The following is a 57,498-nucleotide window of genomic DNA, read 5'->3' as shown; positions in this document are numbered from 1 at the left end:
CGATCGGTCGGCGAGCGCAGTCAGGCTTTGGCCGACAAGTTGGGACTTTTTGTTGGTGCACAAGTCAAAGGGCATGGCATTCATCTGGAAGCAGCACTTCAAGGCAAACGGGTTCACAACGACAATATGGGTGAGTCTCGGGGACCGATTGGCGCAGCCATGAATACCTTGGGCAATCTGCACAGCCTGATTATCAACCCATTGATGAAAGGCAACGAGGTGCTTGGCATTCTCGTGATCTCGCGGATCGAGATCGCTTCATTTTCCGGCGAGGAAATCGAGTTCGTCGATCAATTGAGCGAACACGTGGCAGTGGCTTTGTCACAGGTCGAGTTGCTCAATGAACTGAAAGAAGCCTACCGGGAACTGCAGTCCACACAGAACATGGTGCTACAACAAGAACGCTTGCACGCGCTGGCGGGGATGGCCAGCGGCATTGCACACGACATCAACAACGCCATTTCCCCAGCCACGCTCTACCTTGAATCGTTGCTGGAGAATGAAAAACTGATCAGCGAGAAGGGCTTCAAACAGCTGCGCATTGTTCAAACCGCAATTGACGATGTCAGCAACACCGTTGACCGCATGGGGCGTTTTGCCCGGTCAAAAAACGAGCAGGAACCCACCAGCAGCAGCGATGCCAATGACATGTGCCTGGAGGCCATTGAGTTGACCCGGCCGCGGTGGGGAGACATGGCACTTCGAAATGGCATTACCATCAACATTGTCCATGAATTGACCAATCCCCTGCCAAGGTTGGCTGTGTCTGAAACCGAGTTGCGCGAGATCCTGACCAACCTGATTTTGAATGCTGTGGATGCCTTACCGCAAGGGGGTCAAATTCAACTCAAAACGGCATTTGAAGAAAACGATGGCAAGCCGCAAATTGTAGTTGTGGTTCAGGACAACGGCATTGGCATGACTCAAGAACAACAGACACGTTGCTTTGAGCCGTTTTTCACCACCAAAGGTGAACGAGGCACTGGGCTCGGATTGTCAATGGTGTATGGCATTGTGCAAAGAGCCGACGGATTCATGGATATTCGCAGTGAGCTCAACAAAGGCACCGCAATTCATTTGTACTTCCCTGTGCTGGCCAAGGACCACAATGACACCGTTCAAGCGAGCCATTCGGAATCCGATTCAAACACCGCTCGCCCCTTGAGCCTGCTGCTTGTCGATGACGATCCCAATGTACTGGCCGCCATGACGGCAATTCTGGAAATGTCAGGGCACCTGGTTCAATCGGCCAACAGTGGCTCGTTGGCTACGCAACTATTCAATCAGGCTGCCCGAAAAGGCGAGGATTTCGACGCACTGATTACCGACCTGGGCATGCCGGAAATGGATGGCAAAGAACTGGCCGAAATGATCAAATCACTAAGTCCGACAACGCCCGTATTGATGCTGACAGGCTGGGGCAAACAAATGTCGCTGAACAACGAGGAAGTGCCCCAAGTGGACATGATCATGGCCAAACCCCCCAAACCCGCCGAACTGGAGTCTGCATTGCGCAAGCTTTGCCGAAAGTAAGTACCTGGTGTAAGCCAGGTGACAACATTTACCCCCTATACTGCTGGCACAACAACACGACACCGGAGACCACGCATGCGCCTTATGTTGCGCCACGTCAAACACGCCACCTTACTGATCTGCGCTGCCATGCTTGCAGCCTGCAGTCCGCCTGCTCCAGACTCCATGGAGAAAATGGCCAACGGCAATATTGTGGAAGTTCGCGGTCTTGATACAGATCAACTGACGTTTGTCACGCGCAACCGGATCGTGACCCTGTATGCAACTGACGCGTACAACATCATGCGCGAAATGAAGCGGTATTACCCGCAAGAGTTCAACAGCCACCCTGTGTTGGCTGTGCAAGCGGTCACCGAACTGCAAAACCAGAAAGGCGAAGTGTTCAAGAACCAGCCATTGTTCACTGTGCACTGGCGCAGGCCAGACCTGAACCAAATGGACCTGGATTCCAAGTTCAGCCTGGACACCGAGGAAATACTGCTCTACGCCGACCGTGTGGAGTCGCACAGCATTGTCGGTGATCAAGTATTGATTGAACACTGCTCGGTCACCGGCAACGGCGAAAAACGCAAGCGCTTCTGCGATCAGATCCTTGAAGGGTTGTTCAACAAATAAAAAAGATCCGGGGGAATTATTGAAGCAAGCGCGTTAGCGCCATGGTCACTTTCCCCCCTTTCATGATGCTGGTGTTCAAGGGCTCTTCACGCTCCAGCTTCACCAACCCGACACCGGGCGCATACCATTCACTGTGGTTAATCAGAATTTCCTGATAGCCCGCGCTGGCGTCTGCATAGAACACCATTTTGCCCGTGCCATCCAGGCGAATACATTTCTCAAAAACACCCGCAGGTGTTTCCACGGTCTCATCGAGTGAAGCAACCTCATAGACCAAATCAAAAGGCTTGATACTGGCATTGGCCTCAATAAATGGCGGCATCCAGTGCATCACATACGGGCTGGTGTCCTGCGTCCAGGTGTAACCCACTCGAAGGTTTCGACCCTTGGGCAATATCAAACGAGCGGTTTTGTCGGCTTGCGGCTTGGTCTGCACAATGACGCGTTTGCCAACACGGTAAAAACCATCGGCCCGCTCCTGAATGAAATAATCCGTGCCGTCGGATGTTCTTCGCACCATGCCCTTGATTTCATCGTCTTCGGTTTTGAAGCTGGATTGCCCCACCGTGCGAATCGTCAGGCCTTTTTTGTTCTTGCCATCGGGCATCACGTAATCAAGTTGGTAATGCCACTGCATGCCTTCGTCCAGCGGAAAGTATTCGCCCCCGCCCACCTTGGAACAAGATGCCAGACCAAGCGTCAAAAAGACCACACTCAAAACTTTCAACATGGCTTACTTCTCCGGCAACTGGGGATCGGGCAAATCCGTGAATTCCAGATCAATTTTCTTGTCTGCAATCCGGTTGTTGTCTCTGGCTGAAGTCGGGTCAAACAACTCGCCCCCCACTTCCCCAATTTGCAGATTTCCGTTGCGCATTTGGCGTTGTGCTGCGTCCAGTTTCACATGCAGTTCTTTGTCGTAGGGCAACTCATACGCACGCGGCGTTTCAGAAGGTCTGTCATTGGCCAGATCGCTGGCCCACACGAACAACCGCCCTTTGATGCCTTCGGTTTTGTCGGGTTCTTCAACCACCACCGCATAAAACAGAAATCGCTTGGGCAATTCCGCCTGGCTTGGCCAACCCTGCGCGTTTTGCCAATTGATGTAACTGACCCAATAAAAACCCACCGACACCACAATCAGAACCAGCTTGAGCGACCAGTGTATTCGGCCATACACAAGGGCCAACAGCAAAAGTGCCGCCAGAAAAATATAGGCAATGCCCAAACCCACTAACACTTCATTCATTTTCCGTCTGCCTTCACCAAAGATTTTTCAAGTTGGTTGATATTGCCCACAGTGCCACTGGTGTCAATCGTAAAACGCACCGCAGTGGCCTCATCGCCTTGTTGCTGCAGGTTCACGGTGGAGTAATGCAATACCTTCAATTTCGGGTTCACCTCTGCCACATACACATTCACAGGCACAGGCTGGTTGTTCTCCGATTTGTAATAATGCAAATTGACAATGTATTCACCGGGTGGTCGCCCACGAATGGTCAACACCTCCTGGTTCAATGGATTCACAAAGGTTTTGCCTTCAATTTCCTGAGTGTCATTGGCCAGCCCACGGTCATCACGGTCCAGGTGCAACAGGCCGTCTTGTGGCCGCATAAACCACACCTGCGCACCGGCGGGCCCGGCCGCCCACACATCAATGTCATTGGGGTCGTTGTCCGGCCAACTCACCGTCACCAAAAACTCGGCTTTGGGATCAATAATTCCGCTTTTGGCAGGCGGGTTCAGCAGCAACAAAGCCATCAAGAACAGAAAGGTGAAAATCAACAAGGCGTTGAAGATCAAATCTGTGAACGGGTCCAGCTCGAAGTCTGGTTTGTGATTGAAAAGCGGCATGCTGCTCAGCTCGCTTTCACGTTTCGGTGTGCATAATCCACAGTGGCAGCAATCAGCTTGTCGGCATGGCGATCCAGCATCAAAAACTGCAAGCCCAACAAAATGCTGCCGATCAAACCAACCAAGGTGGTGTTCATCGCCACGCCCATGCCCTGCGTCATTTGTTGCATCAGGGTCTTGATGTCGGATATGTCCAGTTGCTCCAAACCTTCCAGGCTACTGAGCATCATGATGAAACCGACCACCGTGCCCAGCAGTCCCAGTTTGATCATCAACCCGGTCACAAACCAGCCCACCTGGTGAGTGCCCCGTGCACGTTCGGCCATCACCTCGGCCATCAACTGACCTTCACTGGGATGCGCCAAGGGATGGGTCAAATAGTCATGGCAAATGGATTGGCCCAATTTGAAATTGCTTGCGCCGAGACGGATCTGCTCGAAGTACTGCCACTGCCGACTCAAGTAAACGCTGCGCCAACCGGCCAGGCCGCTACCCACTACGAAGGCCAACACAATAACCACGCAAATGCGGGTGTTGTCAGTCAGAATGATCCATTGGAACAAGCCCTTGTGCCAGGTCATGTAAAAACCAAACGCAGTCAGGCTGATCAGCAGCACCCACAGCAAAAACAGGGTGTGTGTTTTGTTGGTGTTCAATGCGAATAGTCCCTTGGTTGTTGTTCGCCTGTCCCAGTTTGCAACAGTTCAAGAGACTACAAGCAAGCCGTATTCCAGCCAGTCGGATCAGAAAGTAAATGGCTCTGTTTGACGGAAAATTCGCTGGATATTCAGTTGATGGGTTTCAAGTGCCTTGGCATTGACGTTGGGGTCGGTTTGCACATACACAGGATTCTTGAATTCGCCAATGTCTGCGCTGATTTGTTGAATCAACTCCACCTCGCTGACCCCTTCCTCCAAACCGTACAAGACCGACTGCTGAACCCGCACAAAGTAGTTCAGATTGCGCTCTATCCAGTCGGGGCCCAAAGCGCCAAATGAGGTCAAAATGGTCTCATCCGATCGCATAAGGGCCTTAAGCCGTCCCAGAAAATTGATACGCTCCACCACATTGCCGTCGTACAAATCGGGAATGTCCCGGTTTTGCACCGCAGACCCCACCCACCAAAGTTTGAGTTCCCGATTACGCAATACCAATGCTTCTTCGGTTTCAAGGTCCTTGTACAAACGGAATGTCCAAGAAACCCAATCGTTGTGCAACACACCCAAGTGCCCGGTTTTTGTTCTTAAAATACGGCCGGGAACCAAAGATTCCGTGCCCTTCACAGAGCCACTGCCCATGCGCTCAGAAAAATTCTCAATGCATGTTGGGCAACGGGCTTGCATCAAGTCTGCCGTGCGCTTGCCCGCCACCAAGCGGCTTGCAAACGACTCACCTTCGCTCAATGTGGCAGCGAAAGCGGCGCGAAATCCAACATTGCCCAGCACATGCTCGGGCTTCGGTTGGGTATTCAGAATCCAGATCGGTTTGGTTCCAAATTTGGAACGAATGGCTGCCGCGGCACTTTCACCCACCGCTGCAGTGGCTCCCGAATCGATCACCATCAAGGCTTTTGGAGAATCAACCACCACAATTGACAAGGCAAAATCTTGTCCTTCTGCAGGCAGGCTTTGGCCTGCGCAAGTCCACTCGTACACAGTGGCGCGGTGCTGCTGCCAACAGTTTGCAGGCTGGGCATGCAACAGCGGCGTTGCAAACAGCAAAGAAACAACAAGGATAAAATTTCGAACGTTCAAATGCATGTGAAAGCAAAGCCTGAATCAACACAACCCCGAAAGGATATCCGATTCAGGCGTCGCCTCAAAATATTAGAACCGCAGACTCAGGCCCACCCACGCATTTCGGGGGGTTCCGGGCGCCAAAAAGCTTTCATACGTAATATCGCCCTCGTCTTCAACCAACGCACCATTGCGGTCAAATACATTGCCACCCAGCACTGCGCCGTTGAAATACTCACGATCGAATACGTTGTTCAGCCGGGCAATGAAAGTGAGATTTTTGCTCACCTCGTGATTCAAACCCAAATTGAACACGGCAAAACCCGGAGTTCGACCATTGTCCCGAAATTCAACAGGCCCCTCACCAGGAATATTCACCACACCTGCCTGGTGCTGATTGTTCTCGTTACCGCGAGCGAATTGCTCACTTTGTGCCTGCATGTCCACAAACAGCGTGGTTGTATCGCTGGCCTTGTACCCCAATGACAACTTCACATTGTGCTCAGCCAAGCCCGGAATTTTGTGACCAGGCTGTACCTGAATAAATCCACCTTCAACCGCCGGGTCACCATTCAAATCCACCGCACTGCTATTGCCCTCGCTGGCCAGTCGCGCTGCGCTCTGGAATGTGGCATCCAGGTATTGATAACTGGCACCAAAATTCCAGACTGGGGTGTCAAGATCAAAATCCAGTTCAACGCCTTGCCGACGAGTTTTGCCGTAGTTCTGAAAAAAGCCGCCAGAACCTGCGCCATCGGTCACAAACAAAATATCGTTTTTGTTGTCGGCCTTGAACACATTGAAGGAAAAACCATACTGGGTGCTGCCTGTTGCCCAGCGCGTCCGATAACCGCCCTCCACGGTGGTGGTAATGACCTGCTCAAGGAACGGGTCTGCCGCCATGGCATTGGGCAACAAGCAAGGGAATTCAGGATCAGAACAGGCCAGCTCAACCGGCGTTGGCACGCGGTTGCTGGTGCCTGCACTGGCATACCAGGTGCTGTGTATGGCAGTTTGGTAAGCAATACCGACCGAAGGATTGAATCGCCTGTAAGTGTAGTCATTGTTCAAGCCCGGGCTGGCCTCGCCCTCTTCGTTGATCAACACAGGCTTTAAACGGTCCGTGGTTTTAACCGAGGCATGGTTGTAGCGGCCACCGAGTAACAGGGTGGTTTTGTCATTCAGGGTCCACACGTCTTGCGCATACACGCCAAACTGCCGGTTATTGGCCTCCACATTGACCTGTTCAATCGGCGCGTACAATTCCCGCACTGTGCGATCTTCATTGAACACGCCCAAGGCATAGCTGCGCCGAAAATCCGATTTGCCAAATTCAAGCTGCGTGCCCACCAACACCTTGTGTGCGCCCATGGGTGCCAGTGCGTATTGCAGGCCCAAGCCAACCACGTCCTGGTTCAATACACCGCGGTTGTTTGCACCGGGGCAATCGGCGCTGTCGGGATCCATGGCAGCAGGGTCGTTTTCATCAAAGGTGACAGTACCAGGTGCATAAGCGGTGGCAGCAGGTGCACTGCAAGTAACGTTGTAAGTGCCTGGGCCCAGATTGCCTTCCACTTCGGCACGGTCTGGCTCAAACTCCGCCACACCGAAGCGGTAATCTTCGTTCTCGTTGCCATCGCCATTGAAGGTGGTCGATTTTGAGCTGCGATAATACGCATTTGCAGTCAACTCCGCACCGCTTTGCAAATACCGGGTGAAGTCCACTGCAAACTGACCGCCAGTGTTTTGGGTATTGTCAAAGTAGGTGTAAGACTGCGCGCGGCTTTGCTCATAAAAACTGCGCGGCACCACGCCATTGCCGTTCAAGTCTGATTCGTAAAGCGACAAGCTGAAATTGGTTTGTGTGTCGCCCGACAGCACCCCCATTTTGCCGAACAACTGCATCACTGAACTGGGCGACAACACACGCCAGCCATCTTCCCTGAATGAATTGAAGTTCACATAGAAGTCACGTTGTGTCGGTTCATCCACCCAGCCCTTCTGCGCACCAAAGCGGGTGCGTCCGAAATCACCCAGCTCTGCATCCAGTTGCGTACCCTGAAAATCCCGACCGCTTTTGGTTTGCATCACAATGGCCCCACCCAATGAATTCAAACCGAATTGCGGCATGGTGCCCGGCAGCACGGCCACCTCTTTCAGGGCCGATTGCGGTATGGCATCAAAGCGCACCACATCGCCAAATGTTTCGTTTTGCCGTACACCGTCCACATACACCGACAAACCAGGCGGCGTGCCCAACAAGGGGGTCACAGAAAATCCGCGATACGTCACATCGGACTGATAAGGATTGCCCTGATTGTCTGTGACCTGCACACCATTGATACCGCGAAACAAGCTTCGGCTCAGCGACTCCCGGTCAGCGTTCTGTTGAAAGTCATCGGCCTTCTTGACACTGAACGGGGCCTGATCAACGGGTATGGAAGAACCCGGCAAAGGAGTGGTCGAGATCACCTCAACCTCTTGCAGTGGCTGGGCACTGACAGAACCAAACATGGAAAAACCGGAAAGTGCAACGACCCCGAGGCACCCAAAAGAATGTTGACGCGCAAACATGCATAGCCCTTTGAATTGGAATTGTTTTTTGAAGTCACGCGGTCAACCTGCTCTGCGCGCCATGGAGAATGGCCAGACAACCACGCGACTTGTTCCCTACATATTCTTGAAATTTTCCAGGTTTCAACAGGGAAGTTTTCCCGAAAAGGATTTCACCCCTTCAACACCCGCAATTTCTGGTGCACATTGTTGCTATTCATTCAAGGTATTCAATCCATGCGTTTAAGCGAGTTGCTGGTTAGACGATTGCTCACCTGGCTCGGCCTGTGGGCCGTGTTCTGCGTGTTGGTGGTGTTCGCCATGGGTCGGCTCGATGTAAAAACCGAATACGCTGCAGCCTCTGCACTGGTCGACGACTTGCACCGGGGTCTGTCTAGCGCCGAGCCACTTGGCAATATCGCGCTACAACGCCTGCGCCAACAACTGGCCGAACGCAAAGCAGAACAGGAACGCAGGGAAACACGGCGGGAACTCTATTTAATTAGCGCCATGTTGCTGCTCATGGCTGCGGGCAGCGGTGTGGTGGTTTGGTATTCCCTAAGACCCGCCTTGAACAAACCTTTGCAGCAATTGGTACAGGGCTTGCGCGACTATGAGGAAGCTGAACGCGACCCGAGCTTGCCGCCGCCGGGCTTGAAGATTTCAGACGAATTCAGGATTGAGGAATTCAAACGAATTCACGACAGCGTGTCCCAACTGATCAACACCCTGAACGCTGAGCAGAAAAAAAGCCGTGATCTGTTGAATCGCGTGGTTGACCTTCAAGAGCGCGAACGACAAGCGATTGCCCAGGACCTGCATGATTACTTTGGCCAATCGCTAACCTCGATTTCCGTGAATTCTGCCTTTCTGGTCAGAAGCACGCAGGCACATACACAGGAAGCAGCGAAAGCCGTCCACGATCAAGCGCAGGAAATGATGGGCTGGCTGCGCAGCTCACTTCGCGAATTGAAGCCGCACCTGCTTTTGGAGGTTTCTTTGCGCGACGCGGCACTGGACCTGCTCGACAACTGGGCCAAACGCCACGGCTGGTATGTGGACTTCGCCTGGGCGGCCAACACACCTGAGCTGCCCAAGGAGGCCCCAATTGCGGTGTATCGCACCCTGCAAGAAGCGCTCACCAACGCCGCCCGCCACGCTAGCACCAAGAAAGTGAAAGTGTTGGCAGGTTTCGATGATCAAACCCGGGAATTCATTTTGATTGTTGAGAATGACGGACTCGCCGCAAAGGGTCCGATCACGCCTTCTTTGGGACTCACCGGCATTCGCGAAAGAATGGCCAGCCTGCAAGGCCGCGTGTTCTGGAACACCGAGGAGGACAGGTTTGTGTTGCGTTGCCATGTTCCGGTCGCAGAGGAAAATCATGCCGCTTGAGTCAAAGATTATTTTGGTAGACGACCATGCCGCCGTGCGCGCAGGCTACAAACGCTTCATCGATTCAGAGCACGATTTGCAAGTGGTGGGCGAAGCCAACAACGCTGAACAAGCCTTTGCCTTGCTGAAAACCCAAGCGTGCGACGCCTTGGTACTGGACATCAGCATGCCCGGGCAAAGCGGACTTGAACTGATCAAGCGCGTGCGTTTGAAATGGCCCAGGCTGGCCTTGGTGGTGCTGTCCATGCACGACAGCCCGGTGGTTGCCACCAAAGCGCTGGAACAAGGCGCACGGGCGTATGTGACCAAGTCCAGCGAACCTGATGAACTGATTCAAGGCATTCGCATGGCATTGGGCGAGCAAACCTTTGTGTCCAGCGATGTTCAAAGCCTGGGCATGATCGCCCCGCACTTTCCCCAACACAGCCAGGATAGCCCCCAGGATCTTGCAGGGGAAATGACCGATTCGACAGGGGCCACCCCCGGGGGCCTCACCCCCCGAGAAGTCGATGTGGTGCGACTGCTGGTGGAAGGAAAGACCATTGACCAGGTGGGGCTCAGCTTGGGAATCAGTGGCAAAACCGTGAGCAACAACCTGTCACAAATTCGTCAAAAACTGGGAGTACAAACAGACTTTGAACTGGCGTTTTGGGCCTGGAGTCAAGGTTTCGGCAGAAAACCGCCCGGCTTCGGTGAGTAAACACACTCACGTTTTCCTCATTCGTATTTTCCCGTATTTTGCGGAAAAACTGGCCAGTTTGCCTTGCAACCTGCGACGTTCTCGGGGATATTCATTGCACAACCAAAATACGACAACACTTTCTCAGGAGGAATGACGCATGATACTTCGCAAAGCGAAAATTGCAATTCTGGCCACGGCCATCACCGGTTTGGCGCTTGCAACAACCCCCGCCCGGGCCGAATTCATTAACATTCTGACTGGCGGCACTTCAGGCATTTACTATCCAATCGGGGTAGCCTTGTCCAAGGTTTATGCTGACAACATTCCAGGTGCACGCACGCAGGTTCAATCCACCAAAGCCTCAGTAGAAAACCTGAACCTGCTGCAGCAAGGCCGCGGTGAACTGGGTATTTCGCTGGGTGACTCAGTGAAGCTGGCCTGGGAAGGCAACGCTGAAGCTGGCTTCAAGGCACCGCTGAACAAATTGCGCGGCATCGCAGCCATTTACCCCAACTACGTTCAAATCGTGGCATCCAAATCTTCGGGCATTACCAGCCTGGCTCAACTCAAAGGCAAAGGATTGTCAGTGGGTGCGCCTAAATCAGGTACAGAACTGAACGCACGCGCAATTCTTGAAGCCGCTGGCATGAGCTACAAAGACCTGGGCAAAACCGAATACCTGCCCTATGCAGAATCAGTTGAGCTGATGAAAAACAGGCAGCTTGACGCCACCTTGCAATCTGCTGGTTTGGGCGTAGCCTCATTGAAAGACCTGTCCACTTCCATGGAAGTGAACATGGTGGCCGTGCCTGCTGACGTGGTGAAAAAGCTGGGTGCTCCCTATGTTGAGGGCACTATTCCTGCAAACACTTACGTTGGACAAACACAGGACGTACCCACCGCAGCTGTGGTGAACTTCCTGATTACACATTCGGAAGTGTCCAATGAAACGGCCTACCAAATGACCAAACTCTTGTGGGAAAACCTCGAGGCACTGCGCTCTGCCCACAAGGCAGCCAATGCAATCAAGTTTGAAAATGCGTTGCAAGGCATGCCCGTGCCATTGCACCCAGGTGCTGAAAAGTTTTATCGTGAAAAAGGCCTGATCAAGTGATCGTGGTGCCAATGCAGTAATTCAAGAAGTTGCCACACCCCGCCGGGGTGTGGCTTACAACCTCAGTTCTCTAGAGGCCCTTTCTGGGCTTTTTGTCTATGTCCAATATTCCCGATTCTACTGCCGCCGAAAACACATCTGGTTTTCATGACCCCACGTCCGCTGGTTTTACCCGGTCATTGGAAGGGCGACTGCTTTTCTGGATTGCAGTGGTGTTCTCCGCTTTTCAAATTGCCACTGCCGCACACCTGATCGATTTCCCAAGTCAGGTACAACGCGCATTTCACGTTGGCTTTCTGTTGCTACTCACCTTTCCGCTGATTGCCATTCAGAAACACACGGCAGTCAAGGCACTGGGGTGGGTGTTGGCACTCTCCGCAGTGTGTATAGCGGGATACCAGTGGTACGAATACACGGAACTGTTGCTGCGTGCGGGTGACCCCACAGAATTGGACATCTATCTGGGTGTCATCGCGATCGCGACTGTGTTTATCGCCACCTGGGTGCTGATGGGGCCAGCGCTACCGATCATTTGCGGCGCTTTTTTCGCCTATTGCCTGCTTGGCCAGTACCTGCCTGCGCCGTTTGATCACCGTGGATACGACTTTCACCAGGTGATTGAACACATGGCCTATGGCACCGAGGGCATTTACGGCATCCCGACTTATGTGTCGGCATCGTATATTTTCCTGTTCATCCTGTTCGGCGCTTTTCTTGAAAAGGCCGGCATGATCAAACTGTTCACTGACTTCGCGTTGGGCTTGGTTGGGCATGCACAAGGCGGTGCGGCCAAGGTGGCTGTAGTTTCTTCATCGCTCATGGGTACGATTTCAGGCTCAGGTGTGGCCAACGTGGTGACCACCGGGCAGTTCACCATTCCACTGATGAAACGATTTGGCTACCGCGCAGCATTCGCAGGTGGCGTTGAATCAACCGCGTCCATGGGTGGTCAATTGATGCCCCCCGTCATGGGCGCTGTGGCCTTCATCATGGCGGAAACGCTGGGTGTTGCGTATGCCGAAATTGTGAAAGCTGCCATTATCCCGGCCATTCTGTACTTCTTTGGCGCGTTCTGGATGGTGCATCTGGAAGCGGGCAAGCATGGATTGAAAGGACTTGAGAAAAAAGACCTGCCTAATCCCTGGAAAGCCGTGAAAGACCAGTGGTACCTCGTCATTCCGCTCATCGCACTGGTGTGGCTACTGGTGGGCGGTTACACACCGCTGTTTGCCGGTACAGTTGGCCTGGCCTTCACCGTGGTGCTTATTCTTGGCGCATCGATTGCCATCGGCTTGTCCAATATGGCCATTCGCGTGTTGTTCTGGATTGGCTTGGGTGTAGTGTGTGCCGCATTTTTGCAGTTTGGTATCTGGGTGATCGCAGGTGCAATTCTGGCGCTGATTGCGGTGAATGCATTCAAGAAAGGTGGCCGTGAAACGCTGGCAGCTTGCCGTGACTCATTGGCCGATGGCGCGAAATCGGCCCTGCCTGTGGGTGTGGCCTGTGCCATGGTGGGTATTATCATCGGCACCATGACACTGACCGGTGCAGCCAATACATTCGGCCAGTTCGTGGTCAGCGTAGGTGAAAACAGTCTATTCCTGTCGCTGGTGTTGACCATGCTCACCTGCATTGTGTTGGGCATGGGTATTCCTACCATTCCCAACTACATCATCACCTCCAGCATTGCCGGCCCAGCGCTTGAGCAACTGGGTGTGCCGCTGATTGTCAGCCACATGTTCGTGTTTTATTTCGGCATTCTCGCTGACCTGACACCACCTGTGGCGCTGGCCTGTTTCGCAGCAGCCCCGATTGCCAAAGAACGTGGCCTGACCATATCCATGGAAGCTGTCAAAATTGCAGCCGCAGGTTTCGTGATCCCATTCATGGCCGTGTACACACCCGCACTGATGCTTCAGGACGGTGGGCCACTGGCCAGTGAAATCGGCTACATACCCGCGGTCATCTACATCGTGTTTAAAACCGTACTCGCGATCAGCTTGTGGGGCGCGGCAGTCATTGGGTTCTTGGGTGCGAAATTGCCAGTCTGGATCCGAGTGCTGGGCATGGTCGCTGCTTTCACCCTGATTGCAGCTTTGCCTGCTACAGACGAAATCGGCTTTGCACTGGCAGTTGTGTTCGGCTACCTGGCCTGGCGCAACATGCGCACCGTGAAAGGTAAGTTGCAAACTGCATGAGTGTGTGTGTATTCATCGCAGGGAAATCAGTGACATGCCTTGCAGGTCTGCTGTTTTCCCTGAGCTGGACACACTCTGTCGAAAAAACCGAATGGGTAGAGCACTGGCAAACTCAAAATGAATTGCTGGTTCTGCAAGAAACATTTGTGAAAGGCAGCGGCGCCGGAATAGACCCGGCACCGAATGCTGTGCTTGACGATGGCTGGTATCGCTGGAAACCGCAAACCGCTGTGGTTGTGCCGTCAATTTCTTTGGCCAATTCTGAATTGACTCCCGACAATTGGACGCTTTGTGCGCTTGATGCGATGACGCGGCGGGCTGGTGAATGCATTGACTTTGCGAAGTTTGAAGATCAAGGCGTCGAGTCGTTTACCATCAAGGTGAGCAGATAGCCTACTGTCTGGCTTGCTCAGACGCATACCCTCTCTCGCCAGAAAACCTGAATACCCCCTTGTTATTGATTAACCGCCCTAAGCGCACCCGCTAAACAGCGGGCGGGCTACGCTTTCGGCTTTGCCGAACGGACGGTGAATTCAACACCAAGGGCAGGTTTTCTTGATCGGCGCTGCGAGGGCATTGCGGCCTGAGCGCGCTGGCAACGGCGCTGGCGACTTACGAGCCGGCTGCTTTGGTTCAGGTGAGGCTTGGGTACGGCACCGGCTGGCCGGCTTTGCAAGGCTTCCCGGCGGCTTCGCAGCGCGGGGCGATCCGGGGGATCGATGCGAAGACGCTTAAGCGTTTCGCATGCCCCAAGCCAGAAGCATCGAGCCGGAATCGAAGGCTTGCTTAGGCCAGCCGGTGCCGCACCCAAACCTCGCCGAACGCAGAGCACCGGCCTCTGCCCTCAGCCCCCGCCCCGCAAGGTATGCATCTGAAACTGCTTCGAAAAATGTGCCCTTGCATCCGCAGGCACACCTTCAGAAAACGCCAGTGTGACTTCCATGCGTTTCAAACGCACCAAGGCAATCACACGGTCGGGCAATTCCTTCCAGGCAATACGCGCAGTACCACCTTCCACCGTGTAATCCGCATGCGCATCTTCTTCCGAGGTCATCGGAAAAATCGCAGCAATCATCTGCAACCACCGGCGCAATTCTCGCTCGGTGCAAGACATATCAAGTGCTTTGTCAGTGTTAAAAATTGCCATTGCAGCTTAGCCTCCAGCAATGGGTGGCCAAATGGCCAACACATCGTCAGGAGTCAATACTTTGGTGGCTCGATCACCCGGGTCCACATACACGCCGTTGACCAACACCAGGTGTGTCAGTTTTTCGGGCAAGTGAAATTGATCGATGATTTGTTGCACGGTGCTGCCAACATCGACTTGCAAACGAACCGCGTTGTCGCTGCGGTTCGCTGGCAAATAGTCGGTCAGTGTTGCAAAGAGTTTGAAGGTAATTTCCATGTACTTTGTGACTGAGCGCAAGCCAAATAGGCTTCCATTAATCGGGTTGGATCTTCGAGCAAATGATCTTTCCATTCACCCAAGTGGATTTTGCCCTGAATCAGACCCCGCATGACGCCAACATGGTTCGTTAGCCCCAAACTGGTTGCACCAATCAGCACATCGTCTAAAAACTCCAAACGCATGTAAGAAAATTCTTCCTTGTTCTGCAACTCAACGCTTTGTCCACCCTCTGCGCCCCACCACTGGCCAAACGAGGCAGCGATCAAGCCAAGGGTGTCCAACACGTTCATGGCCAAACTGCCCTGCGTTTGCGTGCCCTGCCCCATCATGTTCTGGGCAGCAATGCGTGCATCGTCTGCAGCAGCCGGTTGAATCATGTTCACGGTTTTTTCACCCGTGGAGAAATCCCTAACCTGGGCCACGTCGCCTGCGGCATACACGTCTTTAACATTGGTTTGCATGTGATCGTCTACCAACAAGCCCTGATCAACTTCAAGGCCGCTGCCTTCCAGAAAATCCAGGTTGGGCTTTACACCCGTGGCAGAAATCACCAAGTCAATTTCCAGTACCTCGCCGTTGGACAATTTTGCGCGCAAGGGTGCGCCGTCTTTTGCCGCCACAGCGGTGCCAAAACCAATTGCAGAACCAATCTTGCTGATTAAACCCTGCTGCTCGGCCTGGCTGCCCACTTCAATGGCTTCCACTTTCGTGGAGCAATGCACATCCACGCCTTCCTTGATGCACCAGTCGCGAATCATCGTACCCGCGCCTTCGGTCATCATGCGGGGCACCATGCGGTTGCCCATTTCGACCACGGTCAGCTTCACGCCGCGCAAGGCCAGTGCTTCCATAATAATGCAGCCAATAAAGCCTGCACCCATTTGCAACACGCGTGAACCGGGCTTGGCCAGCTCGATAATTTGCCGCGCGTTTTCCAGTGTCCAGCAAGGGTGTACGCCGGGCAAATTCACACCGGGAATGGGTGGTGAAATTGGGCGAGCACCCGTTGCAATCAGCAACTTGTCGTATTCCAGTACATCGCCATTGTCGAGCACCACTTTTTTACCGGCGGTGTTCAGCTTGGTGGCGCGTGCACGAATTTCCTGAATATTTTGCTTCTTGAAATGGTCGGGGTCTTTGCGAAGGTAAGTGCCTTTCTCGCCCACCTTGCCAATCAGCAAATAAGGAATCGCCATGCGGGAGTATGGTGGTTCCGGTTCGGCACCCACCATCACGATTGAATCGCGAGGCCGCTGCTTGCGAATTTGCTCAGCAGCGACCACCCCCGCAGGCCCGTTACCCAAAATAACGTGCCGTGTTGGAGTGCTTCCTGTCATAGTCCCAGGCGCTCCAGTGTTGCGGAAGTTGGGCGCCCTTCGGTGTCCCAGCCACGCAGTTCAAAGTACTCGGGCAGCATTTTGTCAATGCCGTTGACCAGGCCTTTTGCAGGGCCTACTTTTGCAGCATCTTTCTTCAAACGCGCTGGCAGGTCGTCATCGGCCTTCGTGAAACCAGCGTCCAGATTGAACTGGCGCTCCATGTTCCAGATTCGCTCGCCCATGGTTTCCAGATTGGCCATGTCGAATTCATCACCACACGCTGCAGCCACTTGGGGCTGCACATCGGCCAGTGTCCAGGCAAAGCTGGTGAACACGCAAATACCGGCTGAATCAAACACAGCGGTTGCATCCTGGAAAGCTTTCACAAGCGCTGGCTTGCCATCGGTCACCAAGGGATCTGTTTTCACGGGAATACCCAGTACTTCAGACGCCACGGTGTAACCACGCAGGTGGCATGCACCCCGGTTGGAGGTGGCATACGCCAGGCCCATGCCCTGAATGCCGCGAGAATCGTAGGCTGGGAATTCCTGACCTTTCACACTCATCGACAGTTCAGGGTGGCCGTACTTCTCGGTCAAACGCTTGGAGCCCTGACCAATTTCAACGCCAAAACCTTCGCCGTTGCAGGTGTCTTCACTCAATTTAACCAAGGCCTCGGCTGAACCAAACGGTGCTTTGCAGCCCAGTTGTTCTTCAGTCAATACGCCCATTTCATACAGTTCCATCACTGCAGACACAGTGGCACCCAGTGAAATCGGGTCAATGCCGTGCTCGTTGCAAAGGAAGTTCACGTAGGTGAGTGCTTCCAGATCATTCACGCCGTTTGACGAACCCAAGGCCCAAGCTGCTTCGTATTCCAAACCACCGGAAGCGCCATGGTACTGGGGCTTGTTTTCCACGGTGAAGTGGGTTTCATCAATTTTGGAAATGCGACCGCAGGCAATGGTGCAACCAAAACAAGCCTGGTTGGTGACCAGGTTGGCCTTGCCGTCCGTTTTACGTGGCTCGTGCATTTTCTCGCCAGAAATGTCTTTGGCGCCTTCAAAAATCACATCGCGGTGGTTGTTGGTGGGCATGGCGCCCATTTCGTTGATCACGTTCATCAACACCTGCGTGCCATAGGTGGGCAAGCCTGTGCCGGTCACTGCGTTCTCTGCGAGAATTTTTTTCTTCTCGTAGGTCACCTTCATGAATTCCTTGGGGTTGGAAATATTGCCCACACCCTTGGTGCCGCGAACAGCAATCGCTTTCACATTTTTGGAACCCATCACGGCGCCCACGCCTGAACGGCCAGCCGCACGGTGCAGGTCATTCACAATGGCTGCGTACAACACGTGGTTTTCACCGGCCTTGCCGATGGAGCACACGCGCATCAGCGGGTCCTGGTGCTTGGTCTTGATGGCGGGTTCGGTGTCCCACACGCTCTTGCCCCACAGGTCAGACGCATCCATCAATTTGGCTTTTTCATTTTCAATCAGCAGGTACACAGGCTTGGGCGACTTGCCTTCCATGATCACCATGTCCCAACCTGCACTCTTCAATTCATTGCCGAAGTAGCCGCCCGAATTGGAACAGGCAATTGCGCCTGTCAGCGGGCCTTTGGTGATCACTGAATAACGGCCACCTGTCGAGGCCATCGTCCCGGTCAGCGGACCCGTTGCATAAATAATCTTGTTCTCGGGCGAAAGTGGATCCACTTTCGCGCTGACTTCTTCAACGAAGTACTTGGTGGCCAAACCACGTTGGCCAAGGTAGCTTTTCGCCCAATCCATTCTCAAGTCTTCAGTGGTACAGGTGCCTTCTGTCAGGTTCACGCGCAGTACTTTACCGGTCCATGCCATTTGTATTACTCCCTTCTCTCTGTTCTTCTGAATTACGCGTGAGCCTGGTTGCTCAACTTCTCGGCCCACTGCTTCATCTTGTCCAAACCAGTCCAGTTCGAATCCACAAACGTGATTGCACCGGTTGGGCAGGCTGTTGCACATGCAGGGTCGCCGCCGCACAGGTCACACTTCTGAACCTTGCCGGTTTCCTGAACGTAGTTCACGGTACCGAACGGGCAAGCGATCGTGCACACCTTGCAACCCACACAGGTGTCTTCCGACACCACTTTCACGCCGTTGGTTTTGTCCACGGTAATGGCCTCAACCGGGCAGGCATGCAAACACCAAGCCTCATCGCACTGAGTACAGGTGTAGGGCACTTTTTTACCAGTGTGGTGAAAGTCGAATACCTTGATTCGCGACAAAGACGTGTTGAAAACCTGATAGTTCTCGTAGCTACATGCCATTTCACACTGCAGGCAGCCCGTGCATTTGTCGGGCGTGATGTGAAGAGATTTTTGCATCCCGTTGTTCCTCTCTTTTGGTTTATTGGTTTCTTCGCATTACATACAACCTGACTTATGCAATAAGCCTGCCAACTAGAAAAATAAATTTCAACGGCTCACGGCAACAGTTTTCTGAATTTTGCCGCCTCGGGTTTTCCCGGTGAAACAACTGTGTTTCAAAATGAAACAACTGTTCCAAAAAAAAGCCCCGCATCACTGCAGGGCTTTTGCACGCAAATACATGGGAACAAGTTCAGCCCAGTCAAGGCCTCATGTATTTCACGCCATAGCTTGAAAAAATCTTCTCCAACTCACCGCTTTCTTTCAATTCATTCATGGCCACAGTCAGCTTCTCAGCCAGCTCTTTGTTGGATTTCTTGGTCGCCATGCCCACAGCCCAACCTTTGGGTGGCAAGGCGTTGTGTGGAACTTTGGACACGTAAAAGTCAGCCTTCTTGTCGGGGTGCTGATGCAAAGCCCACTCCAGTTCGGCACGCGTGGCCATTACCGCCACCAACTCGCCATTGACCATGGCATCAACCGCTTCCTTGGGTGTTTTGAAATTCACGAGATTGTCCGCATAGGCTGCGCCATCGGCACCCGCCAACATAATGCTGGGCAAAGCCGCTGCTTCTGCACCAATCTTGTTGCCCGCCTCCGAGAACGGCTTCAGGCTGTCGAGATTTGGCAGCTTCTTGACATTACGCGCCACGAAAATGTCGTCGCGTGTGTAAGGTGAGAAAAACAAGGCCTGATCTTCTTTTTGCATGATGTATGCATCCACCGGCGCATGCATCAGGATGTCTGCAGGAGCCCCCGCCAGGTAGTGCCCGCGCGTCACCATGTTACGAATGTCGTCAGAAAACTCTTCGTCTTCAGTGAAGGGGCGAACCCGAAGACCCAAGCCCAGCTTGGCGGCCAAAGCTTTCGCAACGTCCACGTCAATGCCCTTGCCTTCATGGGAGTACGGTGCCAAATAGTTGTAAACCGCAACAGTCAATACGCCCGAGGCTTGCACCTTGGCCCAGTCGGTCAATTCTTGGGCGTACACGCCAACCTGAATCGACAAGCCCAGCGCCAGTGCGCCACACCATTTCACAAACACATTCATACAAGTCTCCGATTTTCAGCGTTGGGGACACGCTTTTGTTGTTGAAGCGGTCCCCCTGGGCAAGCCTGCGGCTTATTCAAATGGGCGGGTTTCCACATAGGCTTTAATCGCCCAAATCGCTTCCTGACTCAAAATACCGGCAAAAGCGGGCATGTACACGCGATCTCCTCGCACTTTGCCACCCAACACTGAATTTCTGAAATACACATCCAGTTCAGCCTTGCAATCTGCCTTTGCTTTTTTGCCCGCGAACGAGTCACATTCAGCATTCATCTTGCGCAGATCGGGTGAAATACCGCCGCTGATTACTTCAAGACCATGGCAACGTGCGCAATTCTGGTTGTAGGCGGAACTACCCACTCGAATGGCCTCTTTGTCACCGACATATGGATTGGTATCCAGCATGTCGTCACCCAAGGGTTTTAGCGTGGAGACATCCACAACCTGTGGGGTTACATCGCCATGGGCCATGGCCACCGAGGCAGCGACTGAAAAAATGGTTGCCACTAGGGCTTTACGAACGAACATCACAACTCCTGTATTTCTAAGAATGATTCAACACGGGGTAGCTATTGCAATCCCCATGCCACCCTGTTCATATGAATTTGTGAATTAGTTTTACCAAGTGTGACGAATCGCGAACTCTATAGCCTTGATGATTGATCTGTGCTAATTTTTATCAAAAGGTGTGTCATTTTAGGACACACTGAATTGAGTTGGCACAGTGCTTGCATTGGGCAACACGGTAGCTGGAACAGTAATACAACTAAAAACATTCAGCGCGCCAAGTTGCACCCAAAACCATACTTATAAAACGCAGCACCAAAAGAAGCAGGAGACATGGATGACTTTCTTATCCGAGCGGGATGGCGGCAGCCTTGCATCCAACGCCCAAGTGATAGAGCTGATCGACCCGGGTACGGAAGGACACCTCGAATTCATTCGACGTGCTCACCAGCGTTCCACGGCCGCAGGGCTGGACACCACGTCCAAAGTGGACATTGCCCCGCCACCCGGCAGCGCACTAAAAGAGCTGATTGAAAAGAACAACCGGCTGAAGTCGTGCGCCCTGCCATTCATGGAAACCTTGTACGAACAGGTTGTGAACACGCACAGCATGGTGTTGCTGACAGACGCCAGCGGTACGATCATTGAATCACTGGGCGATGATGATTTTCTGGTCAAGGCGCAGAAAGTCGCCCTGGCACCTGGCGTAACCTGGAGCGAAGAACACAAGGGCACCAATGCCATTGGTACGGCGCTGATCGAGGAATTGCCCACTGTAGTTCACGGTCAGGATCACTTCCTGGACGTTAACCGTTTTTTGACCTGCTCGGCTGCTCCGATTTTCGACCCCAATGGCGTGGCCATCGGGGTGCTCGATGTGACTGGCGATTACCGCAGTTACCACCGCCACACCATGGGCCTGGTGCGCATGTCGGCGCAAATGATCGAAAACCATTTGTTCAACAGCTCGTTTCAAGACGCGATCATTGTGCAATTTCACCAGCGCGGTGAATTTTTGGGTTCAGTGGTTGAAGGCGCGGCGGCCTTCTCGCCCGCTGGCAAATTTCTGGCAGCCAACCGGGCAGCCATGGTGCAGTTTGGCATGTCCAGCAACGCATTGAAAAGCCACACCTTCAGCTCGCTTTTCGGCATGCCTTTGTCGGCCCTGATCGACCATTACCGCACCTGCAACCCAATCCCCTTGATTCTGTGTTTGCACAATGGCAACCAGGTCACAGCGCGAGCCAGTTTGGGCAGTGTGGGCCGAGGCCGTATTTTCGACTCGGTGGGTTTGGTCAAAAACAATTGCGATGCGGCTGTGCTGCAAAACCCAACGCCGACCGCGCAGAAAGCCAACACAACCTGCCAAAAAAGCCATCACCTTTCCAGCCTGAAGTACCTGAACACAGGCGATCCACAGGTGGCAAAAATCATCGAAAAAGTGGGCAAGGTCATCGACAAAGACATCCCCATTTTGATTCTGGGTGAAACGGGCACAGGCAAAGAAATTCTTGCGCAAGCCATCCACAACGATTCGCCCCGGGTGGATAAACCATTTGTCGCAGTCAATTGCGCATCGATTCCTGAAACGCTGATTGAATCCGAGTTGTTTGGCTACGAAGACGGCGCATTCACCGGTGCAAAAAAGAAAGGTTCACAAGGCCGCATTTTGCAAGCCAACGGTGGCACCTTGTTCCTTGATGAAATCGGTGACATGCCCATTTCTCTGCAAGCACGCTTGTTGCGTGTATTGCAGGAACGCGTGGTTACACCGCTTGGCAGCCAGAAAAGCATTCCGGTGAATTTGCAGGTTATTTGCGCCACGCACCGCAACCTGCGCGATCAAATTGCAACGGGCCATTTCCGTGAAGACTTGTACTATCGCCTGCATGGTTTGGTGGTACGAATTCCCGCTTTGCGCGAACGAACCGACTTGCAAAAAATCATTCAACGCATTCTGGAAAACGAATCACACAATCCGCGCATTCGTGTTTCAGCCGAGGTGATGAAAGCGTTTACCACGCACGCATGGCCGGGCAATATTCGACAGCTCACGAATATTTTGCGCACTGCCAGCGTAATGACTGACGAAGCCGAAACCATTGAGTGGGACCACCTGCCCGATGACTTTCTTGACGAGTGGCGTGCATTGCGACTGGACAACAAGCTCAGTCCGGTTGAGCAGGTGCAAGTGCAAGTGCCTCCTGAAACGGACGATCGCCCTTCGCGCACCACATTGCCCGTGACCAATACACGCCCGCAGTTCAGCGTGCGCAGCAATTTTTCAGTACAAAACAAAATTGCTGCACCAGTTCACAGCAACGCACCTGCATTTCCGGCAAGAAGCAAACCCAGCCCTTTTGAGGTTCAGGTTCACCACCGGCAAGGCGCTGCGCCCAAAGGCACAGGCCTGGATCAAACCTTCAGCAAGTTCAGGGAAGGCCGATTTGACAGCTGGACGCACAGCCAAAAGCCAGCCAACCGGGAAGAGCCCATCGGTGCGCTGCCCCAGTCACCGCGCTACAAAGAAGATACCTTCGACACGCGTGCCTACGATGCGCGGGCGCAAGGCTACTTGGGTTCCAGGCAAGCTACTGCAAGGGCTCAGGCAGACAATCCAATTAATCTGGACGACCTGGAATCACGGGCCATTCAAGAGGCACTGGAAACCTGCAGGGGCAACGTTAGCGCAGCCGCCCGCATGCTGGGAATTTCAAGAAACACCATATACCGGCGCTTGAATTCGAAGTAAAACGCGTCTTTCATTACACGGCACTGTGCCTTCAAAAAACCACCCCATTGTCGGGTGGTTTTTTTTGGCACAAAGCAATTGAACAGCTGTCACAAAACTGTCATTCACCTGCTCCAGCCGCACACAATTCTGTTTCAAAGCGCACCGTTTGGCGCAAACCAACTGCACTGCCCCATCTTGTCATCAAAAGCCCTACATTTTAATTTATATCATTAAAATCAATAGCTTATGCACTGGCATGTCTTTTGCCCTAGTCCCCTCAAGCCAGTTCTACTCTGCGGTGTGCTGGCGAGCTTTAGAAGACAAACAAGCAACAACCTTTAAAAACTAAAACTGGAGGGTTGATCTCATGATCAGCAAAAAATTAGTAGCAGCTTCCATCTTGGCAGCAATGGGGACTTCGGCACACGCAATCGGTTTCAAAGCCGGTGAATGGGAAATGGACTTGTCTGGTTCAGTCAATGCGTACTACAACACTACAAGTTGCGACAACGCTGGCGCGACCGCCAGTGGCGCATTGGGTCTTTGTGGTGGCGCGGCCACTGGTCAAGACCAAACATCAATTCAGAACGGCCTGTTACCAGGCTTCATCATTTTCACTGCGTCCACCAAACAGGCTGGATATGATCTGAAGGCCGTTATCTCGATTGACCCGGGCACAACCAACAACAACGGCGCTGCCGGCGGCGTAGGTCAGAACGTTGGTGATCAGCGTCGCGTGTTCTTGCAATTCGGCAACGAGACCATGGGTACGATCAAGGCCGGTCGTGACATTGGTTTGTTTGGTCAAAATGCAATCTTGAACGACATGTCCCTGCTCGCAGTCGGCGGTGGCTCAGGTTATAACGGCGCACTGAACACAACACTGGGTGGAATCGGATCTGGTTACATCTACACCGAATTCCAGCCTCAAATCACTTACACCGCGCCAGCATTCGGCAACCTGAGCTTGTCGGGCGGCGTGTTCCAACCCAAGCAGATTGGCGGCGCTGAAAGCGACTCTCCTGGAATGCAGGCTTTGGCATCGTACAGCCTGGGCGACAGCGGCAAATTGTGGGCTGCGTTGATCAACCAGTCTCAATCTGGCGCTGCGGGCGCACCCGATGCTGACCTGACTGGCTTCGAAGCCGGTGGCACATTGAACTTCGGCGCGCTGTCATTGACAGGTAATTACTTCACAGGTGAAGGCCTGGGAACGACACTGATTGGTTTCGGTGGTCGTGATGCAGCCAACGGTGAACGTGATTCTGACGGCTATCTGGTTCAAGCCACCTATAAAGTTGGCAACACGAAATTCGGTATCAACTACGGTTCCTCCACACTGGATGCAACTGCCGCTGACCGCACTGCCAACGCAATCATGCTTGAAGAAACCAACCAGATGGTATTGGGCGTTTATCACAACCTGACACCAAGCCTGACAATCGCTGGTGAATACATCACCAATGAACAAACCTACCAGTTGGGTGCACCCGCCGCAAAAGGCGAGTCAAACACAATCGCTGTAGGCGCAATCCTGTTCTTCTAATCGTTAACCACCCTCCGTTAACGGTTATCCCTAAGGCGCGAACTCACAAGGTTCGCGCCTTTTTGCATAGTGTTTCAAACTGCAACAGTTTGAACACCACGCACACCTTGAACCCCGCCATTTCCCACATTGTAAAAATACCGACCGGCTTGCATGTACGGCACGGGAATTGCTATTTATAACTCGAGGACGAACAAAACGGCGCAAGCCAAGTTCTTCACCCAAGCCATGTGCCAAGGTGCATTTTAATAAAGCAAAAGGAGGATATTTCATGCAGTGGACCACACCATCATTCGTTGACATGCGTTTCGGTTTCGAAATCACCATGTACATTGCCAACCGTTAATTTGACGGTTCGCACAGCCCCGGATAGCCTTTCAGGCTGGCGGGGTTTTTTTTACCCCTGAAAAAAGCAATTATGAAAATCAAAGTTCTGGGATCCGCAGCAGGCGGAGGGTTCCCGCAGTGGAACTGCAACTGCAACAACTGCCAAGCCGTGAGGGCCAAAGCGCCCGGCTACACCGCGCGCACCCAGTCGTCGATCGCAATATCCGATGGGTCTGCCAACTGGATTTTGGTCAACGCCTCGCCCGACATTCTGACCCAGATCAAAAACACCCCGGAACTACAGCCCAACCGCGGCCCACGCGACACAGGCATTTCCGCCGTGATCCTGATGGACGCACAAATTGACCACACCACAGGCCTGTTGATGATGCGCGAGGGCAAAACCCCCATGCGCCTGTTCACCACCCCGGCCGTGTGGGAAGACCTCACCAACGGCCTGCCTTTGGTGCCCACGCTGGGGTTTTACTGCGGCGTGAAATGGACCCCCCTGTGCACCGAGTGCGATGAACCTTTCTCCATCAGCCCGCTGGACAATATCAAGATCAAATCAATCCCGCTGATCAGCAAGGCACCTCCCTATTCCCCAAGCCGCTATGCACAACGCCGTGGCGACAACATTGGTCTGTTGATTGAAGACACCAACACCGGCAAAAAAGTGTTTTATGCACCAGGCCTGGGTGAAATTACGCCCGACATTCTGCCCTTCATGCAAGAGGCCGATGTACTGATGGTGGACGGCACTTTCTGGACCGAAGACGAAATGGTCACGCAAGGGTTTTCGCAAAAAATGGCGGCCGACATGGGCCACTTGCCACAAACCGACAAACCCGGCCAACGCGGCTCGGGCATGATCAGCCAGCTTCGGCAGTTTGAAACCCAACGCAAAATCCTGATCCACATCAACAACACCAACCCGATTTTGAACGAGCATGGCGACGAGCGCGCCATTCTGGCCGACAATGGAATTGAAGTGTCTTACGATGGCATGGAGATTCTTGCATGAGCAGTAACAAAGCCTGGAGCAAAAAAGAGTTCGAAGAACGCTTGCGTGCCAAAGGTGACAAGTACCACATTCACCACCCTTTCAACATTACCATGCGTGAGGGCAAACTAAGCCGCGAGCAACTTCGCGGCTGGGTGGCCAACCGCTTTTATTACCAAATTTGCATTCCACAAAAAGACGCCGCCGTGATGGCCAATTGCGACGACCGCGAAACACGCCGGCGCTGGGTTCAGCGTATTCTCGACCACGATGGCTGGGAAGGGAATGCGGGTGGCATTGAAGCCTGGAGCCGTTTGGGTGAGGCCGTGGGCATAGAAAAAGACACCTTGTGGAGCCAGCAACTGGTGCTGCCTGGTGTACGCTTTGCCGTAGACGCTTACGTCAATTTCGCACGTCGTGCGCCTTGGCAAGAGGCCGTGTGTTCGTCGCTGACTGAAATGTTTGCGCCTGAAATTCACAAACAACGCTTAAGCAATTGGCCCAAAGACTACAAATGGGTTGCGCCGGAAGGTTTGAATTATTTCCGGTCACGGATCAGCCTTGCACAGCGCGATGTAGAACATGGTTTGGAAGTGACACTGAATTATTTCAAGACCCGTGCGCAACAAGAGCGTGCACTGGAAATTCTTCAATTTAAACTGGATGTGTTGTGGAGCATGTCAGACGCAGTCGCGCTGGCTTACCCCGACAAACCGGTCAAAACAAAACAGAAGAAACAATGAGCTCCGAGACAACGCCAACCCTGCCGCTTCATCCAAAACTGAATCGTCTGTTTCGCCTTCAATACGAGGAGGCGCAAAAAACACATGTGCTGCTCTACCCCGAGGGCATGGTGAAATTGAACCAATCCGCCAGCGAAATCTTGTTGTTGTGTGACGGCTCCCGAACAGTGGGTGAAATTGTAGAAGCGCTTGAAGCCAAATTCAGCGCCAGTGGGCTGGAAGCCGATGTGCGCAGCATGCTGGAGGAAGCAACACGCCGCAATTGGCTAGACGCATGACAACCGTGAATGAACACGTAACACGCCCGGCCGGCCCTTTGTGGCTGTTGGCTGAACTCACCTACCGCTGCCCGCTGCACTGCGTGTTCTGCTACAACCCGGTTGATTACAAAACCAACACCAATGAACTGACCACCGCCGAGTGGAAAGAAACCATGAAGCAGGCCCGTGCCTTGGGTGCGGTGCAACTGGGTTTCTCGGGTGGCGAGCCTTTGCTGCGCGAGGACCTTGAAGAACTGGTGGCGTACGGTCATGAACTGGGCTACTACACCAACCTGATCACCTCCGGAATCGGCTTGAAGCCTGCTCGCCTGGAGGCATTCAAAGCCGCAGGACTTGACCACATTCAAGTGAGTTTTCAGGATGCAACCCAGGCTGCGAATGATGCGCTCAGCGACACCAAAACATTTGCCAAGAAACTGGAAATTGCCACCGCCGTGAAGGCAGCAGGCTGGCCCATGGTGCTAAACGTGGTGCTGCACAGGCTGAACCTGGACCACATTGATTCCATCATTGAACTGGCCGTGAAGCTGGGCGTTGAATACCTTGAACTTGCCAATACGCAGTACTACGGCTGGGCCTTTAAAAACAAGGCAGCGCTGATCCCCACGCACGAGCAACTGAAACACGCCGAAGAACGGGTAGCCGCCTGGCGAGAAAAACTGGGCAACTCCATGAAGCTGTTGTTTGTGGTGCCCGATTATTTCGAAAAAACACCCAAGCCTTGCATGAGCGGCTGGGGCAATGTGTTTCTCAGCATCAGCCCCGACGGCACAGCCCTGCCCTGCCAGGCCGCCCGCATGCTGCCCGGCTTTGAATTCCCGAACGTTAAAACCAGCACGGTTGAACACATTTGGTACGAAAGCGATGGCTTCACGCGCTACCGTGGCGATGCCTGGATGAAAGACCCCTGCCGCACCTGCCCCGACAAAGCCAAAGACTACGGCGGCTGCAGGTGTCAGGCGTATTTGATCACCGGCGATGCCACCAACGCCGACCCTGTGTGCCACAAATCACCCGAACATGAAAAGGTGGTCGCCTTTGTGAACGCCGCACAGCGGCGCGATGATCCCGATGACTACCTGAAAGTTCAAAAGCCTGAACAGCAAAATCTGGCCAATACAGCCGAGGTGCCCGTGGTATGGTATCGCAGCGATCACAACAGCTTGCACCTCAGCAAAAACAGCTCTTGAACTACAACAACACCGCAACCAACACCACCATTCGACTACACGCACAAGGCTTGTCCTTCTCTTGGGGAACTCGGCAGGCGTTAAGCAATGTCAGCCTTGATTTAAACGCAGGTGAAATGTTTGGCCTGCTGGGCCCCAATGGGGCTGGCAAAACCACCCTGATCAGTTTGATTGCAGGCTTGATTGCACCTGACCAGGGCGAACTCTCGGTGCTGGGCTACAGCACGCGCAGGGCGGCAGACCTGGCCCGCAAAAACCTGGGCTTCGTGTTTCAATCGGTGTCGCTGGATCGCTTCATGACCGTGGAAGAAAATCTGTTGTTTGCTGCGGGCCTGCAAGGATTGAACAAGGCACAGGCCAAAGCCAACCTGGCGCATCTCTACTCCGTTTTTCCGATTCAACCCTGGTTGAATCGAACTGTTGCCAGCTTGTCAGGCGGGCAAAAAAGGCTGGTCGACATTGCGCGCGCCATGGTGCACAAACCGGGAGTATTAATCCTGGATGAACCCACTACAGCGCTCGATGTACCTTCCAAAAACAGTGTGTGGCAAACCCTGAAAACGCTACAGGCCCTCGATGGACTCACCATTTTTATTGCCACGCATTTGATGGACGAAGCCAACAGTTGTGACCGGGTTGGTTTTCTGAACCAAGGGGAACTGAGCTGGCTGGGTACCCCTGCACAGGCACTGGACGAGTTGCCGGACCAAAGCGTAACCAGCGTGCGTACAGCCACCCTGGCAGACTGGTTTGTGTGGAAAATGAACGGCGGAGCCCAATAACCATGTTGATGCATTTTTATTGGGCTGTCATACGCCGCGAAAGTCAGAAATTATTGAAACAACGCGACCGGCTGGCCGCTGCCATGGTGCGCCCTGTACTTTGGTTGTGGATTATCGGTGGTGGCATGCAAGCCTTGGCTGGCGGCGACTACACAGCGCGTTTGTTGCCCGGCATTGTGGGCATGACCCTGCTGTTTGGCGGCATGGTCGGGGGCTTGAGCATTGCTTTGGACAAAGACGCGGGCACCATGCGCCTGTTGGTAACAGCCCCTGTAAAAACCTATCACATACTGATCGCGAAAACCCTGGGCGCAGCCATTGGCGCGCTGGTGCAAATGGGCCTGCTGATCACGTTACTGCTGGCACTTGAAGGCCTTTATACCTTGCTGTTTCCGCTCGGGTTTGATTTGCAGAATGTACTGCCTTGGGTGGGTCGTACACTTTGGCCACAACTTCATGTGCTGCTGCCCGGTGCTGCATTGGCTGCATTGACCTGTGCCGCCTTGGGTGTGTTGTGCGGTACTTTTGCAAAAAGCATTGATGGCTTTGCAGTCATGATGAACTTCGTGATTTTCCCGGTGTTCTTTTTCAGCGGCGCCTTGTACCCCATCGAACCCATGCCTGCGCTGGCACGCTGGGTGGCCTTGCTCAATCCTTTTTCTTATTGCGTCGACCTGCTTCGCCACGCCTTCAGCAGCCATGCTGAATTCGATTTGGTGTTTGCCTCCCTGGTGCTTCTGGGCGCTACGGTTGCCATGTTGATTGTGGCCACCTGGAAGTTTTCACAAAGTGGTGCTGCAGTGCCCTTGAATCAATAAAATACAAAATTTACATAGATTTATTAGAGAATAACTCTATGTTTTACAAGAACGATCGTTCGTATTTTTACTTACAATAATCCTCGCAAATATCCATTCTTAAAAACGGACCCACGAGGACGACATGAAAAACTTCCCCCTTCGATTAAATGCCATTGGCTGTGCCACAGCAACACTCTGTATCGGTTTTATTGGTCAAGCCCATGCCGGCGGCTTTGCACTCAATGAACAAAACGCCAGCGGTGCCGGTGTCGCTTACGCGGGTAAAGCCGCCATTGGCGAAGATGCCAGCGCAGCCTGGTTTAACCCCGCCAGCATGAGCCGCCTGAAAGAACGCCAAGTGGTGTTGGGTGGGCATTACATTGACCTGAATGGTGAAGTCAACAATGAGGGCAGCACTGCCGCCCCTGGCCGCCCCCTGGGCAGCAGCACAGGCGAGTTCGGCGATGAAGGCTATATCCCCAACTTTCACCTTGTCATCCCGTTTAACGATCGAATCAACTTTGGCTTGTCTGTGGCCACACCCTTTGGCCTGAAAACAGATTTTCAACCCAACTGGTATGGTCGCTTTCAAGGTGTTACTTCTGACATCAAATCAGTGAACATCAACCCGTCTGCCTCGTACAAAGTGAATGAACAATGGTCCGTCGGTGCAGGTGTTTCTGCGCAAAAGCTTGATGCCAAACTAAGCTCACAAATCAACTACGCGCCTTTTGGCGGCACCGAAGGTTTGACGACTATTGCGGGTGATGGTTGGGGCTACGGCTTTAATCTGGGTGTGATGGGACAGGTAACGCCTGCAACACGCGTGGGTGTGGCTTATCGCTCATCGATAGAGCAAGACCTGGAAGGCAACGTCACTTTCGAGAACGTTGCACCGGCCGTTGCTGGCCTTTTTGCAAACAGTGAACTCACTTCCAAAATCCGCCTGCCTGCCTCGCTGGCTATTTCATCGGTAACTGAATTAACACCCAAATGGCAACTGTTGACCGACGCCACCTGGACTGAATGGAGCACCATTCAGAAGCTGGACTTTCAGCGCCAGAACGCACCAGCGGGTGCTGCGCCATTGACTGTGCAAGACTATGAATGGAAAAACAGCTGGCGCTTTGCGGTGGGTGGTATTTACAAATACAGCGACACCATTAATTTGAAAGCCGGCCTAGCTTACGACATTACACCGGTGCCGGATGAGCGCCGCAAAGTTCGCCTACCGGATGAAGATCGCATCACTTTCGCGGTAGGTTCGCAGTACAAGTTCGACAAAGCCACCACATTCGATGTGGCCTTTCAGTATGTAATGCCCAACAAGGCAAAAATCGACAGCACTGAAGGCAACCCGGCTGCTGGTCAACAAACGCGTGTATTGGGCACCGCAGAAGGCGATGCATTCATTATTTCCGGTCAAGTGTCATACAAGTTCTAAAAACAGCTCGATGTGTCAAAAAGCCCGGATTCAAACCGGGCTTTTTTTTATAAGTACCCCGACGGCCCGCCGTAAGGACTCAGCTTGACCAAGCGATTACTCAGCCGAAACGCCACATACCAGAAGAGAAGGTTAAAGGCACAGAGCCCCACTGCATAAGGTATGGGCACGTCTAACAACACGTGCGAGAACGACAATGGGAAGGCGAACAGTAGCGCTCTTCTAGGCCACGTTCGACCATGCGTGTAAAGCTGTCGCAATGTAAGGAAGGAATAAAGTGATAAGGCAAAAATACCAATCTGCATCCCCCACCATTCAAGACTAAGCCAGAGATTGTCAACTACCGCCAAGAAAAAAGTTAAGGTGATTACGCTACTAATGAAATAAAGCGAAAGCTGATACAAAGTTTTCGTGTCGGGCTTCATGATGTCAAATCAACCAGGTAAATGGTAATTTCTTTAACATTCCCGTCCAAACTACTCGACAAAAATGACAAACCTGCAGCAATCGAATCTTTCAAACTTCTGAGCGCACCCGCAGAGATCTCTTGCTTCGAATAACGCTTAGGTTCTTTGCCACTGCGGATTAGCTTTTTAAGTTCGCCATTGGATACATCTGGCCTGCGAAGTTTAATCATCTCCTTGGTCAATAGGGTTGATTGTTGCCTATTGATATTACCTGTTAAAGCAGCAGGAATATTCACACCAGCATTACTCAAAACCTTGACTGCTCGCCGAGCGGCGATAGCAGATGCACCCACACCCAAAAGCGACACACCGTCTAAAACTTGTAACGTGGTTTTGTATGTCGGCATTTGGTCTAAGCGTTGATTTACCCCTGGAGAAATCACTGAATTGAGAGTTCTCATGAATGAATTTGCGCAGCTTGCGCCTGTCGCTAGAGTTGCTGCTCCACCAACCACTGACACAGCCACACTGCTTCCGCCGGTAAAAGGTGCAACAGCCCCACCCCCCAACGTCACAATGCCTGCAACCACCGCCGCTGTACAGTTAATCGCCGTCATTGCACCTTCAGCTAACACTTCCCTGCCGGAAATTTCAGGCTTGCCGGTTTTCACGTCGATCACGATGTATTGGTTTTGAACTGGTGCAGCGTGAGGTTCACGAAGTACAGCTGCACTGCCATCAACGGCCAGCACCACACCCAGTGGTCGAAGCTCGATGACAGAATTTGCAGATTGAAGAACTTTCTGGCGAATTGCGGGTGAAATGACTTCAGACATGATTGAGTGTTGGGGATGGAAACTCCCGATTATCAATCTGCCATCGGGAAAACCAAAAAACCGGGTTTTTGGATCACTCACTATGAGGATGGACGAAAAAATGCCCGGCTCAAGGCCGGGCAGAAAAGACGCATTCGTTTAGGAGACTCACAAACCGCCACAACTTTTTCCGACTCCCAATCATTGCCAGAAAAAGGTCCCAAGGAGCAATTTGTTTCAACCGTCTGCGTCATAAGTTCGCTGCAGAGCAAGCAGAAAACTCAGGGGTGAAAATGACAACACTTCTAAAACGCTCTACTACTTCACTACTCATCAAACCACCCCACACGGGGCGGCTTGATGTACTTCACAAACCGATTACTTCATCAACTTGAATACCCACACGGAACCACCTTGTTCAAGGTAGTTCACTTTGCTGGCCACGTCACCGCCCCACAGGGGAACAGCGCCGCCCCAACCAGACACTACAGCCACGTACTGCTGACCGTCTTTGCCTTTCCAGGTTACGGGAGGTGCAACCACGCCAGAACCTGTCTGGAACTTCCAGACTTCCTTACCGGTTTTCGCGTCAGCTGCCTTCAGGAAACCTTCTGGAGTACCCCAGAACACCAGGTTACCGCCGGTGGTCAAAACACCGCCCCACAAAGGCGCATTGTTCGTGATTTCCCACTCAATCTTGCCGGTCTTGGGGTTCATCGCACGCAGGGCGCCGATGTAGTCAAAGCCAGGCAATGTCTTGATGGTGAAACCGGCACCCAGGTAAGCAGCACCTTTCTTGTAGGTGATAGGCTCGTTCCAGATCTCCATGCCCCACTCGTTGGCGGGAACATAGAACAGACCTGTGTCAGGGCTGTAAGCCATTGGCTGCTGGTTCTTGCCACCCAAAAATGAAGGTGCAGAGAACACTGTTTCGCCTTTCTTGCCGTCCATCTTGGTGGGGTCACCAGGGCGGTTGGCGGGGTCGAAAATCGGGCGACCTGTTTTCAGATCAATACCCTTGGCCCATGTGATTTTTTTCACGAATGGGAAGGCATTTTCCAGCTTGCCGGTGGTGGCGTCGTTCACATACATGAAACCGTTGCGGTCAGCTTTAGCACCAACACGCTTGCCGTTCATGTCAAAAGTGATGAACTCGTTCACACCGTCATAGTCCCAACCGTCGTTTGGTGTGGACTGGTAGTGCCACTTGATCTGACCAGTTTTAACATCAACCGCCACTGTGGAAGTGGAGTACAGGTTGTCGCCAGGGCGCAGGTGGCTGTTCCAGGGCGCTGGGTTACCAGTACCGAAGTAGGCCAAGCCTGTTTTGCTGTCGTACGAACCGCCCAACCAAGTAGCAGCGCCACCTGTTTTCCACATGTCGCCTTTCCAGGTGGCATTGGTGGTACCGGAAATTCCAGCTTCTTTCTTGTTGCCGTCTTTGTCATAGGTGTAGCCCATGTGGCCTTCAACAGTTGGGCGCAGCCAAACCATTTCGCCTGTCTTGGCATTGCGCGCTTCAACACGACCAACCACACCAAACTCACCACCCGACACACCAGTCAACACCAAACCATTGGCAATGATTGGAGCCGCCGTGTTGGAGTAACCCGCAGCGTAGTCGTCAATCTTGTCTTTCCACACCACCTTGCCGGTGTTCTGGTCCAGGGCGATCAGCTGGGCATCCAGTGTCGCGAAAATCACCAGGTTGTCATACAGGGCTGCACCACGATTCACCACGTCGCAGCAAGGCATGATGCCTTCTGGCAAACGGTGCTCGTACTTCCACAGTTTTTCACCCGTGGAGGCGTCCAGTGCGTAAATGCGTGAATAGGAACCGGTCACAAACATCTTGCCGTCGTGAATCAGCGGCTGGCTTTCCTGCCCGCGCTGTTTTTCACCACCGAACGAGAATGACCAGGCTGGAACCAGCTTGCCCACGTTCGCGACGTTGATGTCTTTCAATGGACTGTAACGCTGACCCTCTGTACCAATACCCCAAGACAACACATCGCCCGTGGATTTGGCATCGTTTTGAATCATTGCGTCTGTCACAGCGGCAGAAGCCACTGCGGGAATCGCCAGTGCGGTTGCTACCATCGCGCTAAGCAGAGTTTTGCGCATTATTTGTTTCTCCTCTCTTCATCCGTTACTTTGAGGTTCTCGCCCCTCTTTTGCAGAGTCGGGGCTACCCGGTTACAACCTAGCGCAAGCTTCATGCCAAGTAGAATATTTCGTCTAAATAATTTTTTTATTCAATAAAATCAGTGCTTTATAAAATAACCCTCATTGGAGTGATTTCAATCGTTCCGACCATAAAAAAAAGAGACAGTTTTGTGACATTGGAACAGCTCACCTGTTCAGCAACACACAAACTGTCCCTTTTTGACACACTTGGTACAGCGTTAACCCTGACTTAAAAGTTCTTAGAATCCACCCAAAGCCTCTTTCTCATACAGGGGGTACAAATTGGTCACATTGCGATAAAACTCCGCCGGGTAAGCTGCAAAGTTTCTGAATCGCTCTGGCGCGCCCTTCTTCATCACATCATTCATTTCCTCACCCATCGCAGCTGCGTTTTCAAGGCGCTTGTCCAGCCAGCTCAGGTAATCCAGTGTTTGGTCAATGGCCTCGCTGCCCCAACTGACCGGGCCGTGGCTGGGCACAACCACCTTGGGCTTCATGGCCTGCAGCTTTTTCAGGCTTTCAATCCACGGCTTCAATTTTGCATGGGGGGTGGTCACAATTCGCTTGTAAAACACCAGCCCCCCGGCCCACATCACTTTGCTATCCGGGTCGAACAACACCAGGTCTGAATCGGTGTGGCCTTTCAACTCCACCGCTTCAAGAGACTTGCCACCCATGTTTTTCAAATTACCGGGTGCAATTGTTTGTAACGGGTGGGCACTCTCGGTGCCCTTCATCCAGTCGCCACACAAGCGGTACAAATTGGTTTCATACAAGGCGGCTTCCGCCTTGATGCCTTGAAGGGTCAGCTTTGTGGCGGCCAAAGCCTCTTTTGGATAGGCCTGATTACCCAAAAAGTAATCCGGGTGAAGGTTCAAAGCGATCACTTGCCGGATCGACTTTCCCTTGGCAATTGAATCAATCAAGGCGCGTTGCTGCTCGCCGTAAAGGCGTGAAATGCCCGTGTTAATGACATACACCCCTGCGTCATCCACGTAAAAACCGGTGTTAATAATGTTGCAGCCATTGGCCTGCGAAAAATCATCATTGGCACCGGCAATCACGTACCAGCCACCGGCCAGTTTGGTGGCTTTCAAGCCATAGTCCAGCGCAGCCTGATTCGGCACAGGCTTTGCCACATTGGGCAATTCTGCATGGGCGGACCACACGGCACAGCAAGCACTCAGCGCCAAGGCAACGGTACTGAAACCCCTCATTGCGTCACCTTCGCATCAATCCTGTTGCCATTGTTGTCGCGCCCTACCAGGCTGATCGGCCCCATCGGCTTTTTGTCAAAGTCAAAGGAAAACAGGGGGTTCTCAGACACAGGCTCGAAGGGGTACAGCTTGGCCAGTACTTGTTTGTTCTTGTCTTGCAGAATCATTTCTTCAATGTAAAACGCGGGAACACCAGCCACCAAACCGGTGTCCATGGGGTGCGATACCTGCACGCGCAAACGGGCATCGTCACGCAACTGATTGGCATCAAACATTTTGCCTGCCACCTTGTTCAAGGTTTGCGGCCAGCTGCCATCGGCCCGTGTTGCACCCGGCACCGTACAACCGCCACCGGCTGCTTCAATGAATGCATAACCCACATGCCACACGCCATTTTCAGCCAGTGCAGCCACACGAATGGGACTGGCCTGCTCCAGCTTGAAACGGAAATTCAAAGCTGGCTTGGCTTTTTCCGGAATGAACTCCAGCACCTTGCGGATTGGATTGCGATCGACCAGCACCACGATTTTTTTCACCTTTCCTATCGCCGAGGCATCAAACGACACAGGTACATTCATCGCATCTTCTGCAAACAAGGGCACGGTGACCTTGATTCGGGAATCGAACACAGTTGTTGCGCCCGCATCGAAAAACTGCCCTTTCAAATCGGGCCATTGCATGGAACCCAGCGGGTCGCCCCCGGTCAAATCTCCTTTCACTTCGCCAAGCTCCACAGGCGCAGCAATGCTGGGGCTGGCCAAGAAATTGCTGGTGAAAAGCATACCCGCCAACACAAACCCGAAAGGACATAGTGTATTGATCGATTGTTTTGTACTTCTGAACATCATGATTACCTGTCTCCTGCTTTTTGTAATCTGTCAGAATGCAAGCAATCGACATGCCCGTATCCACAAATGCTCAATTTAAAAATATCTGCACGCTGGAAGAAAGACGACGGTCAGTTTGTTGAACTGGATCAACGCATGTTGAACACCCTGAAAACGATCGACTCCGCGGGTTCGATTTCCCTGGCCTGCAAAGCACTGGGTGTTTCTTACCGTACCTTATGGTCGCAAATTCAGCAATACAACCAAATGCTGGGTGAAGAACTGGTGGCCACACATGGGCGAGCAGGCGCATGCCTGACTCGATTCGGGCACAAACTGATCTGGATGGTTGAACAGGGCAATGTTCGCGTGGCACCCGACCTGGGCACCGTGGGCGAACAACTGAATGCCGAGTGGCTGGATGCGGATCAGAACAAACCCTGGATCAGCCTTGCGTTAAGCGACGACCCGGTGTTGCAAAACCTGTTTCAGAACACCGCCTTGTACAAAAAACTGCAACTGTCGCTTCGGTGGTCTGGCAGCATTGCGGCACTTTCGGCCTTGCACCGGGGCGAGGTGCGCGTGGCTGGCTGCCACTTGCCTGTGGGTCTTGATGAACATTCTCATGTTCATCAAATCATGCGCCGATGGTTGCGCGGTTCCAACCTGAGTGTGATTGAGCTCTTTGAGCGGGACCTTGGCTGGATCAGCCGCCCTGCCGCCACACCACCTACCCTGGAAGATGTGGCCCAACGGCGCGCTTTATTGGTTAATCGCAACTCGGCCTCGTCAACTCACCACCAACTGGATGCACTGATCACCAAAGCTGGCTTGAAGGCCGAAAATCTGCCTGGTTTTTTTCACGAAGAAAACTCACACCTGGCAGTGGCCTGCACCATTGCCGCAGGCCATGGTGATTTGGGCCTGGGCATTCGTGCTGCGGCCGACCACTACGGCCTGCAATTCACGTCAGTGTCCAAAGAGCGCTATTTTCTGGTGTTGCACAACAGCGATTTGCATCACCCCGCCATGGATATTTTGCTGCCCTGGTTGCGCAGTGCGGAAGTGTCGGCCCAAGTCGAGGGGTCTGCTGGCTACCGGGCTACACGCTTGGGAAAAACACAGGCACTGGAAGTGTTCCTGAATGAAATTCAGGAGAGGTAAATACCCCCCTCATTTTGGTGTGTCAAAACTGTGCAGCGCAACAAAATTATGTAAAGTTTTGCATAATTTAACGGCTTGCGGTTCTACCCTAGACCCCATGGATTCCGCTAGCAATACCGCAATGGGTGCAGCCTCGCCGCGGGCGCCTGCGCTCAGCAAGTCATTGCCGAACGGCATCGCAATCGATCTGCCAGAAACTCAACACACACCCGCAAGCGCGCCGAACTGGCCAAACGCGATGGGTACACCGCATAGACATTGGCGTCCTGACAATACTGCGGCAACACGCGAACCAACTTCCTGTTGCGCAAATAAGGGGCCACATCCCACGCGCTGCGCAAGCCCACACCATGACCATCTACAATCCATTGTCGAACAGACTCGCCGTTGTTCGACGACAAGGCTCCGCGCACCCGCACGATTTCCTCTCCGTGTGGTCCCTGCAGCACCCAGCGCCCCGGCTGCTGATCGCGCTCGCGAATCACAAGGCATTGGTGATTCTGCAGATCAGCCAGTTCATGCAACACAGGTGCCTGTTGCAAATAGGCCGGGCTGGCGCAAAGAATGCGTTGGTTGCCTGCAATGCGGCGGCAAATCAAACCAGGCTCCGTCACTTCCCCAAGCCGAATGTCGAGGTGAAACCCTTCGATGAGCAAATCAACAGGGCGGTCAATCAGCTCCAACTCGACTTCCAGCTCGACATACTGCTTGACCAGTTCAGACAGGACAGGCGCCACCCGCGACCGACCATATCCCGAGCTTGAGCACACCCGCAACAACCCCCTTGGGATGGATCGCTCAGCCGAGAGGGCATCCATCAAATCCCGTGAAGTATCAAGCACCCGCTGCCCCCACTCCACGCAGGTTTCCCCCACTTCAGTCAATGACAAACGGCGAGTTGTTCGGTGAAACAACTTCAACCCCAAGCGCTGTTCTAGCTGTGCAAGTCGCTTGCTGATGTAGGCGGTTGACACCCCCATTTCCCGTGCACAGGCTGACAGTGACCCATGCCGGCACAATGCGAGCATCAGATCCAGCTCTTCCAGAGAGGGCGGTTTTGACTTCATTTATTAACCTAATAATTGAATATGTTTTAACTTATAACAGCATTATCAACTTTACAGTTAAGCAATACAATCAAGTCTTCAACCCAACATTCAATCAGGAATGCTCATGAACACCCGAAAAATTGCGGTACTGGCTGGCGATGGCATTGGCAACGAAGTAACCCCAGAAGGCCTGCGCGTGCTGGAAGCAGCTGCACGCCACTACAATCTTGACCTTCAATTCACCCACTTCGACTGGGCACACTGTGACTACTACCTGAAACACGGCCAAATGATGCCAAGCGACTGGTTCGATCAACTTGTGAACTTCGACGCCCTGTACTTCGGTGCTGTGGGTTGGCCCGACAAAGTGCCCGACCACATTTCCCTGTGGGGTTCCTTGTTGAAATTCCGTCGCGAATTCGATCAGTATGTGAACCTGCGCCCAGTGCGGCTGATGCCAGGCATCCCCTGTCCGCTGGCCAACAAGAAAGTGGGCGACATTGACTTCTACGTGGTTCGGGAAAACACGGAAGGTGAATATTCGTCTGTGGGCGGCCGCATGTTTGAAGGCACTGAACGCGAGGTGGTTCTTCAGGAAGCCGTATTCACCCGCAAGGGCACTGACCGAATTCTAAAGTACGCTTTTGATCTGGCGCAAAGCCGCCCCAAAAAGCACCTGACGTCGGCCACAAAATCCAATGGCATTGCGATCAGCATGCCCTACTGGGACGAACGTGTGGAATCCATGGGCAAACAGTACCCCGATGTGCATTGGGACAAATACCACGTGGACATTCTTGCTGCGCGCTTTGTGCTTAGCCCGGAACGTTTTGATGTGGTGGTCGCATCCAACCTGTTCGGCGACATTCTCTCCGACCTGGGACCTGCCTGCACAGGCACCATCGGCATTGCACCCTCGGCCAACCTGAATCCGGAAGGCACATTTCCCTCCCTGTTCGAACCGGTGCACGGTTCCGCACCAGACATTTACGGCAAGAACATTTCCAATCCCATCGCCATGATCTGGTCGGGTGCTATGATGCTTGACTCCATCGGTCAGGGCGACCCCAAATTCAAGGCAGCCCACGATTCAATCCTGAAAGCTATCGAAACCGTGCTGGTGGAAGGTCCCCGCACACCGGACATGGGCGGCACTGCCACCACGTCTGATGTGGGCAAAGCAATTGCGGAGTGCATTCAGTAAAAATCTGATCACATGAATCAATTCAACGTACTCTCGGAAATTCTGGGAGTCACCGCCCCCGTGTTTGCAATGGTCTTCATGGGGTTGGTGCTGCGCAAGGTCAATCTGATCAACGATTCCTTCATTCAAACAGCATCAACGCTAACCTACAAAGCCACCATGCCCACGCTGTTCTTTCTGTCGATCTGGCAGGCTGACTTGCAAAGTGCATTCAATGCCACCCTGGTCATTTTTCTGTGTGCTGCCACGGTGGTGGGGTTTTTAGCCAGTTGGTGGTGGGCCACCCAAGCTATTCCATACAGCCAAAGGGGCGTATTTGTACAAGGGGCTTTTCGGGGCAATTGTGGTGTCGTCAGCTTCGCCTTGGTGGCAAGCTACTATGGTGCCTATGGGCTATCGGTGGGCGGCGTACTGGTTGGTTTTACCATTCTCTTGTTCAATGTGCTGTCAGTGCTGATTCTCTCTGTCTACAGCCCCACCCTGAAATTCAGCCCCGCGTCAGTGGGCAAAGAGTTGTTGAAAAACCCCCTTATTATTGCTGTGGTGCTGGGCATGTTGGCCAGCGCGGTGAAACTGTACATACCGCAGTGGCTATTGAAATCGGGCGAGTACTTTGCCGGTCTCACTTTGCCACTGGCACTCATCTGCGTGGGTGGCACTCTTTCACTGGCCGGGGTCAAAGCTTCTGGCATGTCAGCCCTGCAATCCAGCGCAATCAAAATTGCAATTTTGCCCGTGCTGGCCTGCACTGCGGCATGGGTCATCGGCATTCAAGGGCGGGATCTCATTATTTTGTGGATGTTCTTTTCAAGCCCAACTGCGGCAGCCAGCTTTGCCATGGCCGTGGCTGCTGGGGGTGACGGCAAACTGGCCGCGAACATCATCGCCCTGACCACCCTGGTGTCCATCGGAACCATGACTTTGGGTATTTACACGCTCACCGCGCTAGGGCACTAAATTCACACGTTAAACTCGGAATGAATTCCAGAAAAACAATTCAATCCACAGGTAGCAGTACATGAATACCCAAGCAGCAAGCCAAGTGACAATGACATCCCAGCGGGAATGGGCGCTGCTGCTGATCCTTGCGGGTATTCAGTTCACTCACATTCTTGATTTCATGATCATGATGCCGCTGGGCCCACAGCTCACCGCAGCGTTTTCAATCTCCGATGCCAAGTTCGGTTTGCTGGTGTCGGCCTACACTTTCGCTGCAGGGGCCTCTGGCCTTGTGGCCTCGCTGTACATTGACCGGTTCGAACGGCGCCGCTTGTTATTGATCCTGTATGTGCTGTTTGCGGCAGCCACGTTGGCGTGCGGCTTGGCACCCACCTACGAAACGCTGATGAGCGCGCGCATTGCAGCCGGCTTGTTTGGCGGTATTTTGTCTGCAATGATTCAAACAATCGTGGCCGATGTGGTGCCCTTTGCCCGACGGGGCAAAGCCATGGGCGTCATCATGACCTCCTTCTCGGTGTCCACAGTCATGGGTGTGCCGCTTGGTTTGTATGTGGCGGCCAACTCCGACTGGCACACACCATTCTTCGGTATCGCAGGCATCAGTTTCTTGCTTGTGGTGGCAGGCTGGTATGTCATTCCCACCCTGCAGGGGCATTTGCATTCGCGTGGCGAAACAGGGCCGTTGCAGGGCATTGCCCAAGTGCTTCGCGACACCAATCACTTGCGGGCATTTTGCTTTTCGTTCTGCATGATCTTTGCCGGTTTTTCAATTATTCCGTACATCACGATTTACATGCAGATCAACGCGGGTCTGTCGCCGTCCGACATTCCGCTAATTTATCTGGCAGGTGGTGCAGCCACGCTGTTCAGTGCGCAAATCATCGGCAAGTTGAGTGATCGAATCGGCAAGTTGAAAATGCTGCAAATCATTGCAGGCATTGCGGTGGTTCCCATGGCGCTGATCACGCTGACCGAGGGCATGAGCATGGCGGTCATTCTGGTGATCACCACCTGTTTTTTCGTGTTTGTCAGCGGCAGGATGATTCCCGGCATGGCCTTGGTCAGCGCTGCAGGCAACCCAAAAAACCGTGGCACCTTCATGACACTGAATTCATCCATGCAGTCTGCTGCAATGGGGTTGGCTGCGCTGATTGGCGGTGTTGTCATTTCGCGCAATGCCGAGGGTTTGATTGAAAATTTTTGGTGGTGCAGTGTGATTGCGATTACATTCAACCTGGCCGCTTTGTTGATTGCAAAAAAATTGCGGGTGTATCAGTAAGGCTGTGAATCTGCTTTGATCAGCTCGCCGCCATGCGGCGAATAATTGACGACACCACCAAACGCAAACCCTTGACCTCTTTTACTTCCAGGGGCCGCTTTTCTTTCAGGTCTTTGTCTTTGCTGAGTTCTTCAAGCTTGTGTTCAATTTCTTTCAACAGCTCAAGTTGTTGCTTCATGATCATTTACCAATAAACTCGGGTACGCGAAATATACACGCAAGCGCGTCTGCGTTGGATGACACTTTTGTGACGCGTCATGTGCTTCACTTTGCAACAGTCACAATGGATTGATCCTTGCTTGTGTTTCCAGCACGCTTAATTCAAATACTGCAATCATGACGCTGCCTTACTTATTCGCCACCGCCATTTCCATGTCAGTTTGTGCAACTGCACTGGCCAACCCAGACACAGAATGGCCTGTATTTGGTGGTAACTGGAATCACCAACGGCACAGCCCATCAACTCAAATTGCGCCCGACAACGTTGCACAACTGGACACGGCCTGGGAATTTGACACCGGGATATCCTCCAGTTTTCAAGCCACGCCCATTGTGGTCAATGGGGTGATGTATGTGTCGCTGCCGTTTAACCATGTGGTGGCCTTGAAAGCCGACACCGGCAAGCTGCTGTGGCGCTACACCCACGACCGCATCAAAGACCGCCCCATGTGCTGCGGCCCTGCCAACCGGGGTGTGGCGGTCAGCGATGGAAAAGTGTTCATGGGCACTGTCGACTCTCGCTTGCTGGCCCTGGATGCGGAAAATGGCACCAAGTTGTGGGACATTGATGTCACCAAGGGCGATCAAGGTGTACGGGAAGATGCCAGCGCTCTGGGTTCACAACTGAATACACAGGATGGAAAACTCGAGGTGTCCGGAACCTCGGGCGCGGGCATCAACATGGCGCCCATGGTGTTTGATGGCAAAGTCATTGTGGGCATTACAGGTGTGGGCTATGGCCTGCACCTGGATTCACCCGACCCCGACGCCCCGCTGGGTTCAGTCGTGGGCATTGCAGGCAATTACGGTCGGCGCGGTTTCATGGCGGCATACGACATCAACACGGGTGCACAGGCCTGGAAATTCGACACCGTGCCCGAGAAAGGTTGGGAAGGCACATTCACCCGGAAAACACGAGATGGTGTGGTGCTGCCTCGTGATATTGATCAGGAAAAAGCAGACGTTTCAAAGTACCCGGATGCATGGCAGTTTGGTGGCGGCTCAGCGTGGAGCACCCCAGCCATAGATCGAGAAAACGGCATGCTCTATTTTGGTACGGGCAACCCTTCTCCCCAAATGGAAGGCTCGTCAAGGCCGGGCGATAACCTGTACACCGCATCGCTTGTTGCGCTCGATATTCGCACTGGCGAATTGAAGTGGCACTACCAACAAGTTCCTCACGACATGTGGGGCTACGATGTGGCAAGCCCACCCGTTTTGTTCAAGGTACGGCATCAGGGCCAAGCCGTGCAGGCTGTGGGCCAAGCTGGAAAAACAGGTTGGTTTTATGTACACAACCGAATCACCGGCGCACTGTTGTTCAAAAGCGAAGCCTTCGTGCCACAACACAATATGTTTACCCTGCCCAGCGAACAAGGCAATGTGATCTATCCCGGTGTCATTGGTGGTTCAAACTGGTCGCCAGTTTCAGTGGATGAACAACGCCGCATGGTGTTCATCGCAGGCATTCACTGGCCAGTGAAATATCAATTGCATGAACTGAAAGCCAAGGGCAACAAACCGGCTTTGAAATATTCATCCATGTCGCCCATCGAGGACGGAGAAAAATACGGCCTGCTTTCAGCCCTTCATCTGGACACTGGCAAACTGCTGTGGCAACACAAGGTAAAGGCCCCCCTGATTGGCGGCGTTTTAAGCACCAAGACAGGTCTGGTTTTTTCTGGTGAAGGCAGTGGCGAATTTTTTGCACTGAATTCAAACACGGGCAAACGCGTTTGGGAACAGGCCAACCCGGCCGGTGTAAACGCACCACCGGTTAGCTACGAGGTGAATGGCAAGCAATATTTGGCAGTGGCAATTGGCGGCAACAAGCTGTTCGGTTTCAAACAAGGACAAACCATCAAGGCTTGGGCATTGAAGGCTAAATAAGCAGCCAGTGATTGTCCAGTGCGAATGAATTCTTGTCTTCACCGGCCTGGTGCCCCAACCAAACTTCACCGCCCCGCGAGGCCAAGGCGCAGGCTGCTTTGGCCTGCTGCGTATTCAGCAATTTGCCTTGTAAATCAAACTGGGCCGCTGAATCATTCTTGGTGCAACTGATCACAAAGCCTTCGGGCGTGGTGGCAATATCGCCTGCATAGCCGTTCACACCAATCGACTCAGCCACCGGGCGCAACCCTTGCTCATCGAGCAAGGCAAGCACTGGTGCCGCCTCTTGATCGGCCTCTACAGCATGATGGGCCTGCATGGCAATTCCCACCACACCGCTGGCATGCACGGCCATGTGGCGCAGGCTGAGCCGCGAATCACGCAGGGTCCATTGGTTCAACACCCTGCCCGTTCGGGGGTGCATGGCCACCACGGAAGAATCCATGGGCAAGTGGTTTAGTTGCGTGCGCCCCATGTCTGCATGGGTTTGTATGCCGCCATTGGCCACCAACAAAAAAGGTTCATCGATACCCAACACACCGCCGGGCAACACCAACATTTCATGCGGGTCTCGACCCTGCGTTGGCCACACATCGAGAAGCTCAAATGTTTCCCGGTGACGAACACCCAGCACACCTTGCCCGGTCAGCACATCGGTTTCTGTGGTGAACAAGCAATCACCGTGTACTGCGCTGTGTCCGTTCAAATGCCGGTCTTCGTCTTGCCAGGTTCGCGCAGTGTCTCCGGTTTGAATGTTCAGGCGCATGATCCAGTCGCCTGGGCGACGCGCGATGACCAAATACTCATCGCCCTGAAGGTGCATCAAACCATGTGGGCGGGTGGGTAAATCCACTGCCGAATCGATGGTGTAAGGGGTCGACAGGCGGGTATTTTTCCAGCTGAGCACACCCACCTGATAAACCGCTGTTGGCAGTTGCCAGGCCGCAAGCAAGCTGGCGTGCTTGCCATTCACAGCGGCCCTTGAGGGCAAGGGTAAAGCCAGCGACAGTGCCACTGCACCGCCTTGCAACAGAAATTGTCGGCGTGACAACACCATGGGCTCAATCGCCGTCTGAAGATGAAAACTGGATTGACACGTTTAATCCTTTGGCCACTTCAGTTTCCAAAAAACCTTTCAAGGCTTTTGACGCCTTCACCGATTGTTCAACACTGGCAGGCTTCGAAACATCGTTGGCCTTCACCGCAGCTGTAACTGCATTGCTGTGAACGAGCAATGTGTCCGCCAAACCAATTTTGCCCAATCCCCTTAGGTAGGCCTCCAGCGGCACCACCTGTTGATCGGCGTTGGGCACGGTCTGGCTGCTGACCACCAGCAAGTCTGCAATGCCCTGCCACTGCGCTTTCCAGGCGTTTTCGGTCAGCCCGAGTTCAGCGTACGGCCAATCGGGTGCGCCGCCTTTGGCGGTGTCGTCCCTGCTTTTCAACAACGGTTTTTCCATGCGCTCCCAAGCCAGGTTGTGTGTGGCACCCACCAGTTGATTGAAATACAGCTGCATGTCGGCCTTCAAGGAATCAGCATCTTCTTCGCTGTTTGGTTTGGCGGGTTGCCAGTTCAAATCAGCCACGGTGCGAGTCATGTCTCTCACCACCTCTTGCGCGTAATTGCACTGGGGCGACGCGGCCTTGAAACCTGGTTGGCCCAGTAAATATTCAATGGCCGGAAATCCCTTTGCCGGGCTTCCTACCAAAGCCATGGCCTCGGCGCCCTGGGGCTGTTTCTTGATTGCGCGTTCAAGCAAGTTCACCCGCAATGGCCGAAAATCAATTTGCCGCACTGTATTGTTCTGCAGCATCGGGCCCATCACCACAGCAGACAATTCAAGCCACACCAGATAGGTCTTTGAATACTGTGTTTTCAAGGCATCAATCGGTAAATCACCCTGACAATACTTCGCGGTTGAATTGCCGAGTTGCTCCAGCTGCGCCAACAACGCCGCCGTGTCTTTGGCGTAGTGGTGAGTCACCGTGCTGTTCAACACTTCCGAAGCGTCGTAATACGGAAACAACAAAGTACTTCTGTCTACAGGCTTTGCAGCCGCAGCCAAATTAATCACCAAGAGCAAAACCCCAGCAAGCACAATGCAAATGAGTCCACGCAATAAACCATGTTTCAATTCATGCTGGTGTTGAGGATGCATTACAACGACTCCACAAAACGGATCAAGGCAGCGCGGTCTTCAGCAGAAAATTTCATGAAACGGTTTTTGCTAAGTTCCGCCTCTCCGCCGTGCCAAAGAATGGCCTCTTCAACACCGTTTGCACGGCCATCGTGCAACAAACGCATGTGGTTATTGACATCGGGAATCAAGCCGATGCCCCACAAAGGCGGTGTTTTCCATTGCCTGCCATTGGCGTGAAAATCAGGGCGATTGTCGGCAAGCCCGTCGCCCATGTCGTGCAACAGCAAATCGGTGTAGGGCCAAATTTCCTGCCCTTCAAGTGCTTTGCTGCTCAAGGCCGGAAATGGCACTTTGCCCGTGGTGTAAGCGGGGCGATGACACACCGCACATTGCGCCTGTTCAAATAACTTTTGCCCTTTCAACACCTGTACGTCGTTTACATTGCGACGGGCAGGCGGTGCCAGTACGGCCTGATAAAACACAATTTCATTGAACAGTTTGTCGCTCAGTTCTGGCTCGCCATTGTCAGAACCATTGGGTGCCTGCAAACAATCCTTTTGCGAGGGTGTACAGTTTTCAACGGGAAACAAACTGCTGGTGATCCCGATGTCACCCAGAAACGCACCGCCGGTTTGGTGGGCCAGTGAAGCCACATTGGCCTTCCAGCCAAAACGGCCCAGCATCTCCTTCTTTGCGTAGGCATCCCAAACACGATTGGGCACACCCTTGATCGGCCCCGCTTGCTCAGCCTGTTGCCTGGCATTGGCCAGCACATCTTTTTCCTCAATCGCTTCCAGCAAACCCAAACCGATTACCTGTGGCGCAATGCGTGGGCTCACCATCACCTTGGGGTGCATGGGCCCATAGGCCAATTCAGTGAATGAGTAGCTTGGCTTTTGCAGCACATACGGTGTGCCGTCGGGGTATTGGCCGCGCACCTCCGTGGTTTCAATCCTGATCTTGCCTTCCGGCTTTACACCGTCGACAGCGGCATTGTTCAACTGATCACCGTAAGTGGGCTCGGCCACAACGCCATGGTGATCACCCACACCCGGAATTGAAATCCTGAACAACAAATCAACAGGCTGCTCACTGTTCAAGCGATTCAATATTTCAGGTGGTTTTCCGCGACCATCCTGAACATGGCAACCACCACATGAACGTGCAATAAAGTGCGGCCCCAAACCGTCTCGCGCGGTGGTCGACGCTGGCGCCTGTACCCAGTTGCGCTTGAAAAACGAGTTGCCGATTGCAAACCGGGTACGCTCTTCATCCGGCAAATTGGCGGCTGGAAATGAGAAGGCATTGCGACCGTCTGCAAACACTGTCGCGTCGCCAGCGCTGCGGGCAGTCATGCTCTCGCCTGCGGCCCAAGAAGCCCCCGCCACCAAGGTGGCGGTCAAGGCAAACACTATTAATTTTCGATTTTTTTTCACGGATAAGTATCTAATCAAGGCAAGGTCAAAGTAAGCCGGGTAATGCCAATTGCATTGGCAGATTCCACGATCAAGGTGCTCTGTTTGACCAAACTGGCCACTGTCGCCTTGATTCGCTGCGGACCGGGTGCGTCTGTACCGCCAATAATTTCCCGATCAAACGGTGCTTGAATTTGATTGGCTGCACTCACCGATTTCTGGATCTGTTGCGTGGTTTCTTTGGCCACATTGGGCGCTTTGGCGGCGACCATTTCAGCCAGCGAAGGCACTTTCAGCAAAGCACCGCTGGCTTGCTTGTATGTGCCGGTCCACACATTCAATATGCCTTGCGCATTGTTGACCGCATCACGATGGGTGTTGTCTGAAAAACAGGAATGTTCATCCTCTTGATCCTGACTGAACAAAGCCACCTCGAGCCGTTCGCCTGCAAGTTCACCACGCGACAAAGACCCCAGCCCAACCAGAATTTGACGAACAGACTCTTTGCCGCCCTTTTCAAATTCAGCGCGGAAGTTATCCGGTGTGGCGGGAGCCCAGGCAGACTGCACGGTTTGTAAATCATGAATCAACAGGGCAGTCACTTCACGCAAATAGTGAGCGCGGCGCTCGGCATTGCGACCCTTGCCTTTCACGTAATCCGTGTAGGGCCGGTCACCGGGACCGTCGTCGTTCAAGTCTTGACCCCACAACAAAAACTCGATGGCATGCCAGCCAGTGGCAATGTTTTCTTCTCCACCACGTTCATTTTGCGCCACCAGCGCTTCGCGGGTGATGTTGAATTTGCCGTTGTTAATGAAGCCGCTGTTTGAATCGCCCTTCACATAGTCCACATACGACTCGTCCATGGGCCACGCATTAATCTGGCCTTCCGGCCCATTCTCATCGTCGATCGGGCCACCATAAAAGCGGAAAGCCTCGGTTTGTCCGTAGAACTCACGCGCATCAAGCCATGCTTTTTTTGCAGTGTTCATTTCAGCTTGCGAAGGTGCTTTTAAAAACGCATCAATGGCAGCTTGCATTTTTTTCGCAGCATTCACAGAGTCGGTGTAGTTTGCATACACCAATTGTCCATAACCCCTTACAACCTCGTCGGCTGAAGGTGCAGCCAAAGCCACGTTGCACAATGCCAGGGCAAAACCGGCAACCATCCACTTTTTCATGAGGAATTAAAACCTTTGAGTCAATTCAAAACAGGGTACATGTTAATCTTAATGAGAATGATTTGCAATTAATAAGAACATCCATTACACTGCGCATCATTCATTGCAGGCAATCAACTGACTTCGGGCCACCATGAACACGCAACCGACTCTTAAAACAGGAACGCCCTTGACACACCGCACCGAATCCGCTGCTGCTGTGCCGTTGAATACAACAACGCTGTTTCCTCAAGGCAGTCGGGAAAGAACCATTGTTCATGACAACACTGAATACCGGTTGCGAATTACGGCCCAAGGCAAGTTGATTTTAACCAAATAAATTTCTCACCCTCAAATCGCAAGCCAGCCAGAACCACGTTAGCCAGCCAGCGTTTTTTTCAACCAAGCATCATGAACTCGAAAAAAATCCTGCCCTGCGCCATCAGCGCAATTGCCCTGTTTTGGCCACAACTCTCCAATGCACAAAACGCTGTCACCTTGCCCTCAGTCAAAGTAGAAGGTCAGGTTCAAGCTGAAGAAACCCCTGCCACGCCCGTCGAAGGCTACAAAGCCAACAGCACTTTCTCAGCAACCAAAACCGGCACCCCGATTGTTGAAACGCAGCAGTCCATCTCGGTCATTACACGCGAGCGCATGGAAGATCAAGGCGCATTGACACTACAAGATACGCTCGGCTACACCGCAGGTGTCAGCGCTGGTTCTTATGGTTTCGACAACCGTGGCGACTGGGCCTTTATTCGCGGCACCTCGTTTGTGCAATATCAAGATGGTTTGCGCCAATTGTTCGGCTTCTACAACAACGTGCGTCCCGATCCATTTACCCTCGAACGCGTGGAAGTGGTGAAAGGCCCTTCCTCGGTGCTGTACGGTCAGGGCGGTTTTGGCGGGCTGGTGAACATGGTCAGCAAGCGCCCGCAAGCGAAACAGGCAGGCGAAGTGGGCATGCAACTGGGCGAGTATGGTCGCAAGCAACTCGCCCTTGATTTGACAGGCCCACTGAACGAAGAAGGAACCGTGCTGTATCGCATGATTGCCCTGACCCGCGACAGTGACACTCAAGTGAACTTTGTCCCGGATGATCGCGACCTGTTTGCCCCATCGATCACCTGGAAGCCAAGTGCCGACACCAGCCTGACCGCTTATGCCCATGTGCAACGCGATCGATCCGGATCGTCGGTCGGCTTTTTCCCGATTGTGGGCACGCGCTTTGAAGGACCCAACGGGCGCATTCCCACCGACACCTTCATCAGCGAACCCGGCTTTGATTTGTACTTGTCCAAACAAACGGCTTACGGACTGGAATTTGATCATCGCTTGAACGACGTGTTTTCTTTCAGCCAGAAAGTGAAGCAAAGCGACAGCGCGGTCTCCTACAACTCAATTTACTCGGCCTTCACGCCGCGCATCAATGCAGATGGTCGGACCATTAACCGTGTGGCTATTTCGCAATACAACGTGGCCGACAGTTTGACCAGCGACTCACAACTGACTGCCAAGTGGAATGTTGGCGCCTTTGAAAACACCAGCATTGTTGGGCTGGATTATCAACGGGTCGCCTTGGGCGGTGCACGTGGTGTGGGCGGCAGTGCAGCACCCATTGATTACCTGAACCCGCAATATGGCAACTTTACAGCGCCTGTTCTACGGGATATCGCGGGCACACTGCAAACTCAAACCGGCATTTACGCCCAGCACCAAGTGAAGTACGACAAACGCTGGCTTTCGACTGTGGGCATTCGCCGTGATTGGGCTAAATCAGAAACGGACAATGCGCCAGCCTCAAACCTGGATGCGTCCACCAACACTTACAAAGCAAGCCTGGGTTACATCACCGATTTTGGTGCCATGCCTTACTACAGTTACTCCGAATCATTCTTGCCGATCGGTGGTCTGGATTTCTTTGGCAATCCTTTCAAACCACAACAAGCCGAACAGCAGGAAATGGGTGTGAAATACGAAACCCCCGATGGCAAATCCTTGCTCACCGCAGCCGTGTATGAAATCAAGGAAAACAACCGCCGTGTTGCAGATCCGGCTCAAGCAAACAATCAAATTCAGGTTGGCGAGGCTGAAAGCAAAGGTGTGGAACTGGAAGCAAATCACCGCCTAAGCTCCACAGTGGATGTTCTGGCCGCATACGCCTACACCAGTGCCAAAGTGACACGCCATTCCGCCCCCAACAGCCAAGGCAAACGCCTTGCCACAGTGCCCAAACAAACACTGAGCCTGTGGGGCCGCCAAAAATTTGCCATGTTCGGTTTGCCAGGCTGGCAATGGGGTGCAGGCCTGCGGTTTATTGATGAATCCTGGGACGGCGTCGACAACGTACGCACACCCAGCGTGACCTTGCTGGATGCAATGTTATCCTATGAAACTGGTGACTGGCGCTACGCAGTGAACGCCACCAACCTGGCCAACCGTGAATACGTGTCCACCTGCCTGTCTCGGGGTGACTGCTTCTACGGCGTCGAACGCAATGTGGTGTTCAGTGCAAACTACCGTTTCTAAAATTCAATGGCTGAAAATCAGCAGTCGGCAAATTTATTGCCTGCTGCTGGCCTTTCCTGCAGGTTTGGCCTTGGCCAACCTGCTCGCTGCAGCCATGGCTATTTTATTGTTCAATGCAGGCATGGAACAAAGCGAAGCGATGACACTGAGCCTGTTGCTGGCTTATCTTGCCATGCCCTGCTGGATGCTTTGGATTTACTGCACCAGCAGCCTGGCCTGGTTAAGCGCCAAAGGGCTTCTGTTTGGCTTGCTGTGCGCTATCGTGATTTATTTTCCTTGGTGAACCATTGCAGTGAGCAAGCACAAAGCCCCATCCGTTCGCCAACACATGGCCTGGTTTCACACCTGGTTTGGCCTGTTCATTGGCTTTTTGTTGTTCGCCGTTTTCTGGATGGGCACACTGACGGTATTTGACCGGGAATTTGATCGCTGGATGCACCCCGAGAGCCGCAGCATAGCCGGTGAATGCTGCACACTGAGCCCGCAACAACTTGAAGCCGTGTTGATGAAAGCGCGTGAACTGGCGCCCGAATCCGACAACATTCGATTGCGCCTGCCCACCGAGCGCACGCCCATGACATTGATCCGCATTGTCGAACCCGATCGCAGCTTGAAAGCCTATTTCATGGATCCCGACACTGGCAAGGTGGTCAGCAATGAACACACCTTGGGGGGCAGCGGCTTCTTTTTCCCCTTCCACTACAAGTTCAATATTGCGTGGAAAGATGTGGGTTATTTCATGCTGGGTATTGCAGGCCTGGCCATGATGGCCCTGCTCATCAGCGGCATTGTGCTTCATCGGAAACTGCTGGCTGAATTCTTTGTGTTTCGCCCCAAAAAGCACACGGTGCGCAGTCTTCTCGACTTACACAACCTGAGCAGCGTGGTGGCACTGCCGTTTCATTTCATCATCACTTTCACAGGGTTGTTGATTTTCTTCTCCATCTATTTTCCGTGGGCCACACTGGCTGCATTTGATAACGACAAGGCCGCTGCACAAAAGGCCATGAGCGGTTTTATCAATTTGCCAGCCAGTGACTTTATTGAAAACACCGATCAACAGCTTGCCGCATTAAAAAGTGTGCCTGCGCTTGTTCAGGCACGGGAAGCGGCATGGAGCCAAGCCTTGGGCGAACCAGCACGTGCCGACGCCATCAACATTCGCAACCTGACCGACAGCAATGCGACGCTTGAAATTCGCAGGGTATTTCCCGCACGCAGCATTGCGATGAGCACCCACGCAGACACACTGCTGCTGCACACCGGTGCGCTGCTCCACGCCCACGAACCCAAACCCATCAAGGGGTTTACGCACTGGATCAACGGCCTTCACTTCATTCAATTCGACCACGCAGCGCTGCGCGTGCTGTACGTGATTGGCGGCTTGCTCGGTTGCGTCATGATTCACACCGGTTTTCTGTTTTGGCTTGAAGCACGCCGTGTTCAACACCACAAGAAAAAGCTGCCCGGGTTTACCGTAGTTCAAGCGCTGACTGTGGGCGGCACACTGGGCATGATGATCGCCACCGCGGCTTTTCTGGTGGCCAACCAGCTTATTCCAGATCACCTCAACAACCGCGCCACAGTGGAAACCTGGGTGTTTTATGGGGTCTGGGTTGGCAGTATTGTCTGGGCTTTTGTCAACGCCCGCAAAGGCCGGCATTTACAGATCCATGCGCAAGCCCATCGAAGCAGCCAGTGGTTTGCACCCACGGTGGCATTCACCGTGCTGTGTGGTCTGGCCTGGTTACTGAACCAGATCAACACAGGTGGCATGGTCGCAGCAATTCGCCAAGGGGACATGAATTCATTGGCCATCGATATTGGTTTGCTCATCATGGTTGCAAGCGGCATTTACACGGCTCGCAAAGTTGTGATCAAGTCTTCAGCCAGGCAGCCTGCACACAGCGAGGCCTTGAAATGCAACTAACACTGCAGCTTGCGTTGGCCTTGCCGCTTCTGTTTTTTGGTTTGCTGTCCATTGCACTGTCCCAGCAGGCCCACTTTCGCCATCGCCGTTGGGCTGGGCGCTGCAACGCAATCGGGCTGCGAACAATTATGCTGCGTCGCATTGCAGGTGTTCTTGCCTTGCTGGTCAGCGCAATCCTGATGGTCCTTGTTGAGGGCATTGGTTTTGGCTTGGTGCTTTGGGTAATGGCCGCAGCGGCATTGGCTGTGCTATCGACATGGGTACTTGCCCGGTCAAGTTAAAGGGCACTTCGTGTTGTCGGCGTATAATCGCCTGATATCCAACACGAGCTGTATTCATGATCACCCGTTTTGCTACCGCCGCCCTTTTACTGCTAGCCAGCCTGTCCACCAACGCCCAAACCAATGGGTCCGCTCTTGCAACGGACATGGCCAGTCGCGTTCAAGCCTGTGTGGCCTGTCACGGTGCGGAAGGTCGCGCCAGCGCGGAAGGCTACTACCCGCGCATTGCGGGCAAACCAGAAGGCTACCTGTACAACCAGTTGATCGCATTTCGCGACGGAAGCCGCCAGCATGCGGCGATGAATGGAATCGTTCAACATTTGTCGAATGACTACCTGCTGCAAATGGCCAAGTACTTTGCTGCACAAAACCCGCCCTACCCTGCACCGGCCAAAACAACGGCAAGCCCCAGCGAACTGGAACAAGGCAAACGCCTGGTATTCGACGGTGTTGTGTCCAGGAAAATACCCGCATGCGCAGCCTGTCATGGGCAGGCGCTTACTGGTGTTGAACCCTACACACCCGGTTTGATCGGCTTGCCGCGCGATTACCTGAATGCCCAATTGGGCAAATGGCGCAATGGGCAGCGCAAGGCCGCCGACCCCGATTGTATGCATGCCTTGGTCAAAGCATTAAGCCCAGCGGAACTGAACACAGCCACTTCCTATTTGGCAGCCCAAGCTGTGCCGCCCAACTCAAAAGCAGCACCAGCCAACAGCATTCAGTTTCCGCTGAAGTGCGGTACGCACACCACCACGGCCGCGCCAAACCTTGGCACTGTGTCGCCCGAACCCATCGCGCTGAACGTGCTGTCGGCACAAGAAACGCGGGGCGCCTATTTGGCGCGCATCGGCAATTGCGCCGGTTGTCACACTGCAAACCCCAAGAAACCATTTGCCGGTGGTCGTGCAATCGAAACGCCGTTTGGACCAATTTACAGCAGCAACTTAACCCCCAACCCTGAAACCGGATTGGGCAACTGGACCGCCGATGATTTTTACAAAGCCATGCACAGCGGCATTTCCAAAAATGGCGACTACCTGTACCCGGCGTTTCCATACACCGACTACACCAAAATGAGTCGGGCCGAGGTAGACGATTTGTTCGCCTACCTGAAACGCCTGCCCGCAATTGTGCAAAAAACGCCCGAACCCGAATTGCAGTTTCCTTTCAATCAACGCCCGCTGTTGGCAGTGTGGCGCGCGCTGTATTTCACTGAAGGTGAATACAAACCGAACACCCAGCAAAGCGCACAGTGGAATCGCGGTGCCTACCTGGTCAATGGCCCAGGCCATTGCGCGGCATGCCACACCCCCCGCAACACATTGGGTGGCTTGAAAGACAAATTGAATTTAAGTGGTGCCACCATACCGGTGCTGAACTGGTTTGCACCCGCTTTAAACAATCACCCCGTGCATGGCTTGGGCAAATGGAGTGAAAGCGACATTGCCGCCTATTTGCAAAATGGCGTGAATCGCCATGCAGCCACTTATGGCCCCATGAGTGAAGTGATCGCGCACAGCTTGCAATTTGCCACTGAAAGCGACACAAATGCCATGGCGGTTTACCTGAAAAGCCTGCCTGCGCAAGCACCTTCCGAAAATGAAAGCACAGGTCTTGGCCAGCGCACCCTGCAACCACTCATGCAGCGCGGGGAGAATATTTACGCCAACACCTGCGCAGAATGTCATGGCAAACAAGGCGAGGGAAAAGCCAACCAATTCCCTGCACTGGCTGGCAATGTCAATGTAATTGCCCCCAACCCGGTCAATGCAATTCGACTGGTGCTCAACGGTGGCTTTTCACCCAGCACGCAGGGTGCACCCTACCCGCACGGCATGCCACCCTACCGTGTGGAACTGAGCAACACCGACATTGCGGCGGTTGTTACTTACATTCGCCGAAGCTGGGGCAACAGCGCCAGTGGTGTTGCATCGGTCGAAATCGACAAGCAACGGGGCATGCAATAAAAAAAGCCGGTGATGAATTGCTTCACCACCGGCTTTTCACTGGGTACGTCGTGATCAGAAATCAACCTGCATTTCAACCAGCAACATACGTCCTGGTGCTGGCACGCGGCCAGTTGTGCTCACATCCACACCACGGAAGAAATACTGCTCATCAAACAGGTTGTTAATACCAAAACCAAGGTTCATGTTTCTGCCCTGACCAATCGGGAAATCGCGACCCACGCGCATGTTCACCAAAGTATAGGCTGGCAATTCACCCGCGCTGCCGTTGGCAGTTTCGGCTTGCGTGTTGGCTGAATCACTGAAGCTTTCAGACACATACAAAGCATTGGCATTGGCTGTCCACTTGTCGAACTTGTAAACAGCATCAAAGCCCAGGTGGTGCGTGGGCGCATTGCGCAACTCTTTGCCTTGGTCGGCGCCAGACAACTGCTCGGTGTCCAGGTAGGTGTAGCTCATGCCCAACTCGGTTTGGCTGTTCAGGTTCCAGCGGCCTTCCAGTTCAACACCCTCTTGGCGTGTTTCGCCAAGGTTGCGGAATGCACCTGTATCGAAAACAATTTGATCTTTGTAATCCACACGGAACAGGGTCGCTGCAATATTGGCTTGGGGATTGATTTGCCAGCGCGAACCAATTTCGTAGTTCTCAGCTGTTTCATTGCCCACATCGCCACCCCGTGTAACCTGCGCGGTTTGCACTGGTACCAGTGAACGTTGTGCATTGGCAAACACAAACACATCTTTGGTGGCCTGGTAGCCCACGGTCAAGCCGGGCAACCATTCATCCGGGTTGTTTTGAAATTCCGTACCTGTGTTCAAATCGCGGTAACGGGTTTCAACATCTTCATAACGAATACCGGGCGTTACTTTCAAACGATCATCCATCAAGGCGATGGTGTCGCTTACGTAATAAGCCATGGCTTTGGTTGTAAAGTCCCAGCGACGGAACGGGTTGACCGATCCAGTTGCCAGTGTGGTGCGGCTTACGTCGAAGCGCACATCTTCTTCAACAAAACGTGCACCTGCAATCACCGTGTGGTTGCCGATCTGCTTGGTGAAACGTGGCTCTGTGCCATGTACGCTGAATACGCGCGGAGAATCAAGAACAAACGCTGGCGTTTGTGCCGGGTCATCCGAGAAAGTGGCCGACTGACTAAAGAAGAAAGTGCGGTTGGCTTGGTGTGCAAAGTTGCGCCAGGTCAACTTGAAGTCATCTGAAAACGAATGGTTCCAGGTGAACGTGCCACGCCACATGTCGGCGTCATACGCATCAAAGGGCTTTTGCGACTGGTTCGGATTCTGCTCGTACGCTGTCGGGCTCAAGGCTCCCGGCAACTCGGCCTTCACTTCGTAGTACTGCAACTGCGCTTTGAAATCGTTGTTGGCGTTCAGGTAGTACTCGCCATCCACAATAAAGTTACGTACTTCGGTGTCGGAACGATCACGCTGGCCCTTGCCATCCACAATGTTCGCCTGAAATTGCAAACCCAGATCTTCACGAACAAAACCACCAATGCGGTAGTAGGTGTCGGTCAACATATTCCCGGTTTCTTCGGAAATTTGCAGGCGTTCGCGGAAGGTTTGGCTGGTTTTTGCTGGAATGGCTTTGGTCACCAAATTCAGCACGCC

General features: G+C 53.2%; 53 protein-coding genes (2 of these 53 only partly in view). 29 read left to right on the top strand and 24 right to left on the bottom strand.

Annotated elements, in window-relative coordinates:
• Together FRIGORI9N_RS13910 and FRIGORI9N_RS13905 are read left to right on the top strand one after the other, a co-directional pair.
• Positions 1–1,533 carry the 3' end of an ATP-binding protein gene (locus FRIGORI9N_RS13910; protein WP_159572405.1) on the top strand. Its footprint begins 3,081 nt before the window's first position, so the window shows 1,533 of its 4,614 coding nt (coding positions 3,082–4,614); its start codon lies beyond the left edge, outside the window; the stop codon is at positions 1,531–1,533.
• A gap of 75 nt (positions 1,534–1,608) precedes the next feature.
• The gene (locus FRIGORI9N_RS13905; protein WP_159572403.1) at positions 1,609–2,148 is read left to right on the top strand and encodes a hypothetical protein; all 540 of its coding nucleotides are present in this window, start codon (positions 1,609–1,611) and stop codon (positions 2,146–2,148) included.
• A 16-nt stretch (positions 2,149–2,164) separates the two neighbouring features.
• Here the strand turns inward: FRIGORI9N_RS13905 and FRIGORI9N_RS13900 are convergent, their stop codons facing one another.
• The 6 genes from FRIGORI9N_RS13900 to FRIGORI9N_RS13875 form a co-directional block, all read right to left on the bottom strand.
• Positions 2,165–2,878: a hypothetical protein gene (locus tag FRIGORI9N_RS13900; RefSeq protein ID WP_159572401.1), complete on the bottom strand. Its 714-nt coding sequence runs from the start codon at positions 2,876–2,878 to the stop codon at positions 2,165–2,167.
• 3 nt (positions 2,879–2,881) lie between these two features.
• Positions 2,882–3,397, bottom strand: coding sequence for a hypothetical protein (locus FRIGORI9N_RS13895; protein WP_159572399.1), 516 nt, complete (start codon positions 3,395–3,397; stop codon positions 2,882–2,884).
• Entirely contained in the window at positions 3,394–4,002 is a 609-nt protein-coding gene (locus tag FRIGORI9N_RS13890; RefSeq protein WP_159572397.1) for a hypothetical protein, read from the bottom strand. Before FRIGORI9N_RS13890 ends, FRIGORI9N_RS13895 begins: the two co-directional genes overlap by 4 nt.
• A gap of 5 nt (positions 4,003–4,007) precedes the next feature.
• Complete coding sequence (locus tag FRIGORI9N_RS13885) at positions 4,008–4,658, bottom strand: MotA/TolQ/ExbB proton channel family protein (RefSeq protein WP_159572395.1); 651 nt, start codon at positions 4,656–4,658, stop codon at positions 4,008–4,010.
• A gap of 87 nt (positions 4,659–4,745) precedes the next feature.
• On the bottom strand, positions 4,746–5,762 hold the full coding sequence (locus tag FRIGORI9N_RS13880) for a hypothetical protein (RefSeq protein ID WP_159572393.1): 1,017 nt from the start codon (positions 5,760–5,762) through the stop codon (positions 4,746–4,748).
• A gap of 66 nt (positions 5,763–5,828) precedes the next feature.
• A complete protein-coding gene (locus FRIGORI9N_RS13875; RefSeq protein ID WP_159572391.1) occupies positions 5,829–8,252 on the bottom strand; it encodes a TonB-dependent receptor in 2,424 nt (807 codons plus the stop codon).
• A 249-nt stretch (positions 8,253–8,501) separates the two neighbouring features.
• Here FRIGORI9N_RS13875 and FRIGORI9N_RS13870 point away from each other — a divergent pair, with 249 nt between their 5' ends.
• The 5 genes from FRIGORI9N_RS13870 (at position 8,502) to FRIGORI9N_RS13850 (ending at position 14,072) form a co-directional block, all read left to right on the top strand.
• A complete protein-coding gene (locus tag FRIGORI9N_RS13870) occupies positions 8,502–9,686 on the top strand; it encodes a sensor histidine kinase (RefSeq protein WP_159572389.1) in 1,185 nt (394 codons plus the stop codon).
• Positions 9,676–10,386: a response regulator transcription factor gene (locus FRIGORI9N_RS13865; protein WP_159572387.1), complete on the top strand. Its 711-nt coding sequence runs from the start codon at positions 9,676–9,678 to the stop codon at positions 10,384–10,386. Before FRIGORI9N_RS13870 ends, FRIGORI9N_RS13865 begins: the two co-directional genes overlap by 11 nt.
• A gap of 139 nt (positions 10,387–10,525) precedes the next feature.
• The gene (locus FRIGORI9N_RS13860) at positions 10,526–11,482 is read left to right on the top strand and encodes a TAXI family TRAP transporter solute-binding subunit (protein ID WP_159572385.1); all 957 of its coding nucleotides are present in this window, start codon (positions 10,526–10,528) and stop codon (positions 11,480–11,482) included.
• 98 nt (positions 11,483–11,580) lie between these two features.
• Positions 11,581–13,680: a TRAP transporter permease gene (locus FRIGORI9N_RS13855; RefSeq protein ID WP_159572383.1), complete on the top strand. Its 2,100-nt coding sequence runs from the start codon at positions 11,581–11,583 to the stop codon at positions 13,678–13,680.
• Complete coding sequence (locus FRIGORI9N_RS13850) at positions 13,677–14,072, top strand: DUF1850 domain-containing protein (RefSeq protein ID WP_159572381.1); 396 nt, start codon at positions 13,677–13,679, stop codon at positions 14,070–14,072. The genes FRIGORI9N_RS13855 and FRIGORI9N_RS13850 overlap by 4 nt, the downstream gene beginning before the upstream one ends.
• Before the next feature lie 452 nt (positions 14,073–14,524).
• On the opposite strand, the gene FRIGORI9N_RS13845 is transcribed toward FRIGORI9N_RS13850, so the two are convergent.
• The 7 genes from FRIGORI9N_RS13845 to pedF all read right to left on the bottom strand — a co-directional run bounded on the left by FRIGORI9N_RS13845 (position 14,525) and on the right by pedF (position 20,396).
• A complete protein-coding gene (locus FRIGORI9N_RS13845; RefSeq protein WP_159572379.1) occupies positions 14,525–14,827 on the bottom strand; it encodes a hypothetical protein in 303 nt (100 codons plus the stop codon).
• Between the two features lie 6 nt (positions 14,828–14,833).
• Complete coding sequence (locus tag FRIGORI9N_RS13840; protein ID WP_159572377.1) at positions 14,834–15,085, bottom strand: MoaD/ThiS family protein; 252 nt, start codon at positions 15,083–15,085, stop codon at positions 14,834–14,836.
• Entirely contained in the window at positions 15,052–16,425 is a 1,374-nt protein-coding gene (locus FRIGORI9N_RS13835) for an NAD(P)/FAD-dependent oxidoreductase (RefSeq protein WP_159572375.1), read from the bottom strand. Before FRIGORI9N_RS13835 ends, FRIGORI9N_RS13840 begins: the two co-directional genes overlap by 34 nt.
• Positions 16,422–18,269, bottom strand: a complete 1,848-nt coding sequence (locus FRIGORI9N_RS13830) for an aldehyde ferredoxin oxidoreductase family protein (RefSeq protein WP_159572373.1) — start codon at positions 18,267–18,269, stop codon at positions 16,422–16,424. The genes FRIGORI9N_RS13835 and FRIGORI9N_RS13830 overlap by 4 nt, the downstream gene beginning before the upstream one ends.
• Before the next feature lie 32 nt (positions 18,270–18,301).
• A complete protein-coding gene (locus FRIGORI9N_RS13825; protein WP_159572371.1) occupies positions 18,302–18,775 on the bottom strand; it encodes a 4Fe-4S dicluster domain-containing protein in 474 nt (157 codons plus the stop codon).
• A gap of 244 nt (positions 18,776–19,019) precedes the next feature.
• On the bottom strand, positions 19,020–19,868 hold the full coding sequence (locus FRIGORI9N_RS13820; RefSeq protein WP_159572369.1) for an ABC transporter substrate-binding protein: 849 nt from the start codon (positions 19,866–19,868) through the stop codon (positions 19,020–19,022).
• 72 nt (positions 19,869–19,940) lie between these two features.
• Entirely contained in the window at positions 19,941–20,396 is a 456-nt protein-coding gene (pedF, locus tag FRIGORI9N_RS13815; RefSeq protein WP_159572367.1) for a cytochrome c-550 PedF, read from the bottom strand.
• A gap of 316 nt (positions 20,397–20,712) precedes the next feature.
• Here pedF and FRIGORI9N_RS13810 point away from each other — a divergent pair, with 316 nt between their 5' ends.
• The 10 genes from FRIGORI9N_RS13810 to FRIGORI9N_RS13765 all read left to right on the top strand — a co-directional run bounded on the left by FRIGORI9N_RS13810 (position 20,713) and on the right by FRIGORI9N_RS13765 (position 31,225).
• Complete coding sequence (locus FRIGORI9N_RS13810) at positions 20,713–23,127, top strand: sigma-54-dependent Fis family transcriptional regulator (protein WP_159572365.1); 2,415 nt, start codon at positions 20,713–20,715, stop codon at positions 23,125–23,127.
• Between the two features lie 349 nt (positions 23,128–23,476).
• Positions 23,477–24,655: a porin gene (locus tag FRIGORI9N_RS13805; protein WP_159572363.1), complete on the top strand. Its 1,179-nt coding sequence runs from the start codon at positions 23,477–23,479 to the stop codon at positions 24,653–24,655.
• Positions 24,656–24,926: 271 nt separating this feature from the next.
• Complete coding sequence (gene pqqA, locus FRIGORI9N_RS15520; RefSeq protein ID WP_083797182.1) at positions 24,927–25,001, top strand: pyrroloquinoline quinone precursor peptide PqqA; 75 nt, start codon at positions 24,927–24,929, stop codon at positions 24,999–25,001.
• Positions 25,002–25,073: 72 nt separating this feature from the next.
• Positions 25,074–26,006, top strand: a complete 933-nt coding sequence (pqqB, locus tag FRIGORI9N_RS13795; RefSeq protein WP_159572361.1) for a pyrroloquinoline quinone biosynthesis protein PqqB — start codon at positions 25,074–25,076, stop codon at positions 26,004–26,006.
• Positions 26,003–26,728: a pyrroloquinoline-quinone synthase PqqC gene (gene pqqC, locus FRIGORI9N_RS13790; RefSeq protein WP_159572359.1), complete on the top strand. Its 726-nt coding sequence runs from the start codon at positions 26,003–26,005 to the stop codon at positions 26,726–26,728. The genes pqqB and pqqC overlap by 4 nt, the downstream gene beginning before the upstream one ends.
• A complete protein-coding gene (gene pqqD / locus FRIGORI9N_RS13785; protein ID WP_159572357.1) occupies positions 26,725–27,006 on the top strand; it encodes a pyrroloquinoline quinone biosynthesis peptide chaperone PqqD in 282 nt (93 codons plus the stop codon). Before pqqC ends, pqqD begins: the two co-directional genes overlap by 4 nt.
• Entirely contained in the window at positions 27,003–28,199 is a 1,197-nt protein-coding gene (pqqE, locus tag FRIGORI9N_RS13780; protein WP_159572355.1) for a pyrroloquinoline quinone biosynthesis protein PqqE, read from the top strand. Before pqqD ends, pqqE begins: the two co-directional genes overlap by 4 nt.
• Positions 28,196–28,981 carry an ABC transporter ATP-binding protein gene (locus FRIGORI9N_RS13775; protein WP_159572353.1) on the top strand — a complete coding sequence of 262 codons (786 nt, stop codon included), beginning with the start codon at positions 28,196–28,198 and terminating at the stop codon, positions 28,979–28,981. Before pqqE ends, FRIGORI9N_RS13775 begins: the two co-directional genes overlap by 4 nt.
• 2 nt (positions 28,982–28,983) lie before the next feature.
• A complete protein-coding gene (locus FRIGORI9N_RS13770; protein ID WP_159572351.1) occupies positions 28,984–29,799 on the top strand; it encodes an ABC transporter permease in 816 nt (271 codons plus the stop codon).
• 124 nt (positions 29,800–29,923) lie between these two features.
• Positions 29,924–31,225, top strand: a complete 1,302-nt coding sequence (locus tag FRIGORI9N_RS13765; protein ID WP_159572349.1) for an OmpP1/FadL family transporter — start codon at positions 29,924–29,926, stop codon at positions 31,223–31,225.
• Between the two features lie 421 nt (positions 31,226–31,646).
• On the opposite strand, the gene FRIGORI9N_RS13760 is transcribed toward FRIGORI9N_RS13765, so the two are convergent.
• Positions 31,647–32,468 (bottom strand): hypothetical protein, encoded by an 822-nt coding sequence (locus FRIGORI9N_RS13760; RefSeq protein ID WP_159572347.1) that lies wholly within the window; start codon positions 32,466–32,468, stop codon positions 31,647–31,649.
• A 15-nt stretch (positions 32,469–32,483) separates the two neighbouring features.
• Here FRIGORI9N_RS13760 and FRIGORI9N_RS13755 point away from each other — a divergent pair, with 15 nt between their 5' ends.
• Complete coding sequence (locus FRIGORI9N_RS13755) at positions 32,484–32,738, top strand: hypothetical protein (RefSeq protein ID WP_159572345.1); 255 nt, start codon at positions 32,484–32,486, stop codon at positions 32,736–32,738.
• An 87-nt stretch (positions 32,739–32,825) separates the two neighbouring features.
• On the opposite strand, the gene FRIGORI9N_RS13750 is transcribed toward FRIGORI9N_RS13755, so the two are convergent.
• The 3 genes from FRIGORI9N_RS13750 to FRIGORI9N_RS13740 form a co-directional block, all read right to left on the bottom strand.
• The gene (locus tag FRIGORI9N_RS13750) at positions 32,826–34,571 is read right to left on the bottom strand and encodes a PQQ-dependent methanol/ethanol family dehydrogenase (protein ID WP_159572343.1); all 1,746 of its coding nucleotides are present in this window, start codon (positions 34,569–34,571) and stop codon (positions 32,826–32,828) included.
• A gap of 302 nt (positions 34,572–34,873) precedes the next feature.
• Positions 34,874–35,851: a quinoprotein relay system zinc metallohydrolase 1 gene (locus FRIGORI9N_RS13745; RefSeq protein ID WP_159572341.1), complete on the bottom strand. Its 978-nt coding sequence runs from the start codon at positions 35,849–35,851 to the stop codon at positions 34,874–34,876.
• Complete coding sequence (locus FRIGORI9N_RS13740) at positions 35,848–36,699, bottom strand: quinoprotein dehydrogenase-associated SoxYZ-like carrier (RefSeq protein ID WP_159572339.1); 852 nt, start codon at positions 36,697–36,699, stop codon at positions 35,848–35,850. Before FRIGORI9N_RS13740 ends, FRIGORI9N_RS13745 begins: the two co-directional genes overlap by 4 nt.
• A gap of 66 nt (positions 36,700–36,765) precedes the next feature.
• Here FRIGORI9N_RS13740 and FRIGORI9N_RS13735 point away from each other — a divergent pair, with 66 nt between their 5' ends.
• Positions 36,766–37,842, top strand: a complete 1,077-nt coding sequence (locus tag FRIGORI9N_RS13735; RefSeq protein WP_159572337.1) for a substrate-binding domain-containing protein — start codon at positions 36,766–36,768, stop codon at positions 37,840–37,842.
• Positions 37,843–37,994: 152 nt separating this feature from the next.
• On the opposite strand, the gene FRIGORI9N_RS13730 is transcribed toward FRIGORI9N_RS13735, so the two are convergent.
• On the bottom strand, positions 37,995–38,909 hold the full coding sequence (locus FRIGORI9N_RS13730; RefSeq protein WP_159572335.1) for a LysR family transcriptional regulator: 915 nt from the start codon (positions 38,907–38,909) through the stop codon (positions 37,995–37,997).
• Positions 38,910–39,015: 106 nt separating this feature from the next.
• Here FRIGORI9N_RS13730 and FRIGORI9N_RS13725 point away from each other — a divergent pair, with 106 nt between their 5' ends.
• From FRIGORI9N_RS13725 to FRIGORI9N_RS13715, 3 genes are all read left to right on the top strand, one after another.
• The gene (locus FRIGORI9N_RS13725; protein ID WP_159572333.1) at positions 39,016–40,095 is read left to right on the top strand and encodes a tartrate dehydrogenase; all 1,080 of its coding nucleotides are present in this window, start codon (positions 39,016–39,018) and stop codon (positions 40,093–40,095) included.
• 12 nt (positions 40,096–40,107) lie between these two features.
• The gene (locus tag FRIGORI9N_RS13720) at positions 40,108–41,052 is read left to right on the top strand and encodes an AEC family transporter (protein ID WP_159572331.1); all 945 of its coding nucleotides are present in this window, start codon (positions 40,108–40,110) and stop codon (positions 41,050–41,052) included.
• A 61-nt stretch (positions 41,053–41,113) separates the two neighbouring features.
• Positions 41,114–42,334, top strand: a complete 1,221-nt coding sequence (locus tag FRIGORI9N_RS13715) for an MFS transporter (RefSeq protein ID WP_159572329.1) — start codon at positions 41,114–41,116, stop codon at positions 42,332–42,334.
• 19 nt (positions 42,335–42,353) lie between these two features.
• On the opposite strand, the gene FRIGORI9N_RS13710 is transcribed toward FRIGORI9N_RS13715, so the two are convergent.
• Complete coding sequence (locus FRIGORI9N_RS13710; RefSeq protein ID WP_159572327.1) at positions 42,354–42,512, bottom strand: hypothetical protein; 159 nt, start codon at positions 42,510–42,512, stop codon at positions 42,354–42,356.
• A 158-nt stretch (positions 42,513–42,670) separates the two neighbouring features.
• Here FRIGORI9N_RS13710 and FRIGORI9N_RS13705 point away from each other — a divergent pair, with 158 nt between their 5' ends.
• Complete coding sequence (locus tag FRIGORI9N_RS13705) at positions 42,671–44,443, top strand: PQQ-binding-like beta-propeller repeat protein (RefSeq protein WP_159572325.1); 1,773 nt, start codon at positions 42,671–42,673, stop codon at positions 44,441–44,443.
• Here the strand turns inward: FRIGORI9N_RS13705 and FRIGORI9N_RS13700 are convergent.
• Genes FRIGORI9N_RS13700 through FRIGORI9N_RS13685 form a run of 4 tightly spaced genes read right to left on the bottom strand, consistent with a single transcriptional unit; the run spans position 44,436 to position 49,168 of the window.
• On the bottom strand, positions 44,436–45,500 hold the full coding sequence (locus FRIGORI9N_RS13700; RefSeq protein ID WP_159572323.1) for a DUF1513 domain-containing protein: 1,065 nt from the start codon (positions 45,498–45,500) through the stop codon (positions 44,436–44,438). The two genes, FRIGORI9N_RS13705 and FRIGORI9N_RS13700, sit on opposite strands and share 8 nt — an antisense overlap.
• 4 nt (positions 45,501–45,504) lie before the next feature.
• A complete protein-coding gene (locus FRIGORI9N_RS13695) occupies positions 45,505–46,602 on the bottom strand; it encodes an imelysin family protein (RefSeq protein WP_159572321.1) in 1,098 nt (365 codons plus the stop codon).
• Positions 46,602–47,975, bottom strand: a complete 1,374-nt coding sequence (locus FRIGORI9N_RS13690; RefSeq protein WP_371717350.1) for a di-heme oxidoredictase family protein — start codon at positions 47,973–47,975, stop codon at positions 46,602–46,604. The genes FRIGORI9N_RS13695 and FRIGORI9N_RS13690 overlap by 1 nt, the downstream gene beginning before the upstream one ends.
• A 59-nt stretch (positions 47,976–48,034) precedes the next feature.
• On the bottom strand, positions 48,035–49,168 hold the full coding sequence (locus FRIGORI9N_RS13685; protein ID WP_371717347.1) for an imelysin family protein: 1,134 nt from the start codon (positions 49,166–49,168) through the stop codon (positions 48,035–48,037).
• 181 nt (positions 49,169–49,349) lie between these two features.
• Between FRIGORI9N_RS13685 and hemP the strand changes: the two genes are divergently transcribed.
• From hemP to FRIGORI9N_RS13655, 6 genes are all read left to right on the top strand, one after another.
• Positions 49,350–49,499 carry a hemin uptake protein HemP gene (gene hemP, locus FRIGORI9N_RS13680; protein WP_236550903.1) on the top strand — a complete coding sequence of 50 codons (150 nt, stop codon included), beginning with the start codon at positions 49,350–49,352 and terminating at the stop codon, positions 49,497–49,499.
• 71 nt (positions 49,500–49,570) lie between these two features.
• Positions 49,571–51,688, top strand: a complete 2,118-nt coding sequence (locus tag FRIGORI9N_RS13675) for a TonB-dependent siderophore receptor (protein WP_159572313.1) — start codon at positions 49,571–49,573, stop codon at positions 51,686–51,688.
• A complete protein-coding gene (locus FRIGORI9N_RS13670) occupies positions 51,669–51,971 on the top strand; it encodes a hypothetical protein (protein ID WP_159572311.1) in 303 nt (100 codons plus the stop codon). Before FRIGORI9N_RS13675 ends, FRIGORI9N_RS13670 begins: the two co-directional genes overlap by 20 nt.
• Before the next feature lie 9 nt (positions 51,972–51,980).
• Positions 51,981–53,618 (top strand): PepSY domain-containing protein, encoded by a 1,638-nt coding sequence (locus FRIGORI9N_RS13665; RefSeq protein WP_159572309.1) that lies wholly within the window; start codon positions 51,981–51,983, stop codon positions 53,616–53,618.
• On the top strand, positions 53,609–53,899 hold the full coding sequence (locus FRIGORI9N_RS13660; RefSeq protein WP_159572307.1) for a DUF3325 family protein: 291 nt from the start codon (positions 53,609–53,611) through the stop codon (positions 53,897–53,899). The genes FRIGORI9N_RS13665 and FRIGORI9N_RS13660 overlap by 10 nt, the downstream gene beginning before the upstream one ends.
• 56 nt (positions 53,900–53,955) lie before the next feature.
• The gene (locus tag FRIGORI9N_RS13655) at positions 53,956–55,869 is read left to right on the top strand and encodes a c-type cytochrome (protein ID WP_159572305.1); all 1,914 of its coding nucleotides are present in this window, start codon (positions 53,956–53,958) and stop codon (positions 55,867–55,869) included.
• A gap of 54 nt (positions 55,870–55,923) precedes the next feature.
• Here FRIGORI9N_RS13655 and FRIGORI9N_RS13650 read toward each other — a convergent pair whose 3' ends face one another.
• Positions 55,924–57,498 carry the 3' portion of a TonB-dependent siderophore receptor gene (locus FRIGORI9N_RS13650; protein ID WP_159572303.1) on the bottom strand. 498 nt of this gene lie beyond the right edge of the window, so only the last 1,575 of its 2,073 coding nucleotides appear in the window; its start codon lies off the right edge, out of view — the gene reads right to left on this strand; it ends in the stop codon at positions 55,924–55,926.

This window comes from Limnobacter sp. 130 (genome assembly GCF_902506325.1).
In the GTDB taxonomy this organism is placed as follows: domain Bacteria; phylum Pseudomonadota; class Gammaproteobacteria; order Burkholderiales; family Burkholderiaceae_B; genus Limnobacter.
The sequence above is the reverse complement of the archived record's forward strand: the minus strand, read 5'-3'. Positions and strand labels throughout refer to the sequence as shown.

What these genes read in the sequence shown, in the direction of transcription:
- FRIGORI9N_RS13770 (WP_159572351.1), top strand. Translation starts at nt 28,984, where the DNA reads ATGTTGATGCATTTTTATTGGGCTGTCATACGCCGCGAAAGTCAGAAA.
- FRIGORI9N_RS13730 (WP_159572335.1), bottom strand. Translation starts at nt 38,909, where the DNA reads ATGAAGTCAAAACCGCCCTCTCTGGAAGAGCTGGATCTGATGCTCGCA.
- FRIGORI9N_RS13660 (WP_159572307.1), top strand. Translation starts at nt 53,609, where the DNA reads ATGCAACTAACACTGCAGCTTGCGTTGGCCTTGCCGCTTCTGTTTTTT.
- FRIGORI9N_RS13865 (WP_159572387.1), top strand. Translation starts at nt 9,676, where the DNA reads ATGCCGCTTGAGTCAAAGATTATTTTGGTAGACGACCATGCCGCCGTG.
- pqqB (WP_159572361.1), top strand. Translation starts at nt 25,074, where the DNA reads ATGAAAATCAAAGTTCTGGGATCCGCAGCAGGCGGAGGGTTCCCGCAG.
- FRIGORI9N_RS13905 (WP_159572403.1), top strand. Translation starts at nt 1,609, where the DNA reads ATGCGCCTTATGTTGCGCCACGTCAAACACGCCACCTTACTGATCTGC.
- pqqC (WP_159572359.1), top strand. Translation starts at nt 26,003, where the DNA reads ATGAGCAGTAACAAAGCCTGGAGCAAAAAAGAGTTCGAAGAACGCTTG.
- FRIGORI9N_RS13695 (WP_159572321.1), bottom strand. Translation starts at nt 46,602, where the DNA reads ATGCATCCTCAACACCAGCATGAATTGAAACATGGTTTATTGCGTGGA.
- FRIGORI9N_RS13725 (WP_159572333.1), top strand. Translation starts at nt 39,016, where the DNA reads ATGAACACCCGAAAAATTGCGGTACTGGCTGGCGATGGCATTGGCAAC.
- FRIGORI9N_RS13720 (WP_159572331.1), top strand. Translation starts at nt 40,108, where the DNA reads ATGAATCAATTCAACGTACTCTCGGAAATTCTGGGAGTCACCGCCCCC.
- FRIGORI9N_RS13710 (WP_159572327.1), bottom strand. Translation starts at nt 42,512, where the DNA reads ATGAAGCAACAACTTGAGCTGTTGAAAGAAATTGAACACAAGCTTGAA.
- FRIGORI9N_RS13715 (WP_159572329.1), top strand. Translation starts at nt 41,114, where the DNA reads ATGAATACCCAAGCAGCAAGCCAAGTGACAATGACATCCCAGCGGGAA.
- FRIGORI9N_RS13855 (WP_159572383.1), top strand. Translation starts at nt 11,581, where the DNA reads ATGTCCAATATTCCCGATTCTACTGCCGCCGAAAACACATCTGGTTTT.
- FRIGORI9N_RS13805 (WP_159572363.1), top strand. Translation starts at nt 23,477, where the DNA reads ATGATCAGCAAAAAATTAGTAGCAGCTTCCATCTTGGCAGCAATGGGG.
- pedF (WP_159572367.1), bottom strand. Translation starts at nt 20,396, where the DNA reads ATGTTCGTTCGTAAAGCCCTAGTGGCAACCATTTTTTCAGTCGCTGCC.
- FRIGORI9N_RS13875 (WP_159572391.1), bottom strand. Translation starts at nt 8,252, where the DNA reads ATGTTTGGTTCTGTCAGTGCCCAGCCACTGCAAGAGGTTGAGGTGATC.
- FRIGORI9N_RS13880 (WP_159572393.1), bottom strand. Translation starts at nt 5,762, where the DNA reads ATGCATTTGAACGTTCGAAATTTTATCCTTGTTGTTTCTTTGCTGTTT.
- FRIGORI9N_RS13890 (WP_159572397.1), bottom strand. Translation starts at nt 4,002, where the DNA reads ATGCCGCTTTTCAATCACAAACCAGACTTCGAGCTGGACCCGTTCACA.
- FRIGORI9N_RS13810 (WP_159572365.1), top strand. Translation starts at nt 20,713, where the DNA reads ATGACTTTCTTATCCGAGCGGGATGGCGGCAGCCTTGCATCCAACGCC.
- pqqD (WP_159572357.1), top strand. Translation starts at nt 26,725, where the DNA reads ATGAGCTCCGAGACAACGCCAACCCTGCCGCTTCATCCAAAACTGAAT.
- FRIGORI9N_RS13840 (WP_159572377.1), bottom strand. Translation starts at nt 15,085, where the DNA reads ATGGAAATTACCTTCAAACTCTTTGCAACACTGACCGACTATTTGCCA.
- FRIGORI9N_RS13820 (WP_159572369.1), bottom strand. Translation starts at nt 19,868, where the DNA reads ATGAATGTGTTTGTGAAATGGTGTGGCGCACTGGCGCTGGGCTTGTCG.
- FRIGORI9N_RS13675 (WP_159572313.1), top strand. Translation starts at nt 49,571, where the DNA reads ATGAACTCGAAAAAAATCCTGCCCTGCGCCATCAGCGCAATTGCCCTG.
- FRIGORI9N_RS13755 (WP_159572345.1), top strand. Translation starts at nt 32,484, where the DNA reads ATGGAAACTCCCGATTATCAATCTGCCATCGGGAAAACCAAAAAACCG.
- FRIGORI9N_RS13700 (WP_159572323.1), bottom strand. Translation starts at nt 45,500, where the DNA reads ATGGTGTTGTCACGCCGACAATTTCTGTTGCAAGGCGGTGCAGTGGCA.
- FRIGORI9N_RS13745 (WP_159572341.1), bottom strand. Translation starts at nt 35,851, where the DNA reads ATGAGGGGTTTCAGTACCGTTGCCTTGGCGCTGAGTGCTTGCTGTGCC.
- FRIGORI9N_RS13750 (WP_159572343.1), bottom strand. Translation starts at nt 34,571, where the DNA reads ATGCGCAAAACTCTGCTTAGCGCGATGGTAGCAACCGCACTGGCGATT.
- FRIGORI9N_RS13760 (WP_159572347.1), bottom strand. Translation starts at nt 32,468, where the DNA reads ATGTCTGAAGTCATTTCACCCGCAATTCGCCAGAAAGTTCTTCAATCT.
- FRIGORI9N_RS13740 (WP_159572339.1), bottom strand. Translation starts at nt 36,699, where the DNA reads ATGATGTTCAGAAGTACAAAACAATCGATCAATACACTATGTCCTTTC.
- FRIGORI9N_RS13655 (WP_159572305.1), top strand. Translation starts at nt 53,956, where the DNA reads ATGATCACCCGTTTTGCTACCGCCGCCCTTTTACTGCTAGCCAGCCTG.
- FRIGORI9N_RS13860 (WP_159572385.1), top strand. Translation starts at nt 10,526, where the DNA reads ATGATACTTCGCAAAGCGAAAATTGCAATTCTGGCCACGGCCATCACC.
- FRIGORI9N_RS13900 (WP_159572401.1), bottom strand. Translation starts at nt 2,878, where the DNA reads ATGTTGAAAGTTTTGAGTGTGGTCTTTTTGACGCTTGGTCTGGCATCT.
- FRIGORI9N_RS13895 (WP_159572399.1), bottom strand. Translation starts at nt 3,397, where the DNA reads ATGAATGAAGTGTTAGTGGGTTTGGGCATTGCCTATATTTTTCTGGCG.
- FRIGORI9N_RS13825 (WP_159572371.1), bottom strand. Translation starts at nt 18,775, where the DNA reads ATGCAAAAATCTCTTCACATCACGCCCGACAAATGCACGGGCTGCCTG.
- FRIGORI9N_RS13735 (WP_159572337.1), top strand. Translation starts at nt 36,766, where the DNA reads ATGCTCAATTTAAAAATATCTGCACGCTGGAAGAAAGACGACGGTCAG.
- FRIGORI9N_RS13850 (WP_159572381.1), top strand. Translation starts at nt 13,677, where the DNA reads ATGAGTGTGTGTGTATTCATCGCAGGGAAATCAGTGACATGCCTTGCA.
- FRIGORI9N_RS13835 (WP_159572375.1), bottom strand. Translation starts at nt 16,425, where the DNA reads ATGACAGGAAGCACTCCAACACGGCACGTTATTTTGGGTAACGGGCCT.
- FRIGORI9N_RS13765 (WP_159572349.1), top strand. Translation starts at nt 29,924, where the DNA reads ATGAAAAACTTCCCCCTTCGATTAAATGCCATTGGCTGTGCCACAGCA.
- FRIGORI9N_RS13685 (WP_371717347.1), bottom strand. Translation starts at nt 49,168, where the DNA reads ATGGTTGCCGGTTTTGCCCTGGCATTGTGCAACGTGGCTTTGGCTGCA.
- FRIGORI9N_RS13705 (WP_159572325.1), top strand. Translation starts at nt 42,671, where the DNA reads ATGACGCTGCCTTACTTATTCGCCACCGCCATTTCCATGTCAGTTTGT.
- FRIGORI9N_RS13845 (WP_159572379.1), bottom strand. Translation starts at nt 14,827, where the DNA reads ATGGCAATTTTTAACACTGACAAAGCACTTGATATGTCTTGCACCGAG.
- pqqE (WP_159572355.1), top strand. Translation starts at nt 27,003, where the DNA reads ATGACAACCGTGAATGAACACGTAACACGCCCGGCCGGCCCTTTGTGG.
- FRIGORI9N_RS13830 (WP_159572373.1), bottom strand. Translation starts at nt 18,269, where the DNA reads ATGGCATGGACCGGTAAAGTACTGCGCGTGAACCTGACAGAAGGCACC.